The sequence below is a fragment of the Sporosarcina newyorkensis genome, from assembly GCF_900167515.1.
In the GTDB taxonomy this organism is placed as follows: Bacteria; Bacillota; Bacilli; order Bacillales_A; family Planococcaceae; genus Sporosarcina; species Sporosarcina newyorkensis.
Map to the genome: position 1 here is coordinate 230,686 of NZ_FUYJ01000002.1, position 57,671 is coordinate 288,356.

48 protein-coding genes and 1 pseudogene (2 of these 49 only partly in view) are annotated in these 57,671 nt (G+C 40.1%); 31 read left to right on the forward strand and 18 right to left on the reverse strand.

Translation table 11 applies throughout. The annotated features are described in order from the left end of the window. On the forward strand, positions 1–790 hold the 3' portion of the coding sequence (locus B5D59_RS05435; protein WP_040758394.1) for a YeiH family protein. 248 nt of this gene lie to the left of the window's left edge; only the last 790 of its 1,038 coding nucleotides appear in the window; its start codon lies off the left edge, out of view; the stop codon is at positions 788–790. Between the two features lie 334 nt (positions 791–1,124). Here B5D59_RS05435 and B5D59_RS05440 read toward each other — a convergent pair whose 3' ends face one another. The 3 genes from B5D59_RS05440 to B5D59_RS05450 form a co-directional block, all read right to left on the reverse strand. After that, complete coding sequence (locus B5D59_RS05440; RefSeq protein WP_040758392.1) at positions 1,125–1,325, reverse strand: tautomerase family protein; 201 nt, start codon at positions 1,323–1,325, stop codon at positions 1,125–1,127. Positions 1,326–1,514: 189 nt separating this feature from the next. Then, positions 1,515–2,837: a helix-turn-helix domain-containing protein gene (locus tag B5D59_RS05445; RefSeq protein ID WP_078817188.1), complete on the reverse strand. Its 1,323-nt coding sequence runs from the start codon at positions 2,835–2,837 to the stop codon at positions 1,515–1,517. Beyond that, on the reverse strand, positions 2,834–4,165 hold the full coding sequence (locus tag B5D59_RS05450; RefSeq protein WP_050804639.1) for an amidohydrolase: 1,332 nt from the start codon (positions 4,163–4,165) through the stop codon (positions 2,834–2,836). Before B5D59_RS05450 ends, B5D59_RS05445 begins: the two co-directional genes overlap by 4 nt. Positions 4,166–5,497: 1,332 nt before the next feature. Between B5D59_RS05450 and B5D59_RS05460 the strand changes: the two genes are divergently transcribed. The 17 genes from B5D59_RS05460 (at position 5,498) to B5D59_RS05545 (ending at position 26,417) form a co-directional block, all read left to right on the forward strand. Continuing rightward, positions 5,498–6,673, forward strand: coding sequence for a flavin reductase (locus tag B5D59_RS05460; protein WP_009765968.1), 1,176 nt, complete (start codon positions 5,498–5,500; stop codon positions 6,671–6,673). A 37-nt stretch (positions 6,674–6,710) separates the two neighbouring features. Beyond that, positions 6,711–8,171 carry a 4-hydroxyphenylacetate 3-hydroxylase family protein gene (locus tag B5D59_RS05465; RefSeq protein WP_009765967.1) on the forward strand — a complete coding sequence of 487 codons (1,461 nt, stop codon included), beginning with the start codon at positions 6,711–6,713 and terminating at the stop codon, positions 8,169–8,171. Between the two features lie 68 nt (positions 8,172–8,239). Next, positions 8,240–8,815 (forward strand): FAD synthetase family protein, encoded by a 576-nt coding sequence (locus tag B5D59_RS05470; RefSeq protein ID WP_009765966.1) that lies wholly within the window; start codon positions 8,240–8,242, stop codon positions 8,813–8,815. 27 nt (positions 8,816–8,842) lie between these two features. Further along, complete coding sequence (locus B5D59_RS05475) at positions 8,843–9,295, forward strand: RidA family protein (protein ID WP_139365951.1); 453 nt, start codon at positions 8,843–8,845, stop codon at positions 9,293–9,295. Positions 9,296–9,342: 47 nt separating this feature from the next. After that, on the forward strand, positions 9,343–10,026 hold the full coding sequence (locus B5D59_RS05480) for a DUF1028 domain-containing protein (protein ID WP_009765964.1): 684 nt from the start codon (positions 9,343–9,345) through the stop codon (positions 10,024–10,026). A gap of 436 nt (positions 10,027–10,462) precedes the next feature. Continuing rightward, entirely contained in the window at positions 10,463–11,989 is a 1,527-nt protein-coding gene (locus B5D59_RS05490) for a sodium:solute symporter family protein (RefSeq protein ID WP_009765962.1), read from the forward strand. Positions 11,990–12,024: 35 nt separating this feature from the next. Continuing rightward, positions 12,025–13,272, forward strand: coding sequence for a Zn-dependent hydrolase (locus B5D59_RS05495; RefSeq protein WP_009765961.1), 1,248 nt, complete (start codon positions 12,025–12,027; stop codon positions 13,270–13,272). 157 nt (positions 13,273–13,429) lie between these two features. After that, on the forward strand, positions 13,430–14,848 hold the full coding sequence (locus B5D59_RS05500) for an aspartate ammonia-lyase (protein WP_009765960.1): 1,419 nt from the start codon (positions 13,430–13,432) through the stop codon (positions 14,846–14,848). A gap of 468 nt (positions 14,849–15,316) precedes the next feature. After that, positions 15,317–16,474 carry an ABC transporter substrate-binding protein gene (locus tag B5D59_RS05505; protein ID WP_009765959.1) on the forward strand — a complete coding sequence of 386 codons (1,158 nt, stop codon included), beginning with the start codon at positions 15,317–15,319 and terminating at the stop codon, positions 16,472–16,474. A gap of 11 nt (positions 16,475–16,485) precedes the next feature. Then, entirely contained in the window at positions 16,486–17,352 is an 867-nt protein-coding gene (locus B5D59_RS05510) for a branched-chain amino acid ABC transporter permease (RefSeq protein WP_009765958.1), read from the forward strand. Positions 17,353–17,365: 13 nt separating this feature from the next. After that, positions 17,366–18,406 (forward strand): branched-chain amino acid ABC transporter permease, encoded by a 1,041-nt coding sequence (locus B5D59_RS05515; protein ID WP_009765957.1) that lies wholly within the window; start codon positions 17,366–17,368, stop codon positions 18,404–18,406. Beyond that, a complete protein-coding gene (locus tag B5D59_RS05520; RefSeq protein WP_009765956.1) occupies positions 18,399–19,193 on the forward strand; it encodes an ABC transporter ATP-binding protein in 795 nt (264 codons plus the stop codon). The genes B5D59_RS05515 and B5D59_RS05520 overlap by 8 nt, the downstream gene beginning before the upstream one ends. Further along, positions 19,186–19,884, forward strand: a complete 699-nt coding sequence (locus B5D59_RS05525; RefSeq protein ID WP_078817189.1) for an ABC transporter ATP-binding protein — start codon at positions 19,186–19,188, stop codon at positions 19,882–19,884. Before B5D59_RS05520 ends, B5D59_RS05525 begins: the two co-directional genes overlap by 8 nt. Before the next feature lie 250 nt (positions 19,885–20,134). Next, positions 20,135–20,581 (forward strand): MarR family winged helix-turn-helix transcriptional regulator, encoded by a 447-nt coding sequence (locus B5D59_RS05530; protein ID WP_009765954.1) that lies wholly within the window; start codon positions 20,135–20,137, stop codon positions 20,579–20,581. A 3-nt stretch (positions 20,582–20,584) separates the two neighbouring features. After that, entirely contained in the window at positions 20,585–23,230 is a 2,646-nt protein-coding gene (locus B5D59_RS05535) for an MMPL family transporter (protein WP_009765953.1), read from the forward strand. A gap of 348 nt (positions 23,231–23,578) precedes the next feature. Continuing rightward, the gene (locus tag B5D59_RS05540) at positions 23,579–24,775 is read left to right on the forward strand and encodes an NAD(P)/FAD-dependent oxidoreductase (RefSeq protein ID WP_078817190.1); all 1,197 of its coding nucleotides are present in this window, start codon (positions 23,579–23,581) and stop codon (positions 24,773–24,775) included. Between the two features lie 214 nt (positions 24,776–24,989). Next, on the forward strand, positions 24,990–26,417 hold the full coding sequence (locus B5D59_RS05545; RefSeq protein ID WP_078817191.1) for a carbon starvation CstA family protein: 1,428 nt from the start codon (positions 24,990–24,992) through the stop codon (positions 26,415–26,417). Positions 26,418–26,468: 51 nt separating this feature from the next. On the opposite strand, the gene B5D59_RS05550 is transcribed toward B5D59_RS05545, so the two are convergent. From B5D59_RS05550 to B5D59_RS18680, 5 genes and pseudogenes are all read right to left on the reverse strand, one after another. Next, on the reverse strand, positions 26,469–27,791 hold the full coding sequence (locus B5D59_RS05550; protein WP_245799464.1) for a CitMHS family transporter: 1,323 nt from the start codon (positions 27,789–27,791) through the stop codon (positions 26,469–26,471). 188 nt (positions 27,792–27,979) lie between these two features. After that, positions 27,980–28,681, reverse strand: a complete 702-nt coding sequence (locus B5D59_RS05555; RefSeq protein WP_009765949.1) for a response regulator — start codon at positions 28,679–28,681, stop codon at positions 27,980–27,982. A 15-nt stretch (positions 28,682–28,696) separates the two neighbouring features. Beyond that, positions 28,697–30,337: an ATP-binding protein gene (locus B5D59_RS05560; protein ID WP_176132510.1), complete on the reverse strand. Its 1,641-nt coding sequence runs from the start codon at positions 30,335–30,337 to the stop codon at positions 28,697–28,699. Positions 30,338–30,547: 210 nt separating this feature from the next. Next, positions 30,548–31,444 carry a DUF6612 family protein gene (locus B5D59_RS05565; protein WP_425441335.1) on the reverse strand — a complete coding sequence of 299 codons (897 nt, stop codon included), beginning with the start codon at positions 31,442–31,444 and terminating at the stop codon, positions 30,548–30,550. 18 nt (positions 31,445–31,462) lie between these two features. Continuing rightward, positions 31,463–31,813, reverse strand: a pseudogene (locus B5D59_RS18680) (stalk domain-containing protein); the annotation flags it as partial. 337 nt (positions 31,814–32,150) lie between these two features. Here B5D59_RS18680 and B5D59_RS05570 point away from each other — a divergent pair. The 7 genes from B5D59_RS05570 to B5D59_RS05600 all read left to right on the forward strand — a co-directional run bounded on the left by B5D59_RS05570 (position 32,151) and on the right by B5D59_RS05600 (position 39,243). Continuing rightward, a complete protein-coding gene (locus B5D59_RS05570; RefSeq protein ID WP_078817195.1) occupies positions 32,151–33,728 on the forward strand; it encodes an ATP-binding protein in 1,578 nt (525 codons plus the stop codon). After that, positions 33,721–34,389 carry a response regulator gene (locus B5D59_RS05575; RefSeq protein ID WP_078817196.1) on the forward strand — a complete coding sequence of 223 codons (669 nt, stop codon included), beginning with the start codon at positions 33,721–33,723 and terminating at the stop codon, positions 34,387–34,389. The genes B5D59_RS05570 and B5D59_RS05575 overlap by 8 nt, the downstream gene beginning before the upstream one ends. A 137-nt stretch (positions 34,390–34,526) precedes the next feature. Then, positions 34,527–35,576, forward strand: coding sequence for a DctP family TRAP transporter solute-binding subunit (locus B5D59_RS05580; RefSeq protein ID WP_078817197.1), 1,050 nt, complete (start codon positions 34,527–34,529; stop codon positions 35,574–35,576). Then, positions 35,573–36,613: a DctP family TRAP transporter solute-binding subunit gene (locus tag B5D59_RS05585; RefSeq protein WP_009765943.1), complete on the forward strand. Its 1,041-nt coding sequence runs from the start codon at positions 35,573–35,575 to the stop codon at positions 36,611–36,613. Before B5D59_RS05580 ends, B5D59_RS05585 begins: the two co-directional genes overlap by 4 nt. Before the next feature lie 212 nt (positions 36,614–36,825). Beyond that, positions 36,826–37,323, forward strand: a complete 498-nt coding sequence (locus tag B5D59_RS05590; protein ID WP_009765942.1) for a TRAP transporter small permease — start codon at positions 36,826–36,828, stop codon at positions 37,321–37,323. Continuing rightward, entirely contained in the window at positions 37,304–38,575 is a 1,272-nt protein-coding gene (locus B5D59_RS05595) for a TRAP transporter large permease (protein WP_078817198.1), read from the forward strand. Before B5D59_RS05590 ends, B5D59_RS05595 begins: the two co-directional genes overlap by 20 nt. Before the next feature lie 101 nt (positions 38,576–38,676). Then, positions 38,677–39,243 (forward strand): DUF488 domain-containing protein, encoded by a 567-nt coding sequence (locus B5D59_RS05600; RefSeq protein ID WP_245799465.1) that lies wholly within the window; start codon positions 38,677–38,679, stop codon positions 39,241–39,243. Between the two features lie 32 nt (positions 39,244–39,275). On the opposite strand, the gene B5D59_RS05605 is transcribed toward B5D59_RS05600, so the two are convergent. Together B5D59_RS05605 and B5D59_RS05610 are read right to left on the reverse strand one after the other, a co-directional pair. Further along, entirely contained in the window at positions 39,276–39,641 is a 366-nt protein-coding gene (locus B5D59_RS05605) for a DUF2188 domain-containing protein (protein WP_078817200.1), read from the reverse strand. Positions 39,642–39,935: 294 nt separating this feature from the next. Further along, complete coding sequence (locus B5D59_RS05610) at positions 39,936–41,618, reverse strand: M14 family metallopeptidase (protein WP_078817201.1); 1,683 nt, start codon at positions 41,616–41,618, stop codon at positions 39,936–39,938. A 438-nt stretch (positions 41,619–42,056) separates the two neighbouring features. Between B5D59_RS05610 and B5D59_RS05615 the strand changes: the two genes are divergently transcribed. Next, positions 42,057–42,248, forward strand: a complete 192-nt coding sequence (locus B5D59_RS05615) for a hypothetical protein (protein ID WP_009765937.1) — start codon at positions 42,057–42,059, stop codon at positions 42,246–42,248. Next, positions 42,241–43,659 (forward strand): amidase, encoded by a 1,419-nt coding sequence (locus B5D59_RS05620; RefSeq protein WP_078817202.1) that lies wholly within the window; start codon positions 42,241–42,243, stop codon positions 43,657–43,659. Before B5D59_RS05615 ends, B5D59_RS05620 begins: the two co-directional genes overlap by 8 nt. A gap of 342 nt (positions 43,660–44,001) precedes the next feature. On the opposite strand, the gene mgtE is transcribed toward B5D59_RS05620, so the two are convergent. Further along, positions 44,002–45,360, reverse strand: coding sequence for a magnesium transporter (mgtE, locus tag B5D59_RS05625; RefSeq protein ID WP_009765935.1), 1,359 nt, complete (start codon positions 45,358–45,360; stop codon positions 44,002–44,004). Between the two features lie 149 nt (positions 45,361–45,509). Next, positions 45,510–45,995, reverse strand: coding sequence for a general stress protein (locus B5D59_RS05630; RefSeq protein WP_009765934.1), 486 nt, complete (start codon positions 45,993–45,995; stop codon positions 45,510–45,512). 274 nt (positions 45,996–46,269) lie between these two features. On the opposite strand from B5D59_RS05630, the gene B5D59_RS05635 reads away from it, so the two are divergent. Next, positions 46,270–46,854 (forward strand): 3D domain-containing protein, encoded by a 585-nt coding sequence (locus B5D59_RS05635; protein WP_009765933.1) that lies wholly within the window; start codon positions 46,270–46,272, stop codon positions 46,852–46,854. A 128-nt stretch (positions 46,855–46,982) separates the two neighbouring features. Here B5D59_RS05635 and B5D59_RS05640 read toward each other — a convergent pair whose 3' ends face one another. From B5D59_RS05640 to B5D59_RS05650, 3 genes are all read right to left on the reverse strand, one after another. Next, entirely contained in the window at positions 46,983–48,395 is a 1,413-nt protein-coding gene (locus B5D59_RS05640) for a GGDEF domain-containing protein (protein ID WP_176132511.1), read from the reverse strand. 240 nt (positions 48,396–48,635) lie between these two features. Continuing rightward, positions 48,636–48,935 carry a hypothetical protein gene (locus B5D59_RS05645; RefSeq protein WP_040758379.1) on the reverse strand — a complete coding sequence of 100 codons (300 nt, stop codon included), beginning with the start codon at positions 48,933–48,935 and terminating at the stop codon, positions 48,636–48,638. Positions 48,936–49,009: 74 nt separating this feature from the next. Continuing rightward, entirely contained in the window at positions 49,010–49,486 is a 477-nt protein-coding gene (locus B5D59_RS05650) for a VanZ family protein (protein ID WP_009765930.1), read from the reverse strand. Between the two features lie 386 nt (positions 49,487–49,872). Between B5D59_RS05650 and B5D59_RS05655 the strand changes: the two genes are divergently transcribed. Further along, a complete protein-coding gene (locus B5D59_RS05655) occupies positions 49,873–52,401 on the forward strand; it encodes an S-layer homology domain-containing protein (protein ID WP_078817204.1) in 2,529 nt (842 codons plus the stop codon). Positions 52,402–52,552: 151 nt separating this feature from the next. Next, positions 52,553–54,112 (forward strand): FMN-binding glutamate synthase family protein, encoded by a 1,560-nt coding sequence (locus B5D59_RS05660; protein WP_078817205.1) that lies wholly within the window; start codon positions 52,553–52,555, stop codon positions 54,110–54,112. A 39-nt stretch (positions 54,113–54,151) separates the two neighbouring features. Here the strand turns inward: B5D59_RS05660 and B5D59_RS05665 are convergent, their stop codons facing one another. Together B5D59_RS05665 and B5D59_RS05670 are read right to left on the reverse strand one after the other, a co-directional pair. Next, entirely contained in the window at positions 54,152–54,832 is a 681-nt protein-coding gene (locus B5D59_RS05665; RefSeq protein ID WP_078817206.1) for a C40 family peptidase, read from the reverse strand. Positions 54,833–55,038: 206 nt separating this feature from the next. Then, positions 55,039–55,623 carry a YflT domain-containing protein gene (locus tag B5D59_RS05670; protein WP_078817207.1) on the reverse strand — a complete coding sequence of 195 codons (585 nt, stop codon included), beginning with the start codon at positions 55,621–55,623 and terminating at the stop codon, positions 55,039–55,041. Positions 55,624–55,905: 282 nt separating this feature from the next. Here B5D59_RS05670 and B5D59_RS05675 point away from each other — a divergent pair, with 282 nt between their 5' ends. Beyond that, the gene (locus tag B5D59_RS05675) at positions 55,906–56,328 is read left to right on the forward strand and encodes a cation transporter dimerization domain-containing protein (RefSeq protein WP_078817208.1); all 423 of its coding nucleotides are present in this window, start codon (positions 55,906–55,908) and stop codon (positions 56,326–56,328) included. A 160-nt stretch (positions 56,329–56,488) separates the two neighbouring features. On the opposite strand, the gene B5D59_RS05680 is transcribed toward B5D59_RS05675, so the two are convergent. Continuing rightward, positions 56,489–57,671, reverse strand: the 3' portion of a protein-coding gene (locus tag B5D59_RS05680; RefSeq protein ID WP_078817209.1) for a purine-cytosine permease family protein. It continues 206 nt past the right edge of the window; 1,183 of the gene's 1,389 nt are visible here — the last part of the coding sequence; the start codon falls outside the window, past its right edge — the gene reads right to left on this strand; its stop codon occupies positions 56,489–56,491.

Below are 57,671 nucleotides of genomic sequence, written 5' to 3' on the forward strand. Positions count from 1 at the left end.
GCGTACGGCCATTATTTTATACGGATTGAAATTGAACATTGATACCGTTTTGAGTGACGGCTTAGGTTTATTGGTACGAGATGCCGGTGTAATTATTTTCGCGATTTTTATGATGATCTGGCTTGCGAAAATTTTTAAAGCGGATAAAGATATTTCATTGCTACTTGGTGTTGGGACCGGTGTCTGCGGCGCTGCTGCCATCGCTGCAGTCGCGCCAATTATTAAGGCGAAAGACGAGGACACGGCAATCGGCGTTGGAATCATAGCATTGATGGGGACCATTTTCGCCATCGGCTATACAATACTTCGTCCGATTTTGCCGCTCGACTCCATAGAGTATGGAATGTGGGCAGGGATCAGCCTTCATGAAGTGGCACATGTAGCATTGGCAGGCGCTCCAGCAGGGGAAGATGGCCTTGCGATTGCATTGCTTGCTAAACTGGGGCGAGTGTTCCTATTAGTTCCACTTTGCTTCATCTTCATCTATCTGATGAAACGCAAGAACAAAGGGACAGATGAAGCCGATGCAAAAATTGAATTCCCGTGGTTCTTAGTTGGATTCATCCTACTCAGCATTCTCGGCAGCTACGTATTCGGACATTCAATCCCTGTATCAGATAGCGTGATGGAAGGCGTCTCGGTTCTAACGACCTGGCTGTTGACGGCGGCGATGGTGGGTCTCGGGTTGAATGTCAGCTTGAAAGACTTGCGTGACCGGGCCATGCGTCCACTGGCGGCTATGGCTGTTACTTCAGTTCTGTTATCCGTGATTGTGTATTTTATTGTGTGAATTTTGTGTAAACCTATTGGAAGGAAACGGCTTCGTAATTCTTTTACGTGAAGTACAACCAAAAGATCTTTGCGTTTTCAAGATCTATGTTGTAGCTCTCATCCTTATCAGGGTGGTGTAAATAAAATAATCCGAGAAAGAGATTGTCTCTTTGCTCGGATTATTAATTTTACTTCTGAAATTTGCTTTAATTTGAAATGACAGTCAGTCTTCTTCGCGTTTAAAAGCAATTTGACTAGTAAACTCATTCCTTTACGAATCGGACAAGAGCCACAAACAATATTTCTTAATGTCAGAATGTCAGAGATTTAACAAACGAGTGCATATCAGTCTGTCAAATTTTCATAGTGCGCTTTTTGACAGATTCCCCAGCAATTCCCCAATCTTCTGGACGCATCTCTTCAATTTGGACTCGAACGGTTTCAATATCTTGCTCCAAAATTCCCGCTACTAAGTCTGTTACCTCTTTAATCATTATTTCTTTTTTCTCAGGAGTACAACGCTCCTCAATCATCTTAATATGGACAAATGGCATACTGAACATCTCCTAACTATTTTAGTTTGCTTAAACCTTTTTTATATATTAAACAGTAAATGAATTATTCGAATAAGTCAAAACATTTTAATTTTCAATAAGATGGTAATTTACATAAATAAATTAAAAAGTACTAGTTATAAAACACAAGAATAAATTAGCAATAAATATTCTGAACTTATTTCATACTCATACATCTATATTTGGAAAGTAATCTAACCCCACCTGATAAATGTTCCGGGGGCGTCCTCTAGTGGCAGGTGCTTCCTGACCGACAATCTTCGCAATACCTGCATTTGTTAGGTTATTAAGAAGGCGGCGGGCATTACGTTCGGTCATTTTCAACCAATCAGCTACATCAAAGGCAGTAATAGTATGTTTACCGAGGTTTCTTTGAACCGACATAATTTTATTGAAAGAAGTAATAGATACCCCACATTCTTTCAACTTTTCACCGAAAACTTCATCTTCATTTCTAAACTCAAAGGAAATGCTCTGAGATCCATTAAGCGGTCCATTCACTGTTCCGTTATTTTCGACTGAAAAAGCAGTATTCGAGTTATAATTTTGTGCATGTAACAATGCTAGTCTTGCGTTTTCTTCGGCTGCCAGGGAGGAATCCCCGTATCCTATACCGATATTGGCTGGAAGATCTGTTATTAAGGCTAAGCTGTCGAGTAGCCTAACACTTTGATCGCCCGCATTTTGCAAGGAACCTCTAGTTGAAAATATAATAAAAGTCCCTGTGCCAATTGATAAAAATGAACCTGATATAGATTCTGTGAATGTTAAGACGGCGGATTGCAGTTCCAAATTCAAACGATGTAAATCATAGGAAAATGAATGAGGTTTTTCAATTTTATTAATATTTTCAATTGATATTAACATGACTGTTAACTGAGACTGTTTGAAATTCAGTGCTTCCCATTGTTGTAATGCAGAATTAAATGTCGATCGAACATTTGCCAAAGTTGGTGTGATTCTGTATACAGGTATTCCCTGAGAAGTTAATGCTTCATAGACATCACTCAAACAAGTAATGCATACGGATACTTTGCCTTCATTATAGAGATTGGAATGAAAGGCTACAATTTCATTGATAGGCGTAACTCCGCTGTATTCATAGAGATGGCATTGTTCATATGAGATATCCAGGAAGTGGTATGTCTCCAATATATCTCGTTCATCAAGCATGTCTATACTGACTTTAAGTAAATCATTATTACTCTTATACACGATATTCAACAGCGTTTTTGTTAAGCTGGAACCATTTAATTTTAAGTAGAAAAATAACTGTTTGGATGAACTCTTTTGCGCAAGGGAGTAGGGCGTAGCTCCAGAGAAAACCCAAATATCGATAATATGTTGGTTTTTTTCGACAATTTCAGTCGTTTCTATCGAATTTTTATATTCAAAACAAATAGGGATCATATTGCTGTCATATTCTTTCGCAATTTCATTCATAATTTCCACACTATCTTTTGGACCAACAATTCCTACTCTAGTTTTCATAGTTCATCTCCTCTGCTTAACGACATAAAAGAATTCTGAGATTGAGTGATACAAGAAACTAATGTTTTTACGGCTAATGGAATGACTTCTTCATCGATATCAAACTTTTCATTATGATGACCAGCAGATAGTGTTGTTCCAAAAACAACATAGGCCGCATGACCACCATTCTCTCTGACACGTGACATCATATAAGTTGCATCTTCTGAACCACCTGATGTGAAGGTAGTTGTTATTTTGCGGATGTCCTCAACCGTTTGAGCATTCTTCCATAAGATGTCCAGTAGGTCTTCATTCGGCGAACAAGTTGGAGCAGCACCCATTTCTTCAATATTCGTGTCCACTTCATACATATCTCCTGCAGCCTCTACGATTTTTCTTACTCGATCGAACATGTAATTGTTTATTTCTGTTGTAGCACCTCGAGTTTCTATTTGAAGTTCAGCCTTATTTGGAATAATATTGCGCCCGCTACCTGCATGGAAAACACCTACATTGATTCGTGATTCACCTGCACTGTGGGCTGAGATAGCATGCATATTTAGGGTTGCTGTTGCTGCTGCTAATAAAGCATTATTTCCTTCTTCAGGATTTGCCCCGGCATGTGCAGCTTTGCCATGAAAAGTGATATTCAATTTTGTGGTCGCTAAGAAACCCAAGTCACTGCATACAAATTCGCCCAGCTCTGCGCCAAATCCGATATGTTGAGAAATGAAAATGTCCACGTCATCAACGACACCGGCCTCTACCATTGATTTTGCACCTCGAACACCTTCTTCAGCAGGTTGAAATATAAATTTAACCTTGCCGTGCAAATCATCTTTAATTTCGGCTAAAATGGAGGCTATGCCAAGTCCTATTGACATATGTGCATCATGACCGCAGGCATGCATCATTCGATCGTTGATAGAGACAAAGCTTTCCTTGACCGGCACATGATTATCATCACTGGATTCCTGTAAATCTAAGGCGTCCATGTCAAAGCGTAAGCCAATTGTCGGACCGGGCCTCTCGGTATCGAGAATGCCAACCACTCCAGTGAAACCGTTACATAAGCGGGAGACCCATTCAGGATCTGCACCTTGTTGTATGGCGCGATGATAATGTTTATCCAAATAATCTTGATCAGGAACACCCATTCGTGAATGTGTATCCATCACATCGCGGCCAACATGTACCTCATACCCCCAATTGGAAAGTCGGGAAGCGATAAGGGAGGCTGTTCGAAATTCCACCCAGCCTGATTCTGCATACTTATGAAAGTCGCGACGCCATTTAATTAATAAGTTTTTTTTATTTTCTGTTATCTCTGAAATACGATTTATCATTAGAACCCTCCGCATATTGTATTATTTAGATATTTATTCAGTAAGAATAAGTCCCTAGCAAGTGATCAATTAAATAGTTGTCTTACTTTGGAGCAATCGAGATAATAGGCGTCTCCATTTGTGTTATCATGTTGCCGTATAAGATATCATAACCTCTATACCTATGAATATAATTAAATTTAGTAAAAGAGCTTGCGTACTTGATATATGACAAGTATATATTTGATTCACAAAAAGAATCAAACGAAAATCACTAATCAGATACGTCGCCAAAATCTAGCCAGTTATACAGAGGTTAAATATTTAGAATATTATGAAATGTTATTGACAATTAAATTTTTCACTGTATATTAGAATTCATAAGGGATTAAACGACTGACATACATTCTCGTTTTATAACAGAAGAAATTAAAGAGACAATTAAATATATACCGATTGCAATGATTTTGGCTTTGTTTGTAGATCTTTTATTTGGGTTTGAATCTCTCAGGTTTGTACCATTAGGTTTTTTAGTAGGGTCAATAACGACACATGTTGATACTGCCAACGTCATGCTTGGTAAAACGCAACCACTAGTACGTTGCACACTTTACTTGCCGGATTTCTAGAATGCTTTATGGAATAGAGTTAGAAGGTCAGTTGCCGATAGTTTTTAATCCGAATCGTCACGGTCCGCCTTGGTTTTATATTCTAGTTTTATTTTCCCTTTGCATTTTCCTTTTACTTAAAGGACTAACGCCAAGTGACTCATTACTAACATTTATTTTTGCCGGATGTTTTTGTTGGCTAGTTATTTATTTTATTGCACACTTGAATGTGGTCTTTCTATGTTTTGGTATCCAGATTTAAAGCGATCATTCAAAGTGCCAGTTGGTCTTCCTTTTCATTTTATTGGGATTGCTGGCATATTGTATGTCATGTTAATATGTCACCTGATGTTGCGATTAAAAAATGATTTATCAATAATCCTTTTTATTTTTAGGAATTAACGTTCTCTACAGTATGATCTGGATTAAGTTTGTTATGAAACGAAAGCTGCTCAAACTTATACCAATAGAAGAAGTGGTAGATATTACATCCAAATTATTTGAGGAACCCAAACCAGCAGCTATTAGTGAAAAGTTAGAAATAAAAAATAATACCAAAAGTGTTGACATCATTTACAATAGTCTGTATATTCTAAATAGAGTGTTATATGGTGAGCATTCCAATCAACGGAATCCAAAACACTTTACTTTTCTCAAAGAGAGAAATAGAGCAAGTTGTTATTTTTTTTACCATTAAAGGACGTTATAAGGAATTTGTCCGAATATTAATGTGGGAGGGACGAACATGGGAGCCGAAATTAGTGAGAAAGGGAAACTTGGAGCAATGGATAACCTAGTTTTCCGCGAAGTGATCGGACATTTTGCTAGTGGTGTTACGGTTATTACAACTAAGCATGAAGAGGTCAATTACGGAGTGACAGCAAGCGCAGTTTCTTCACTATCAGTTGACCCCCCGATGTTGCTGGTTTGTATCAATCAAGCGACCGGGACTTGTAATGCAATTTCCAAGGCGAAGGTTTTCGGCGTGAACATTCTACATGAAGATCAGGGAGACATTGCTTTACAGTTTGCTAGACCCTCATCAAACAAATTCGAAGGAATTGAAGCAGTTGAAGGAAGACTAGGAGAGCCAATTTTAAAAGATACACTTGCTCATCTTGAATGCAGGGTCGTCCAGGAAGTAACAGGCGGTACCCATTCTGTATTTCTTGCAGAAGTTGTGCATGCGAATTCGGAAGAACGGAACCCGCTAACATATTACCGTGGAAAGTTTGGGCGTTTCGTATCGCAAAACGATGAAATGGTTTACCTCGACCTTCGAAGTAAAGTATTGAAACGGGACTTCCAATTGATGGAGCCATTCAGTGTTGCAAGTTTGACAGAGACACTCGATGTTCCGAGACAAGTAATCTACCATGCTCTAACCAAATTGGAAGCAGACGGTCTAATTAAACGAAGTGACAATGGAGATTTCTCTGTTACGCCGCTAAGTATCGGGATGCTGACGGAAGCGTTGGAAACACGTTGTGCATTAGAAGTCGCAGCCATAGAAAAGACGGTCGGCAATATTTCCCAAGAGGAGTTATCTAATTTAAGGAAATGTGTAGAAGAAACGTTAGCCGATAAAGATAAAGGTATTACGGACATAGACAAATATATTGAAGCGAATATTTCGCTCCACGATTACACAATTGCTTTAACAAACAATGCTACTTTACTAGACTCCTATCGTCGTCTAACCGCTGAGGCAGTTATGACTAGTGCATTGCGGGTAGCGTTTGAAGCAAATGACAGTACTGCGCGCGAAGAACTTGATAAATTGACCGAAGATCATGCAGCTTTGTTAACAGCCTATGAAAATGGAGATAAGGAAGCGGCGAAGGCCATTGTCAAACAACATACAGAAGAAGCGAAAAAACTAGGTAAATACATTATTAGCCATGCAGGTGGCAGTATTTAAGGTCAAAATAAAAACAGATATCTAAGGAGGAATTTACATGGCTTTATTAACAGGAGACGATTACCGTAAATCACTAAATGATGGCAGGGAAGTATATATAGATGGAGAAAGAGTACATGACATTGCAAACCATCCAGCATTCAAGCCAATCATCGATGCAAAAGCACGTATGTATGACATGAATCATGAAGCGCAATACAAAGATAAATTAACAACGAAACTATCAGATGGCACTGAAATTTGCCGTGCGTTTAAATTACCGAAGACTAAAGATGATTTAAAAGGAATTCGTACGTACGTAGATACCGTTTTAGATGAACTAGGCGGAGTCGTCTACCGCGTAGGAGATGAAACAATCGGTGAAATGTGGTCACTATATGATGCACAGGATCGATTAAATGAAATTGATCCGACATATGCACAAAATATTAAACATCATGTGGATCGTGTGGCAAGAGAGGATTTATTCCATGTATCCGCTAACACGGATCCCAAAGGTGATCGCAGTAAATTGATCAACGGTGAAGATGGTGGAACACTCCTTCATATCGTTGCTGAAAATGATAAAGGAATTGTAGTACGTGGTGCGAAATTTGAAACTGCTGCTGCATATGCACACCAAGCATTTGTAAAACCGACAATTTCCAATTGGTCAAATTCTAGCGTCAATATGGAAAACTATGCAGTTGGATTCATTTGCGACATGGGATCTCCAGGTTTGAAGCACATCTGTCGCTCACCTGTTGGTGCTGGAAAAGATCCAGTAAACTATCCGCTATCTAGCAAGTTTGAAGAAATTGATACACTATTGATTTTTGATGATGTGTTGATTCCATGGGAGAATGTGTTATTCCACCGTAACTTGGAATCAGCAAAATATATCCGCGCGACGGTTCACCGTTATTCTTCATACAATTACGTACTACGTATTTTGAGAAGAGCAGATTATCTAATTGGGGCTGCGTTATTAAATGTAGAACAAACGGGCTTGACTAAGCTTCCTGCAGTACAAGATAAACTTTCCCAGCTAATCAACTACCGTGAAACAATTAATGCTCATCTAACAGCGGCTGTTTCAGAAGCACAAGTATCACCAGGTGGATTGATGATGCCAAATCAGTCTCTACTATATACTGGACGCGTTCACGCACTAAAGCATTTCCCTGAAATGGCGCATTTAGCACGTGAGTTGGTAGGTGGACAATTGGCAGTAACACCTGATATGGAAACAATGAAAGATCCACAAATCAAGCAATATATTGATCGTTTCTATTCTGTCGGTGAGTGGAGCTCAGAAGAACGTGCGAAATTACTCTACTTTGCACGTGATCTGCTAAACTCTTCCCTTGCTGGACACCAAATTACATTTGAATTGTTTGCACAGAGCCCGCCATTTGCACAACATGCAGCTGTCTTCAACAACTACGATTTGTCACCGAATCGTGAGATGGTTATGAAAGCTGCGAATCTATCATCTCAATTAGCACTCCAATCATAAATAGCCGTCCCGCTTCAGCGGGACAGCACTTATATTGAAATTAAATCGCGAGGGAAGAGGTGTCGTACATGAAGGTTCATAAATCCAAGACATTAAAGCTTCCGGAGTGTGTCTTGACAATCGGTGCGTTGGATGGACTACATATTGGTCACCAAACACTGATAAAGCATGCCCGTGAGCGTGCTGTGAAATTGGGTGTGCCACTTGTCGTGTATACATTCGACCCTCCGCCAAAAGTTTTCTTTCAACACGTGAAATTACTATCGTCTTTACCAGAGAAGTTGGAAATGCTTGAAAAACTGGATGTAGATCACGTGGTAGTAGCGCAATTCAATGCGGAATATATATCGCAGGGCGTTGAACGATTTCTAGGGGAATTGAAAGATCTGAAGCCAATAGAAATTTGTGAAGGTCATGACTTTCGCTTTGGAAGAGGCAGGGAAGGCGATGTGAATACATTACGTAAGTATTATAATGTGTCCATTCTGGAGCCGGTTATGTGTGATGCAGGGAAAACAATTTCTTCAACAAGAATCAGGGAACTATTTGAAAAAGGGGAAGTTGAAGTAGCGAATCAATTGTTGGGATGGAATCAATTCAAGTCAAATGTTCGTAGGACAGAACATGATTTAGTTGAAAAATAATGAAAAATATTCGGAGGTATGATGAAGATGACAATTTACGAAGATACGAAAAAAGTGGAAATTAAGCGTTACAGAAAGTTTAAGACAGATGAATTTTATCCGTCAGATTTAGGAGAGCCTGAACACCATATCGTCAATGAACTAAGTATGGCTGTTCGTGCTGGAAACCGGATTTTCCTTCGTGGTCAAACAGGGTTTGATTTGGAAGGGAATTTCCACGGCATTGGCGATGTGGCTGCACAGACGGATATGGCATGCCGTTGTGTAAAACAGCTGATCGAAGAGGCTGGCGGATCAGTGAAAGATATTTGTAAGATGACGGTTTATATTTTGAGTCGTGAAGATCGCAGTAAAGTATATCCGGTCATTGCCAAGCACTTCAAAGATGTGTATCCATGTAGCACAGGCCTAATTATTAGCGGATTTGCAATGCCTGAAATGTTGATGGAAATTGATGTAGAAGCAGTTATTAGTGAATAAAACTTAAGCAACATGAATAAATGATCAAGACATAATGGAGGGTCATCATGAAATTTACGAACACTTTTTCAGTTGCAGGACGATGCGAAAAAACAGGGGCATTAGGGGTTATTGTAACTTCCAGCAGCCCCTCAGTAGGTGCTAGATGCCCATGGGCAAAACAGGGAGTTGGCGCGGTACTAACACAAAATGTGACGGATCCGAGGTTAGCCAATATCGGCCTGAACGTTTTGGAAAATGGTTTTGACGCTGAATCTGCAATTAATGCAATGAAGGAATCAACACCGTTTAGAGAATACCGCCAATTGGCGGTAGTTGATGCAAATGGTGATTCCGCTGTCTTTACAGGTGATAAAGCACTTGGAGTACACGGTGAATTCTCGGCTAAAAACGTCGCAAGTATCGGAAATCTATTAAGTGATCCAAACATTCCAGAACAAATGGGGAACACTTTTTTAGAAGTTGAAGGATCGTTGGCTGACCGATTAATTGCTGCAATTTCTAAAGGATTTGAGATGGGAGGCGAGTTGGATCAAGAGCACTCTATCGGTTTACTCGTTTACAAAGAGGATGCTTTCCCGTTTGTAGATCTACGGATAGATTACAGTGACCACCCGCTTGATGACTTGAAAAGGGCATGGGAAATTTACGGCCCGCAAGCCGAAGAGTATCGTATCAGAGCGATTACACCTGAAGCAGCTCCTTCATACGGTGTTAAAGGAGACGAATAATCCACACACATCTATACCAAATAAAATATGTAGTCATAGACCTAATAATCTAAGACTACATATTTTTAATTTATCATCGGTCAAACTCTCTTCAGGCGGAGAATGTATGTTAAATACACCCCAATTCAGTGATGTTCAGACACTTACAGTACTTAGTTTGAAAACGGGAAACAATTGAGCTTAATTGATATTCCAATACGTTTCAAAGGAGTGAGATATATGAGTATTAGAAGTTTCCGAGCGTTCTATATCATCATAAGTACATTATTATTTTCAACAGTTTTATTTCCAATGTTCACTTTTGGAAATAAAGCGTATCCATTAATATTTGGACTACCATACAGCTTTTTTTGGATAATATTGTGGATTGTAATTACTTTTATGGCAGTTTTAATTTTATATTTCATAGACCCAGATAAAGAGGAGGGATAGAAGTATGGAACATTGGCAATTTTCGATGCTTATTATGGTGTTATATTTAGTGATTGCACTTGTTGTGGGCGTATTGGCTGGAAGAGGAACAAACAAAGCTTCATTAGAAGAGTTTACTACAGCCGGCAGAGGGTTAGGATTATTTTTAACATGGTTTTTAATGGGTGGAGCCATATTTAGTGCCTTTTCTTTTTTGGGTGCTCCGGGATGGGCATTTACGCGCGGTGCTCCTGCATTTTACATACTAGCCTACTTGGCGTTCTCACTTTTGCCTTGGTATATTTTAGGTCCGAAGATTGGAAGAATCGGGCGCAAATTCAATCTTTATTCGTTAGTTGGTTTTATTCAGACACGATTTCAAAGTAAAGCACTTGGGATCCTAGTAGGTTTTATTGCCTTCTTTGCTTGCATTCAGTATTTAGCTACTCAATTACGCGGGATGGCTATTATTTTCAATATTATGACGGAAGGTCGAATTGCTTTTTGGTTTGGCGCTTTAGTTGCTTATGCAATTGTCGTTACTTATGTGGCGACAGGTGGGCTGCGTGCTGCAGCTTGGTCAGATGTATTCCAGGGTGCTTTAATGATTACTGTTTCTTGGGTTGTCGGAATCATGATTGTAAAGAAAATGCATGGGACGACAGGGGAAATGTTTTCAAAAATTGCAGCGGCTGACCCAGACTTCCTTCGTATTGGCACGGATGGTTCCACAATGTCTGCAGCAGCTTTTACCTCGGTCATATTGGTCTCAGTCATTGGATTTCTCATGTGGCCGCATATGTTCGCGCGATCTTATTCTTCCAATGCACCGACGATTAAAAAGACCGTTATCGCCTATCCGCTGTTTGCTTTGCTGATCATTCCTCTATTACTTGCAGGATTTGCAGCGGTCGGAGTTGTCGATGTGAATGCTGTTGGAGAATCTGATCAAATATTACCTTATTTAATTACGACATTTTTATCCTTGCCAGGTTGGCTGTATGGACTTGTAGGTGCGGCGGCACTAGCTGCAGCCATGTCGAGTGCTGATGTCATTACACATAGTGCATCAATGGAATTTACAGACGGAGTCATTAAAAATATGTTGCCGAATTTAACAGAAAAAGTGACACTGATGATTATGCGAAGTGCAGTAGTGGTCATTGGCGCTATGGCTTATTTAATCGCCGTATTTGGAGGGCAAGGCGTTGTCGCTTTATTATTGGGAGCGTATGGCTCAATTATTCAGTTTACCCCAGGTGTGTTGAGTGCCCTGTATTGGAAACGAGTTACATCAAAAGGGGTATTTATGGGTATAGTGGTGGGGTTTGCTGTCAATTTCTACTATCAACTAGTTGCGACCACAACGCCATTTGAAATACATCCAGGTCTTATTGGTTTAATTGCCAACACAGTTGTGATGATTGGAGTCAGCTATATGACAAAGCCAGAGGACAGTACTATCATAGAGAGCTATGTTGAGGATCGAAAAAAGGTGTCGAAAAAAGAAAAGAAAGATATAGCGCCTGATATACCGGCAGATACTTATTAAATTTTTGACCATCAGAACAATGAAGGGGAAGGGGAATGGCGATGCAAATTCAGCTGCCACGATTAGTAGATGATCTTGAAAGTTATGCAATGTACGGTCGAAATGAACGTGGGGGGATTACCCGTCCAAGTTTTTCACGAGAAGACTTGCAGGTTCGAATGCGTTTTATTAAAGAGTTACAAGATCTTGGCCTGGAAATAACGGTTGATGGAATTGCGAATATCTGGGGGAGATTAAAAGGAAGTGGAAAGAAGGAAGGTAGCATCGTAATTGGATCACATTTGGACACGGTTCCGAACGGCGGGAAATACGATGGGGCACTTGGCACACTTGTTGCGAAAGAAATCATCCGTACGATTATCGAAAAAGATATTACTCTCGATCACGATTTGGAAATAGTCTCTTTCACTGCAGAAGAATCAAATGATTTTGGCCTGTCCACATTAGGTAGCCGTGCTTTTGTTGGGATGTTGACGGAAGACGAACTTAGAAAGGCTGCGGATTCCAAAGGTCTGCCTTTAAGCGAAGCCTTAGAGACGGTAGATGGAGATATCAATCGGATTCATGAAATGGCAACAATGCACGATGAGAAAAAGGCCTTTGTTGAGATGCATATCGAACAAGGTAAACGTTTGGAATCCAATGATAAATCAGTAGCTATCATCAATAGCCTGGTTGGAGTTTATCGAAGCAAGGTGACTGTAATGGGTGAAGCCAATCATTCGGGAACGACCATGATGCCTCACCGCAGTGACGCCCTTACAGCCACTGCTGAAATGATTCTTGCTGTTGAAAAGATTTGTGGAGATGACGAGACGGATTTGGTCGGCACGGTAGGGAAATTGGATGTACAGCCGAACGCCATCAATATTATCCCTGGGCAAATAGATTTCGTTCTGGAAATCAGAGGTGAGTGCCAAGAGAGAATGGACCGGATTATAGATGAAATTGAAGAGAACTGGCGCGGTATTTGTAAGCGCCGAGATGTACAGTTTAAACAAAGTATTTTGCAACAGCAAGAACCAACAAAATTGGATGAAAAGATTGTTTCAATGCTACAAAAGTCTGCTGAAGAAATGTCTGTTCCTTATATGACTTTCACGAGCATGGCAATTCATGATGCTGCCAATATGTCACGTATATCAAGATCTTCTATGATTTTCGTGAAGAGTATAGATGGGAAAAGTCATTGTCCTGAGGAATACAGTACTTCTGAAGACATTAAAATTGCAAGTGATGTGATGCTGAACGGTATCCTTGCGATTGATCGACAGCTTGATTAACTGTTCATGTTTTAAAAGAAATAACGCCTCTTAGATTCTCTATTATATTGTAGACCGCAAATAATGTTTTTTGGTAACCCTGTACTAACGGAGCTACTCTATTTCACAACGGATTATCAATTGTATTTGATATCAGTCTAGAAAGGGATGAATTGATGTGAGGTATCGAAAAGAAAGTGATTCTTTGGGGGAGAAACAGATTCCCGCAAATGCATATTACGGCATTCAAACAGCCAGAGCTTTGGATAATTTTCCGATTACGGGAGAAAAGCCGCATCCGGAATTGGTTCGCTCTATAGCGATCATTAAGAAAGTTGCTGCCAAGGCCAATGCGGAGATTGGATTATTGGATAGCTCTGTCGCGGCAGCTATCAAGAAAGCTGCCCAAGAAATGGAACTAGGGATGTGGAATAACCAGATTGTCGTAGACACTATACAAGGGGGAGCAGGCACATCATTGAACATGAATGTTAACGAAGTCCTTGCCAACCGTGCAATAGAGATATTGAAAAATTCGGATGTCTCCGTCAGTACGAACTCTCATGTAAACATGTCTCAGTCAACAAATGATGTGATTCCAACAGCGGTCCACCTTACGCTGCTCAAAATGGCTAAAGGCTTATGTGCGAGTTTGAATGCTTTGCATGAACAGTTGGTTATTAAAGAAAATGAATTGGATGATGTGATCAAAATGGGCCGTACTCATTTGCAAGACGCTATCCCGATACGGCTGGGTCAAGAATTCGGCGCTTATGCTTGTGTTATTAAACGAGACATAGCCCGTATTGAACAATCTACACAGCAGCTAAACAAAATCAGTATAGGGGCTACAGCGATAGGAACGGGTCTGAATGCAAGGATTGACTATCGTGAAAAGGTCATGGAATTCCTGATTGAAGAAACGGACTACCCATTGGAAACAGCAGAAAACTTAGTGGATAGTACACAAAATACGGATCGTTATACTGAAATCTCTTCCACATTGAAAATTTTGGCTATCAATCTATCAAAAATCGCAAATGACTTAAGGTTATTATCCTCTGGCCCTTTGACAGGTTTTAATGAAATTAACTTACCTGCAAGGCAACCAGGTTCATCTATTATGCCTGGAAAAGTGAACCCGGTCATTCCGGAAGTCATTAATCAAATATCATTCCAAGTTATCGGAAACGATCATACGATTTCCCTTGCTTCCGAGGCGGGGCAATTGGAACTTAATGTAATGGGTCCGGTAATTGTATCCAATTTATTGAAGTCCTTTACAATACTTACAAATGGGATAGACGTTTTATCAGAGTTTGCGATTAAGGGAATTACAGCAAATGTCGAACGTTGTAGAGGGTTAGTGGAATCGAGTGTTGGAATCGTAACCGCGATTAATCCGCATGTCAGCTATGAAGTTGCCGCTAAAGTTGCCAAGGAGGCACTTGTCTCGGGCAAGTCGGTACGATCAATCTGTTTGCAGGAAGGGCATTTAACCGAAGAAGAGCTTGATATTATATTGGATGCGAAAGAAATGACTGAACCTGGGATCTCTGGGTCTGTATTGTTGAAGAAAACAGTAGGAATATCCTAACTAAATTTAGCTCCGCAACCTTTTCCAAATAGATTGTAGGGTTTTTTAGTAAATATATGAAGGAAGTGAAAACGGTAGAATTTGAACCTTGACGATTAGTGTGGAATTTTATAATAAAATGTCTTAAATGATAATTAATTTGTTATGAGGTTAATATGTGAAAAGTTATTGACATTTGTCAGAAAACACTCTATATTCTTACTTGTATAGAAGAATGCTATAAAGGCAGAGTATTTTACTATTTAAGGTCTATTAAAGGACAGTTTCTTAATTTACTATGTAAAAGGAATTAATTCACTATGAAAGCACTTACATTCTAGTAGACTTAATTCCGTTTTTTTATACTTAAAACTGGGAGGTGTGAAAAAAAGTATTTAACCCGCTGTTGAGCTATCTTCGGCAGTTCATGTATCTTTGCCAGTAAAGGGACTTAGAAGTAGATTCGTAAAAATCTTAGGGGGAATAAAAATGACAATTAGTAAAAAGAAGTTTTACGGGTTAATTACTTTTTTCATGGTGCTAACGCTAATTTTAGCGGGATGTTCAACAGACGGTACATCTTCAGATGCTGAAGCATCCAGCAAGGGAGATACGATACGTATCGGCTTACAGGCTCCTATGACAGGAGATAACGCACAATATGGACAGGACATGAAAAATGGTGTGGATTTGGCATTTAAAAAGATCAATGCGGAAGGTGGAGTTAACGGAAAGAAATTGGAGTTAATTGTGGGAGACGATAAAGCGACACCCTCTGAAGCAGTTGCAGTTGTAAATAAAATGATCATGAATGACAATGTGAAAGCTATAATCGGCGGGTATAATTCATCACCGACATTGGCGGCTCAGGAAGTATCAAAAAATGCAAAAGCACTTCACATTCACATGGGAGCAAGCCCCGAGTTTACTACTTTAGATAATGAATATTTGTTTCGTATTATACTAACCGGCCAAGTATATGTCCCGGCAGTTCTGCAATATATGGCGGAAGAGAAGGGGACAAAGAAAATTGCTTCGTTATACGAAAACACGGACTATGGGATTACAATGCTAGATTCTGCAAAGCAGGCAGCCAAGTCTTTAGATGTTGAGTTTATTGCAAATGAAACGTATAACCCGGGTGATAAAAACTTCTCCTCCCAATTATCAAAAATTAAAAAGCTTAAACCAGATGCTGTAATGATCGTGGGTCTCTATAATGAGGTGGCTTTAATTGCACAACAGGCAAAGCAGGCAGGACTAGATGTTCAGTTCTTCTCTCCTGATGATTCGATGTACTCCGAACAGCTAATTGAATTAGGTGGAGACGCTGTTGAAAATCATATCTTCGCATCTATGATTAATATGGACATGGATACGGAAGCAATGAATGAGTTTATGAAATTGAGTGAAGAAAATAAGATTGAACCTGAAGCAAATACAGCCATTGCCTATGATGCTGCTATGACACTTGCCAATGCCTTTGAAGAAGGCGGAGACTCTCCTGAAAAGGTCCGTGACGCATTGGCGAAGTCACAATTAAACGGAACAACTGGTACCATTCAATTTGATGAAGATGGGGAGCGTTCAAATGCCCCGATGATTATGCAAGTCAAAGACCAAAAATTTGTAGTAATCCAAGAATAGGGTGATTATATATGATTGTCGATCAGTTAATAAACGGGATTGTCATGGGAAGCGTATATGCACTAATGGCGGTTGGTTACACGATGGTTTGGAATGTCTTGCGATTCATCAACTTCGCTCACGGTGAGGTATATATGGGTGGGGCGTTTGTTGCAATCACCACTATGTATCTCGGAGCCCCGGTTTGGCTGGCTTATACATGTGGAATGTTGGCGGGTGCATTATTAGGCTATTTGATGGAAAAAATAGTGTACAAGAGAATGCGTACAGCCCCTAAATTAAACTTGCTTATTGCGGCAATCGGAATTGCTATTGTACTGCAGAACGCAGCACAGCTGATCTGGGGAGCTTCACCTGAAAGACTGGCATCCCCTTTCCTTGCAAACAATGTAAATGTCGGGGGTATGATGGTTAACCAACACTACATCTTCATTATTATCGTGACAATCGTTGTTATGCTCCTTTTAGAATTTTTCATGAACCGGACTTTGATGGGGAAGGCAGTTCAAGCTGCCTCCCAAAACATCCAAGCAACCGAGCTGATGGGCATCAATGCAAACAAAGTGATTTCGATTACATTTGCTATTGGATCGGGCGTCGGTGCCCTTGCTGGTATACTGGTCGGTCCTGTATTCCTTGTCTACCCGACAATGGGTGTATTTGCCGGACTTAAAGGATTTACTGCATCTGTTATGGGGGGCATGGGGAATATACCGGGGGCAGTGGTTGCGGGTTTGATGCTAGGTGTGCTCGAAAGTTTCGCAGCCGGATTTATATCTTCCGGTTACAGGGATGCAGTTGCCATGGTCATCTTGTTGGTAATCCTACTGGCACGACCGCAAGGGATCTTCGGTAAAGTCGTCGCAGAAAAAGTATAAAGGAGTAGAAGTCATGGAACATATCAGGAAGTTGGGATACCGCAAGCTGATGTTGCTCATCGGAGTAATTGCTTTGCTGATGATACCGCTTGGAATAACGAATCCATACTTTATGTACGTCATTAATCTAATCTTAATCTATATTCTACTAGTACTTGGATTGGATTTAATAGTGGGTTACACAGGTCAAGTGTCCTTAGGTCACGGTGCATTCTTTGGGTTAGGTGCATACATTGCAGCTGTTTTTTCAACAAATTTTGGAATCTCTTTTTGGCTTACCCTGCCAATGGCTATCATCGCGACCGGCGCAATTGGTTTTGTAATAGGGTTTATTGGGCTAAAACTAATTGAGGAATATTTGGTAATGGCCACTCTTGCCTTTGGTACGATTATTTGGCTGGTTTTTCTGAACTGGACAAATCTAACAGGCGGTCCCATGGGGATTGCGTTAATTCCTCCACCGCCGCCAATGAATTTTGGTATCTTTGAGTTATCCTTTACTCAATACGCTGACTATTATCCCCTTTTCCTGTTCTTTGTGATTGTAGCAATCGGCATTACAAAACTGCTGATTAATTCCGGTTTCGGCCGGGCCTGTACAGCGATCCGGGATGATGAATTGGCGGCACAGTCCATGGGGATCCCGGTATTTAGAACGAAGGTTGTAATGTTTACGATCTCAGCTGCTTATTGTGGAGCGGCAGGTACATTATATGCGCACTTCATTCATGTAGTGAGCCCGGAAACTTTCAATTTTACAATGTCTGTCACAATCTTGACGATGGTTATGATCGGTGGTCAAGGATCCATTATAGGTGCCGTATTAGGTGCATCCCTGCTCACTGTTTTTTCCGAAGCCTTACGTGCGGCTCCAGAGTTGCGCATGCTGATCTACGGACTATTAATTGTCATCATGATGATGTTTTTCCCAAGAGGTATCATGGGGATTATCCATATGTTTAGACAACGTCTCGAAAAACGTTCTTTAGGAAAGAGGACGAAAGGAGGAAACGATCCAGTAGATGTAAAGAAAGAGGGGCTAGGCTATGAATAAATCGGATATGACTGATACCGCTATTTTGACGGTAAAGGGACTTTCTAAATCATTCGGAGGCGTCAAAGCGGTAAATGATCTAACTTTTTCAGTACAAAAAAATCATATACACGCAATCATAGGTCCCAATGGTGCCGGTAAGAGTACATTATTTAATTTAATTACTGGAATTATAAGTCCCGATGACGGAGAAGTACGCTTCTTTAACAATAATATAACTTCTTTGAGATCTGATCGTATTGCGCAGCATGGGGTTTCGAGAACTTTCCAAAACATTCGGCTGTTCCCGGATATGACGGTCTTCGAAACGGTGTTGATAGGAACCTATTTACTAACAGGCGCGAAGCTCGTTCCTGCAATACTATTAACAAAATCTTTCAGGGAAAAAGAAAAAACGGCTAGAAAAAGCGTGGAGGAAATATTGAAGTTTGTGGGATTATGGGACGTCCGAGATGAGTATGCAGCACAGTTATCTTACGGAAATCAAAGAAGAGTAGAAATTGCAAGAGCGTTAGCAACCAAGCCGCAGCTATTACTGCTGGACGAACCTACTGCAGGGATGAATCCAAAAGAGACCAAGGAATTAATGAATTTATTTACGGCCGTAAATGAAGAAGGGATTACAATCCTGATTATCGCTCATGACATGAACTTGGTGAACACATTATCAGATCAAATTACAGTGATAAATTTTGGAGAGAAACTTGTAGAAGGGACTGCTGATGTTATTCAAAAACACCCTGCAGTTATCGAAGCCTATATGGGGAAGGTGGAGGCTAATGCTTAAAGTACAGGGGTTAAACACCTATTATGGTCAAGTATGCGCATTGGAAGATATGAATATTCATGTAAAAGAACGGGAAGCAGTCTCTGTCATCGGTGCAAATGGAGCGGGAAAGAGTACGTTGCTAAAAAGTATAATGGGAGAGGTTAAACCCAAAAGCGGTGAGATTAAATTAGTTGATAAAACGATAACGAACTCAAGAACCTTTCGTTTAGTTAATCATGGTATGACATTAGTGCCTGAGGGAAGACAAGTCTTTCCGTATTTATCCGTTTGGGATAATTTGATTTTAGGCGGTTATACGCTAAATCAGAAAGACCGCGCCAAAATGGCAGAAGAGGTATCAGAACCATTTCCGATTCTTAGAGAGCGAAAAAACCAAATGGCTGGATTATTATCTGGCGGAGAGCAACAAATGCTTGCCATTGCTCGGGCAATGATGGTGAGTCCGAAATTATTATTGCTTGACGAGCCATCTATGGGATTATCGCCAAGGCTTGTTTATGAAGTGTATGAAAAGATTACAGAATTGCACCAGCGAGGAACAACAATATTGCTGGTAGATCAAAATGCTGAAATGGCCATTGATTTCTGTGACCGTGCATATGTCCTGATGGCAGGACGCCTTGTAGGTGAAGGAACAAAGCAAGAATTGAAGGATACAGAAATTGTACGAAAATCCTATCTAGGATAAGGAAGGGATATCTTTTTAGCTAACAGGAATAAAATATATCTCGAATTGATTCTTCTGTTGTGATAATTTAAATTAATACAATAGAATTCGTGTTTACATCTATTTAAAGAAAATCTAAATAACGATTCCATAAGTCGATTTGAGAACGACTTATGGAATCGTTTTTCTTTTTTAGACTAAATTGCTTAATAGTTGACTTTACTTAGTCCACCCCCTAAACTAATATTATTAGTTTAGGGGGTGGACTATTTTGAAAGAGCAATTACAAGAAGCTGTAGAGCTGTTTGAAGAAGTAATAATCTATGGTACGGAACACGTTGTCAAAAATCTTAACATTCCTATATGGAAAGAATACTCGCCGGAGCAAATCCAAGTATTGAAGATTCTTTCCACCTACGGAAATCTTTCGAGTGGACAGCTGGCAGAAATCCAAGGCGTGCATAAAAGTGCCATTTCTACTCGATTGAAGAAATTGGTGGAGAAAGAACTGGTCAAATCGGAGAAAGATCCGAACGACCAGCGCACGAACCGTATTTCATTAACACCAAAAGGCAATGAAGTACTGTCTGCCTCAAATGAAGCAGTCTATGAAAGTATCGAAAGTCTATTCAAAGATCGGATTGACGAGCAAGAGCTTGAACAATTCATCGGTACCTTCCGTAAGCTCAAAGATATTTTAGTAATGAAGGGGATGTAATGTGTGAAAACCGTTTTAAAACTTAAATGGCCGATAGCAATCGGTTTAATTATATTGACTGCTGTATTATTCATAGCAGCTCCTGACTTGGCGAAGCAGGCGGAAGATGCCGGATCGTTCCAGTTACTCGACAGCGCTGATTCGCAAAAAGCAGCAAAAATGTTGGAGGCTGCAGGTGAAGCAGAAGAAACGTTGTCACTCGTATATCCGCTAGAGAAAGCAGCAGATGAAGTGAAAAAGAAAGAAATTTCTGCGACAGCGAAAGAAATCAAGGATCTCAGCAAAACGGTAACAGAAGTGCTGGACCCATTTGAAAGTGAAGAGATGGAAGACCAGCTCGTTTCTGAAGATAAGAAAACAGTCTTAGTACCGATTACAGTCGACGGGACACAGGATGAAATTATCACGTTGGCAGATCAAATTAAAACGGAAGTATTGCCGAAAGACCAGACCATCTATATGACTGGTGAAGCCATTATTAATGATGACGTCAATGAAAGTGCGCAAGAAGGACTGAAAAAGACGGAACTGATTACAGTAGTATTGATTTTCGCTTTATTGCTCATCGTTTTCCGTTCAATCGTCACGCCGTTTGTTCCATTGGTGGCTGTCGGTATTACGTATTTATTGAGCCAATCTTTTGTGGCATTTTTCATCGATTGGTTCGGTTTTCCGGTATCCAATTACACTCAAATCTTCTTAGTGGCTATTTTGTTCGGTTTAGGTACGGATTATTGTATTCTGTTGCTGAGTCGCTACAAGGAAGAGTTACTTGCGGGGCATGAAGTGGAAGAAGCGATTGTTAACACGTATAAGACGGCTGGCCGCACATTGTTCATCAGTGCGCTCGCAGTGTTTATTGGTTTTGCGGCAATCGGTTTTGCAGATTTCCCGATCTTTAAATCAGCAGTGGCTGTAGCCGTCGGAATCGCAGTGCTGCTGGTCATTCTCTATACGATCGTACCGTTATTGATGTCGATATTGAAGGATAAATTATTCTGGCCATCTAAAGGTGCAGCGTCTCATAAAGATAGTAAACTGTGGATTGCGTTCAGTAAAGTATCCGTTATGCGTCCGCTCGTATCTATGCTGGTTGTCGCTGTCATTACCATTCCTCTTTTATTGACTTATGATAATGAGTTGTCTTTCAATACAGTAGATGAAATCGACAGCAGCAAAGAATCGGTTAAAGGATTGAATCTAATTTCCGAGGCGCTTGGAGAAGGGGATTCATTGCCGGTGCAAGTATTGCTGAGAAAAGATTCTCCGATCGTCAAGGAAGGCGATGTGACATATCTGGAAGCGATCGCTCGTGACTTAGAAAAAGTAGAAGGCGTCAAAAGCGTTCGTACGGTTACGCGTCCGACAGGCGAGTTGTTGGAAGACTTGTATGTAGATCATCAAATTGCCTTAATGGCAGATGGATTAAATGAAGCAACCGATGGATTGGATGAAATCGGTAAAGGACTTGGCAGTGTACAAGGCGGATTAAATCAAATTGGTGGGCAGTTGCCAGCCGGTTCCGCAGGCGGAGATGGACTACGCCAAGCAGCAAACGGTGTAGAGCAAATTAATGGGCAGCTTATGCAAATTGCCGGCGGATTGCAGCAGGGAATGCCTGCCGCACAAGCAACAGGCGGATTAAATGCCCTTAGTACAGAACTTGAGAAAATCAGTTCGGGAATTGCTGGCGCAGCCTCCCAAGTTGATCAGGGCGGTTCACAAATTGGTGCACTCAGCGGTGGTTTGAAAGAATTGTCCGGCGGTGTGAAGGCCGCTAAAGATGGTTTGGCTGAAGTCAGCAAAGGTTTGAATGAGCTTGCTGAAATGCTGAATGATATGGGCGACACGAAAAGTGTTCGGGATACAGGGTTATTCATTCCATCCGGCACGCTTGAAAACGAAGAGTTCAAGCCGGTTATCGATCGCTATACATTCGATAAGGAAAAGGGAATTTTAATGGAAGTCATTTTGACAGAAAATCCATATTCTCGTGAAGCGATTTCGACAGTGCATGATATCAAGGATACAGTCAAACGCTCTGTAATCGGGACTCCTTTCGAAGATGCGGAGCTTGCGTTTAGCGGGATTTCCAGTATGAACTCAGATTTGGATGATATTTCATCTGCCGACTTCACACGCACGGTAACGATTATGCTAGTCGGTTTGTTCATCGTGCTGTTCATTTTGTTCCGTTCAGCAATTATGCCACTTTATATGATTGGTTCATTGCTGTTAACATATTATACAGCTGTTTCCATTACGGAGCTCATTTTCGTAAATGGTCTTGGGTATGATGGTATCAGTTGGGCAGTACCGTTCTTCGGTTTCATCATGTTGATTGCGCTGGGGGTGGACTATTCCATCTTCTTGCTGGATCGTTTCCGCGAAGAGAGCATCGGTGGGATGAAAACGAAGGAAGCTCTTATGCATTCGATGGCGAAGATGGGAACAGTCATCATTACGGCGGCTGTTATCTTAGCCGGTACGTTTGGAGCGATGATGCCTTCTGGAGTATTAAGTCTAGTGCAGATCGCGACGATTGTGATTTCGGGATTGCTGTTGTATGGCTTGATCATTCTGCCATTGTTGATTCCGGCAATTACGGTTTCATTCGGTCGCGGAGTATGGTGGCCGTTTAGAGGTTGAATAAAATTGTAAAGAAGAAATCAGGCCGTTCGAGAAGTCGTTTTCACATGACTTTTCGGACGGTTTTTACTATTTTGTCTTAAAAGGTGGTATGACAGAGGAAATGTGCGGTTTGTGATCCGTTTGGTGCGGTGTAAACCGGGATTGGCCCGGTTTGCCATTATTATTGTGCGGTTCAGAAGACTTTTGGTTCGGTTCGACAGTACTTTGGTTCGATGTGACGGTATCTTGGTTCGTTCCTCTTCATTTCTTGCCCACTCACGGGAGAAAGAGGGAGCGCAGAAAGATAGTTTCGACTTTCGGTTTAAGGGTAGATAGGAAGAAACTATAGGCAGGAGAGATTCATAGATGAAATTACATACAGGTTCTTTGTTTTGGGAAACTACAGTTGACATAAAAAGCTTTAAAAATGGTGCTAGGAAGGAATTATATGATATTGCAATTATAGGCGGCGGAATGTCGGGCGCGCTTTGTGCCTTTGTTTTAGCGCAAGAAGGCTATTCGCTCGTTATGATTGAACAGAATGAAGTGGGAGGGGGCAGTACTTCAGCCAACACTGGTTTATTGCAATTCTCAAATGATATTATGCTTCATGAATTGATAGAAGAAATCGGGGAAGAGCAAGCAGTAGAGTTTTATCTTTCTTGCAAAAAAGCGTTGCAGCAGCTTCAGGAAGTTGCTGACCATACGTCATTTAATGTCAATTTCCATACACGAAACAGCCTGTATTATGCAAGTACAGAAGAGGATGTTTCAAGATTAAAAAAAGAATATGAGGCATTACAGAAATATGGCTTTCCGGTGGAATATTGGGAGCGGGAAGACATTGAGGCGCGTTTCCCATTTTCGCAGCCTGCTGCAATCGTCACGAAAGGGGACGCAGAAGTAAACCCCCTTCGCTTATGTATCGGGGCAATTCAATACGCCTATGAAAAAGGGATGGATGTTTTTGAATATACAGAAGTTCTGGAGATCGATGATCAAGATGAATATGCAGTAATAAATACATCAGAGGGAGATTTTTATACTCGGACTGTCGTAGTGACAACAGGTTACACACCGGCTCCAGAATTAGACGTTCCTCAGAAAGACCTCAAAATCACATACGCTGTCGCTACGCAGCCAATAGAGGATCTATCGTTTTGGCATGAGCGCATGATGATATGGGAGACAAAACGTCCTTACTTATATATGCGTTTGACGGATGATCAGCGAATCATTGCTGGCGGGCTTGATCAAGATGCCGAGAAGCTGCTAAGTTCAACAGATGCAACTGAAAAAAAGTTCGATGAGTTGAAAAGTGAATTGAAGAAGCTTTTCCCGAATGAAGAAATTCGATCTGAACATGAGTGGGTTGCTGTATTTGGAGAGTCGACTGATGAACTGCCAGTCATTGGCCGTCATCCAAATGAATCGCATGTCTATTATTTAATTGGGCTAGGTGGAAATGGCACAGTTTACAGCATGCTTGGTGCTTATTTGATACGAGATGAGATAACTGGAAAAGGAAATTCTAATCAATCTATATTGGAAGTTGAGAGATGAAAAACATCTGAAGAATAGTTCATTCTTCAGATGTTTTTTTGAGCATTTTTATAAAATTTTTTCGTTTATCATTTCAATTTATAAATTTTTTAACTTAATTAAAAAATCTATGTTGATATAATTTTCTAACTATTATATACTAAGATAACAAATTGTCTGACTAATTAACAGACAGATAAAATTATAGAAAAGAAGACGAGAAAGAAGGGGTTTTATGCTTACATTTTTATCATCAATCGTCTTGCTGATTGTGGGATATCTAGTGTATTCAAAAGTGGTTGAACGAGTTTTCGTTATTGACGATTCGCGAAGAACACCGGCCTATACCCAAGCAGATGGTATGGATTATGTACCAATGAGCTGGTGGAAGGGCTGGTTGATTCAATTATTGAACATTGCTGGACTCGGTCCGATTTTCGGAGCGATTGCAGGAGCGTTATATGGTCCTGTTGCATTTATTTGGATTGTGTTCGGCAGTATTTTTGCGGGTGCTGTCCATGATTACTTTTCAGGCATGCTGTCCTTAAAGCATGGAGGCGCACAATTTCCTAAAATAGTAGGAGAATATTTAGGAGATTTTGCACGCCGTTTTATTAATGTAATTTCCGTTGTATTGATGGTATTAGTTGCGGCAGCTTTCACGGCAGGGCCCGCACAGCTCATTTCGTCTATTACACCTTTATCATTCATGGTGTCACTTATTTTGATATTCGGATACTTTGTTTTAGCTGCAATTTTACCTATTAATAAGATTATTGGACGTTTGTATCCGGTATTCGGGATTGTCTTAATTATTATGGCTGTTGGGATTGGGGTCGCTTTATTATTTGGAACAGAAAAAATCCCGAATTTAACACTGCAGAACTTGCATCCAGGTGATTTACCAATTTGGCCGCTTTTGATGGTGACGATTTCTTGTGGAGCAATCTCGGGCTTCCATTGTACACAGAGCCCGATTGTTTCAAGAACAATGAAGAAGGAATCAGAAGGCCGTAAAGTATTCTACGGAGCGATGATCGCAGAAGGAGTTATTGCGATGGTTTGGGCTGCTGCCGGCATGACGTTCTTTGGCAGTACAGCGGGTTTACAAGAAGCGTTGGCAGCAGGGGGACCTGCGGGGGCAGTCAATGAAATTTCAAGTACATTATTAGGTTCGTTCGGTGGGCTATTGGCTATTTTAGGTGTCATTATTTTGCCTATCACTACAGGCGATACAGCACTTCGTTCGGCACGAATGATTTTCACTGAAGCGGTATCCAAGTGGATGGATCCTAATAAAAAGTGGGTCGTTTTAGCGGTTACACTTTTATTGGGCGCACCTATGTTTTATTTGTCGATGATCGATTATTCGTTCTTATGGCGCTATGTTGGCGGTACGAATCAACTAGTCGCAGCTGTAATGCTGTGGACCGCCACCTCTTATCTAATGAGGGAAAACAAAGCACATTTGATTGCGGGGATTCCTGCATTGTTCATGACAGCAGTCGTCATAACGTATTGGATGTATGCACCGGAAGGTTTGAGCTTAAGCTATGGAGTTTCTGTGGGAACAGGAATTGTAGTTTCAGCAGCTATTGGCGTATTCTATGCACTAAAGGTCATTCAATCCAAACAGCAACGCGCAGTCGTGAAAATAGGGTAAGAGAAAGGCTCTCAGCGACATTTTGCTGAGAGCCTTTTCGTGCCATCCGACTTAAAATGTGATGACGCCAAGTGCCATTGTGATAAGGAATAGGACAATACTGAAACCCCACATGATTAAGAAAGAGTAACGGATGTGCTTACCCATCTCGAGACCCGCTAAGCCGAGTGCCAACCAAAGGGCAGGTGAGAAAGGACTGACGAATGTACCGATGATATTTCCGACAATCAATGCATAGGCAATGGAGATTGAAGGTACACCGAAGCCAGACACAACCTGTTCTACAATCGGCAACAATGCAAAGTAATAAGCATCCGTACTGAGTAATAAATCAAAAGGAACACCAAAGAATCCAATGATGATGTGTAAATAAGGCACTATAAATGCCGGAAGAATTTTCACCAAATCCGTTGCAATGGAATCCAGCATATTGGCTCCATTCAATATACCTAAGAATGAACCAGCGGCTAAAATGATAGCTGCCATAAGCAAAGCATTTGGCGCATGGGCTTTAATTCGGTCCATTTGTTCATTCACTGTACGATAATTCAATGGCAATGCCAAACTGAATCCTATCATAAAGATAAAGCCGGCCGGGACTTTACCCCAAACGAGTAAACCGATAACAGTCAGTGCAATGACTACATTAATCCAAAGCAGTTTAGGACGGTGAAGAGAGTTAGCTGTTTTGGTTGATTCATCCTCAACCTCATCGAATATGGACTCACCTTCGTCAGAAGAATCATCTGTAACCTTTCTGACAATTCGACGTTTTTCGCGCATTCCAAGAACAAAGGCGACTGCAACTAATAACACCAAACCAATCACTTGGATTTTAATCAAAGGACGCCATAATTCAGTGACATCAACGCCAAGGACGGCGGCAGCACGCCCAAGGGGACCTCCCCAAGGCACCATATTGACGATACTCGCAGACGTACCAACGAGTAATAATAATAAATATGGGCTCATTCTCAACCGTTTATAAAGAGGTAATAAAGCTGGAATCGTAATCAAAAATGTTGAAGCGCCTGAACCGTCTAGCTGGGCGATCGCAGCAATGACAACAGTCGCCATCGATACGGCAATCACATTTCCTCGAGATACTTTGATCATTGTATTGATAAGTGGATCAAAGACTCCCGCATCTTGCATAACTCCGAAGAACAGAATTGCGAAGATGAACATAATGACGACACTGATGACCGAGTCAATACCACTCCCGAAGAACTCTCCAATTTCTTTAAAGTTGTATCCGGCAAAAAATGCTCCGAAGATTGGTACAATGACCAGACCAACAATCGGTGTGATTCTGCCGCTGATCAGAAGAGCGACAATTATGAAAATAGTTAATAACCCTATGATACTCAACATAGCTTTTCCCTCCAAAGTACAAGTTATGAAAGAAAGGTGTAAGCGGATACAAAATGAGGTATCCGAAAATTCTTTCTTAAAGTTGTTCATAATGTATCATAGGAAAAAGCAGCTAAAAAGCTTATGGAAATAAAACAAATAGAGTTTATTGTATGCATTTTGTTCATTTTGCTCACGAATACAAAAGATTAAATTTTGATGTAGGTTCGTTCAGGTCTTCCAACTTCGCCATATTGCAGCTGGGCTTTTACTTTTCCAGCAGACACCAAGTATTCTAGGTAACGTCTTGCGGTAGACCGGCTGACACCTGCTGCTTCGCTGGTATCGATGGCATTAATGCCTTCTGCCGGGCTGTGTTCTAAGATTACTTCTATTCGTTCCAGCGTTAAACGATCAATTCCTTTTGGTAATCCGTCGGCAGTGATCGACTTGTCCGCACGTAATTCTGATCCAAATTGGAGACGATCCACCTCTTCTTGATTGACTTCTTTTTTGGAGGCTAATAAGACTTTCTGTTTTCGGTAGCGTGTAAATGTCTCATTGAATCGATCAAAATCAACCGGTTTAATCAAAAAGTCGAATACGCCACCTTGTAAAGCAGCTTCTACTGTAACTGTCTCCTTAGCGGCAGTTACCAATATGATAGCGATGGATGGAAAGTCTTTACGTAGACGCCAAAATAGTTCGAGTCCGGGACTATCCGGTATGTAAACATCCAATAGAATCAGATCAGGCAATTGTTCGACCTGCTGTAAATAGTGCAGGGTTTCTGCTGCTGTCCTCAGTTCTGCTGATACATTAAATCCCGAAACTTGTTCAACAAACCGTCGATTAATTTCAGCTACTCGAAAATCATCTTCCACAATCACTACCTGCCATGTCCTAATCATTCGAAACACCTACTTTCAGTTGCTTTTTGGAATTGAAACGATGAAGCAAACGCCTCCTAACTCACTAGGTTCTGTAGAAAGTTGACCATTTGCTGCATCAATGGCTTGTTTTGTCAGCGCCAGACCATGACCTCTGCCCACACCTTTTTTTGTAGAAACGCCTCGAGTAAAAATGCTCTCGAGCACAGTGTCTTCAATACCAGGTCCGGCGTCGTCAATTTCAAATAGGATATCCTGTCCAATATCCGTGAAAAAAACAGATATTTCCCGGGAAATTGCCCGTTCATCATAAACCGCGTCAAACGCATTATCCAGCAAATTTCCGACAGCAGTCAACAGTGCTTGTCGGCTACGCTCGGACAAAGCGGTATGCAAGCGGCTGTCTGGTTGAATAGAAATATCAATTTGCAATTCACTTGCTTGGTTTAATTTGCCAACAAGCAGTCCGCTTACATAAGGGTCTTGTATTTCATCAAGTAATGTATCAATCCATTGTTGCTGAATCTTCGTTTCATTTTGAACGAAGTCGAGCACTTCCTCTTTTTTATCGAGTCGCGTAAGTCCCGCAATTGTGTAAAGTTTATTCGAAAATTCGTGTGTCTGGGAGCGCAAGGCATCAACATATTGTTGAATATGGGTTAATTTCTTCGTTAATTCCTCAATCTCTGTTTTATTACGGAACGTTGAAACGGCTCCTAATAATTCATCTTCATAGAATATTGGGACACTATTGACATAGACACTGTGCGCGCCAAAAAGTTTTTCTTGGTCAAATACAGTTTGACCATTCTTTAACACATATGGCAAATCAGAATTTGGAAATATTGCATGAATCGACTGACCAATCCATGAGATTGTTTGCTGGTCATCTCCAGTTAACAGTTTCAATGCGGCAGAGTTGATCATCGTTATTTGTCCTTCTGCATTAGTAGCTACGATGCCTTCATGAATGGAGTGGAGAATGGTTTCTTTTTGAAATAATAAATAGGAGATTTCTTCGGGTTCTAATCCAAACAATGCTCTCTTGATATAACTTGCAATTACAATAGAACCTAAAATCGCTGCTGCTGTAATTCCTAGAAGGACGAACCAGATTTCTTTACTGTAATCCCAAATCACAGACTCGATGGAATCCACCAAAAATCCTACCGACACGACACCGACAATTTCTTCATTAGAATATATAGGCACCTTTGCTCGTAATGAATTTCCTAATGAGCCGGCAGATTTTGAAATATATGATTCACCGAACATAAGAGCTCGTTCATTGTCCTCACCGACCATTTTTTTACCGAGGCGGTCGGGGTTTGGATGCGCATAACGAATTTCTTGGCGATTACCGACAACGATAAATTTTGCATCCGTTTGCTCCTGTATCTGTTGCACGATAGGCTGAATTATAGCAGAAGGGTCGTCTGAATGAAATGCGGCACGAATTTCAGGGATCAGCGATACACTGGTGGCAACGCTAAGAGCTCTTTCCCCAATTTGAGCTTCCGTTGTATCCGTTACAAAGAAACTCATAAATCCACCAATCAGCAAAATAATTGTGACGACGAGTGCACCGATCAGAACAATCATTTTCATATGTAAATTGACGAAAGGTTTAGACTGGATTTGATGGCTGGTTAAATCTTCTTTTCGGATGCGAATCATGTCCAGACCTCCCTTAGAAAAGGATGATGCATTTAGCATACCATGTGGTGAGTATGTTAAGGATGGAAAAATACGAAATACAGCCAGCCATTAATGGAGTGTCAGAGCCAATGTTATTAAAAAAGCCCATTCGCAATGGAATGGGCTTTTACTAGATTTATCGGTGAGAGGCTCTCAATACAGAACAAAGGAGCTCTCGTTGACTAGTTATTATGCTTCAAGCTCAGGCTCAGCTTCTTCTTCATCCAAGCCTAATTCGTTCAAGTATTCCTCCATTGTAATTGCATTTTTGATTACATCGGCAGGAATTTTAATTTCTTCGACGTTATTATGGTTGCTGTATGCACCTGAAATAAGTTGAGTGATTGAGATTGTTTCGTCTTCAATGCCCATCGTCATTTTCGTAACGCCTGACATTTCAAGTGGGAACAATGTCTTCTTATCGATAGTGGAAACAACAAGGAATTCGTCAATATTGATATCTAAAGCATCCAAGATACTTTCCAAATCGTCAGCAATTTCTTCGTCTGTTACTTCCTCTTCAGTTGTTTCTTCTTCGATTACTGCATCTTCAGAATCCGTAGCTTTAGCGTCAACTGACACACCTTCTACTTTTTGAATTACACTCTCAGTAGTTTCGTCAGGAAGTAAACCAGGCAGAAGCGCCATTACTTCATCCAGAATTTCACGGAATTGCTCATTCGTTATCGTTTGTGTCATAACATACTGGTCTTCATATTCGTAAATATGAATGCCGTCGATGAACTTTTTAGTTAGTTCGAGCTGTGCAAGTGGGTCCATTTGTTGAACGGATGAATCGAATAATGCATCTGTTAATTCGTCATCCATTTTAATCCACTTATCTACCATGCTATCGTATTGGAAGAAACCATCTTTCGTCAAATACGCTTCTGATGATTGATCGAGGTTCTCGCCATCCATATTCATTTGCATCTTCGTAGAAGTATAAAGTGCAAGAGGATCTTGGATCACATCCATTTTCATGTCCATGATCATGTCGATTTCTTCTTCCTCAGGATTGGATGTTTTCATTTTCTGATCGATTTTCATCGTTGCAGAATAACTATTCAAATCAACGTCGAGCATCTTTTCAAGAAAACCTTCAACATCTTTCACACGATTTGTTGTTACTTGTACAGATTTTTTGTCATCTGAAACGGATACTTCAAAGCCTTCCAATGTAGATAGGAACGAATCTGAAATATAATTTCCTCCATTATTTAGTGTAAGGGGAAATACAGTATCTGCTTTCTTTCCATCGACCAAAATCTTTCCAGCACTAGCATTAAAGTCTACTGTCAATTGAGAATTTGTTGCCGTTACCACGCCTTTGTCTTTTGAGACAGAGTAACCAGCCTCTTTAAAAAGATTTTCAACTGGGATCAGCACTTCACCATGAGATAAAAACGGTTGCTCATAGCCCGCAACTTCCACACCATCGACTACCAGCTTCATTGAGTCGTTACTTGCTGCTTGTACATTACTGTTTGGAACTGCAAAAGCCAACAGTAATACGAAAGCAAATAACCAAGAACCTAACTTCTTCACTACATAAAACCCCCATTTCTTATTTTGGAAAAACTCACCTGTTTTGTGTACAGGTATACTAGATTGTACGGACAACTTTATAAAAGGTTTCAAAAGAATAATAGTTTAATATATTTAGTGCGAAATGACTTAGTTATTGGAAAAAATTAAGTATAACTGTTCTCCTTAATACCTTTCTACTATATAATTAATATTCTGTTAAAATAAAGCGTATCCCGCGATTAGGTGAGAGGAAGATTTCTGAATGAATCGAATATCGCTTCGTATGAAAATGTTTATCTTTTCATTTATTCTTGTGTTTTTCTCTGTCATGACGAGTGGAGCAATTATGATCCATAATATTTCTGGCGCTTTTGAAAAAGAACTCGGAGCAAGAGCTATTGCGATTGCCCGAACGGTAGCTCAGCTGCCAGATATTAAGACGCATGTTGGTGAAACGAACGGTGCTTCCTCCATTCAGCCAATTGCTGAGAGAGTTCGATTGGCAACAGATGTAGATTATATTGTTGTATTTGATATGGAAAGGATCCGCTATTCACATCCCTCAGAAAGTAAAATAGGTACAGTATTTGAGGGCGGGGATGAGCAGGCTTCACTTTCGGAACACGAATATATATCAAAAGCTCAAGGTGTTATGGGGTTTGCAATTCGAGCCTTCGTACCGATTATGAATGATGAAGGCGTCAAACAAATTGGTGTTGTTTCAGTTGGCATTCTATCACCGACATTTCAAAGCTTATTAAATGATTACAAGACCGATATTTTATTTTCATTGATGAGTGGTCTGCTCATCGGCCTGATCGGTTCGTTGTTTATTGCTAACCATCTAAAGAAACAAACCTTTAATATGGAGCCTTATGAAATTGCACGTCTGGTCGAGGAGCGTTCCAGCATGATGCAGTCGATGGATATCGGAATTTTGGCTACGGATGAGAAGGAACGAATTGTCTTTATGAACCGGTTAGCCCAGCAGTATACAGGTTTGGAGAACGAAATCATCCCAGTAGCAGACGCGTTTCCTGATACATGGGTAACAGAGGAAGTGTTGAAAAATGAAGCAGAAATGACGCATAGACCCTTACTTCTGAACGGCACGATGCTGTTAGTCCGTATCTTTCCTATAAACGTAAATGATCAACGTGTAGGTTCCCTTTTAATGATGACTAATCAGAAAGAGGCGCATACACTTGCGGAAGAACTAACAGGTATCAAGTCTCTAGTCGATTCACTGCGTTCGCAAAACCATGAATATATGAATAAGTTACATAGTATTGCAGGTCTGATACAGCTCAATCGTTCAAAAGAGGCACTTACTATGATTGTAGATGAAATTTCCGATGAACAAGAAGTGATGCAGTTTCTGAAAGAACGAATTTCTGATTATTCAATTTTAGGCATTCTAATAGGGAAGCGATCACGTTCTAGGGAATTGGGTGTTCTTTTTACTATTGACGATGAGTCTTATTTATCTGAAGTGATGACGGGGTTTTCAAGTGGCGATCTAGTTACAATTTTAGGGAATTTAATAGATAATGCTATGGAAGCTTGCTTACTGGAGCAAGAGAAAGAGATTGTGCTGTTGATTGAAGGTAATAGAGATTATTTATTTATCGAAATACAGGATAGTGGATGCGGGTTACCTGAAGAGGCAAATAAAATATTTGATTACGGATTCAGCATGAAGAGGAAAGAGGGAAGAGGAATTGGATTGGCTTTAATAAAGCAGATTTTGGACTCCAATAAAGGCAGTATTACGGCGTATTCTCCGCCAGAATCAGGGACAATCATTACATTGAAAGCAGGTGAAAGAAAATATGGATAAGTTAACGGTCTACATAATAGAAGATGATCCTATGGTGTTAGAAGTGAATAAAGGCTTTTTGCAAAGGTTGGATGGCTTCAAGTTGGTAGGTGAAGCCGCGGAAGGTAAACCGGCAATTGAAGACATACATAAACTTCAGCCTGATCTTATTTTACTTGATATGTACTTACCAGACATGTCAGGGCTTGAGTTACTAAGGGAACTTCGGTTGGAGAATATATCGAGTGACGTGATTATGATAACGGCTGCCCGGGATGCGGTTACCATTCGTGAAGCATTGCGGTTCGGGGCAGTGGATTACTTAGTAAAGCCCTTTCGTTTTGAACGCTTTCAAGAAGCGCTTCAAAAATTCAGTAAAAACTATTGGAAATTCAATACGATTGATAAATTAAAACAGGAAGATATCGATCTTTGGATTGGAAGTGCTGAAAAAATAAGTGCACTTCCAAAAGGGTTAAATGAATTTACCTTGGAGCAGATTTTTGTCGGTCTCAAGAATGAAGAACATCCGTTGACTGCCGAACAGTTAGCTCAAAAAGTTGGAATGGCAAGGGTAACTGTCCGTAAATATTTAGATTTTTTGTCAGTTAATGGGGAGGTTCATATTGAATTGCAGTACGGGAATATAGGTCGTCCAACTCGCTATTATTCAATAAAATAGAAGTTTCATGTGTTTAGGGAAAATACCATAAAGACCAAAACGTCCATTAACTTCATAATATTGTGTTTTCTTGAACATTATTTAAAATATAAAATATCAGACTACTGATGATTCAGGAGGGAGCATGAAGAAGTTCTATGTATGCTCTGAAGAAGCACTTTTGTTTTTTCGTAAGTTTTGTCGGATTACTGTTTTTGTTGGCAGGTTGTCAAAAAACTTCCTATCCAGTTGATTATGAACAATTAAGTGCAGAAGAACGATTGGTTATCCGTTTTTCACATGTTGTAGGAGAAGATACTCCAAAAGGATTGGCAGCCAGAAAATTTGCCAAATTAATGAAAGAGCGGAGCAATGGATATATCGAAGTACAAATATTCCCGAATAGTATCTTATATAAAGATGGCGAGGAAATGGAAGCGCTTTCCAATAATGATATACAAATGATTGCACCTGCTACATCTAAGGTTACGTCAACCGTACCGGAATGGTCTGTTGTTGACTTGCCATTTGCCTTTGATAGCTATGAAGAAGTACATGCATATATGCAAGGGAAGGTCGGTCGGCAGTTAATAGGGAAATTCGAAAAGCAAGGTCTCGTGATGTTGGGAATGTGGGATAACGGTTTTAAGCAATTGACGAATCGTGAGTATCCTATCAACATGCCTGCAGATATAAAGGGGCTTAACATGCGGATTATGCCAAGTGACATATTAGAGCAGCAATTTGAGCTCTTCGGTGCCTCCGCTATGAAATTGGATTTCAATAATGTGTTCCAGTCATTGGATAATGGATTAATTGATGCTCAGGAGAATACTTTGTCCAATATTGTGAGCAAAAGCTTACATTTAAAGCAAGGCTACATGACGGTTAGTAATCATGGGTATTTAGGGTATGTGCTGTTGATGAATAAAGAGTTTTGGGATGGGTTACCTGAAAATGTTCAGCTCTTAATCCAAGATACGTTGTCTGAGGTGAGCGAATGGCAACGAGAAATTGCACACCAACTAAATGAAAAAGACCTCTCTGAATTGGAGAAATGCGATTGTATTCAAATTCACAATTTATCGGAAGATGAGAGACAACAATGGGAAGAAGCTTTCAGCCCGGTTTACGATTTTTATCGGGGGCGGTTTGGGGCTAAATATATAAATTCACTTCCAAAAATAAAAGGGGGAAATAAAGAATGAAAAAAATTCTTTTAGTTGCAGTGATTAGTATGTTTGCTATCGTGGCGGCTGCTTGTTCATCTGACAAAGAGTCATCTTCTTCAGGCGACGGCGAAAAATCATCTTCTTCTGATAAGCCAGTCATTATCAAGTTTTCACATGTAACGGCAATTGATAGTGTAAAGGGGAAAGCTGCTGACCGTTTTGCGGAACTAGTTGCAGAAAAAACAGATGGAAAAGCGAAAGTAGAAGTATACCCGTCATCTCAATTATATGGAGATGCAGATGAATTAGATGCATTGGTATCAGGCAATGTTCATATGATTGCACCATCCGTTACAAAAATGGTGAAGTTGGATCCACGCTGGCAGTATGTAGATATGCCTTTCTTGTTTGAAGATCAAGATCATGCGCGCAAATTCTTTGAGAGTGATGTAGCACAAACAATCTTGAATAGTGATCAATTAGCAAATAACGACATTATGGGATTGGAATTCTGGGAGAATGGGTTCAAACACTTTTCAGATAATAAACATCCTTTGAAAACTCCAGAAGACTTCAAAGGTCTGAAATTCCGTGCGCAAGCAGGTAAAGTCCTTGAATCTCAGTTCAATGCTTTGAACGCGGGAAGTGCAACGATTTCATTTGGTGAAACCTATGCAGCCCTGCAACAAGGCACTGTAGATGGACAAGAAAATACATTCAATAACTTTGATACTCAAAAGTACCAAGAAGTACAAAAGTATTTGACGACAAGTGAACATGGCCGTCTAGACTATGCGATTTTTGTTAACAAATCATTCTGGGAAGGTATGCCAGAAGATATTCGTACGCAAGTCGAGGAAGCTTTGAAAGAAGCAACAGAACTTGAGTGGCAGTTGGCTGCTGATGAGAATGAAGCAAGTTTTGAAAACATCAAGAACTCTGGAAAAGTTGAAGTTACTGAGTTGACTCCGGAAGAGCGCCAAAAGTTCGTTGACGCTTTACAGCCGGTATACGATGAGTTCTCTGATGATATTACACCTGAACTGCTTGAAGGAATCCGTAGCTTGAAATAAGAAGAATTGTCATCTAAGTGGGAAAGCGGAGATCATAGTACCTGTTTATACAGGGATATGGATGCCGATCTGATTACCGGATCGGCATTTCTTTGTTTATAGGTTGGCATAGGGCATGACTTGTCGTCTTTCGAATGATTAGCAGTAGGTTGGAAAGACGACAAGTCACGCACTTGCAATGTATCTGAATTCAGCAGAAGGGGTGCGAACTATTGAAAACATTACAAAAGATTTGGAGAGCAGTTGAGGAAATCTCAGCAGGAGTATTTTTCTTTGGTGGAATTACACTCATATTCTATGGCGTCGTCATGCGCTATGGCTTCAACTCTCCTAAAGCATGGGTTGAGGAAGTAGTGAGATATGTTATTATTTGGGGCGTTTTCTTAGGTTTCTCTATTGCATTACGACATAATCAGCACATCCAAGTAGATCTCCTCTATGATAAAATGCCAGGTAAAATGAAAAAGTTTGTTGATTTATTTGCTACGCTTGTCAGCATCTTTTTCTGCCTGGCCTATACGTATTACGGTTATGTACTCGTAGAAGCACGTTATCATTCTGGCATGGTATCACTGGATGTCGGCATTCCAATGTGGATTGTCTACTTAATCTTGCCTATTTCCGGTGTATTATTTACATTGCGTTTTATTGAAAGACTGGTTCAATTGGTACGCGGAAAGGATGTAAAATATGACAATCCTCTTACTTAGTATTTTCTTTATTTTACTTCTGTTGCGAGTTCCGATTGCCATCAGTCTTGCTTTATCGACTATGGTTGTGTTGTGGCAGATCGACTTTAATATGACGATGGTACCGCAACGGATATTTACGGCTCTTGATTCCTTTCCAATGATGGCGATTCCAGGATTCGTCCTAGCGGGCGTTCTGTTGGCCCGTGGCGGAATTTCGAAGTATCTAATCGAGGCTTTGAAATCATGGGTTGGCCATTTACCGGGTGGTCTTTCGGTTGTTACGATTTTAGCTTGTATGATTTTCGCGGCAATCTCGGGTTCTAGTCCGGCTACAGCAGCGGCAATCGGTTCGATCATGATTCCTGCAATGGTGAATGCAGGGTATGATAAGAAGTATTCTATGGGTCTGGTAGCAGCTGGTGGTACGTTGGGGATTTTGATTCCTCCAAGTATTCCATTGATTATTTATGGTATTACAGCAGAAGTCTCGATAGGAAAGTTATTTATGGCCGGTGTCATTCCGGGAGTCCTATTAGGAGGAGTCCTTATTGCTTCAGCTATTTTTTATGCAAAGAAAAATGGCTATAAAAGTGAGCGGAAAGCTACTTGGGATGAGAGAAGAAAGAGTTCATTAAAAGCAATTTGGGGAGCATTTCTCCCATTCTTGATTTTGGGTAGTATTTACAGCGGAGTAGTTACACCGACAGAATCTGCTGTTATTGCGGTGTTTTATGGAATCATTGTATCAGCGTTTATTTATCGCGAACTTCATTTTCGGGATATTCGTCCGATCATTATTGAGTCCATCAACATTACTGCGATGATCTTCTTGATTATCGGCGCTGCAAGTTTGTTCGGATTGTATTTAACCAATGCACAAATTCCTCATGAAATCGGGGCGTGGATTTCGGAAAGTAATGTGAATAAGTGGGTATTTATCCTGCTTGTGAATTTATTACTGTTTGTTTTGGGAATGTTCTTAGAAGCAGTTTCCATCATTCTGATTACACTACCAATTCTATTGCCTATGCTCGTTCATTTTGATATTAATTTATTACACTTCGCGATCATTATGACAATCAACATGGAGTTGGGTATGATTACCCCGCCAGTTGGTTTGAACTTATTCGTAGTGAGCGGAATATCGAAAGAAAAACTTGGAGATGTTGTAAGAGGAGTTATTCCTTTTATCTTCTTGATGATTCTAGTGTTGGCGATCGTAGTTTTCTTCCCTCAATTGTCATTATGGTTAACAGAAAAGATGGATTAACAGAAGGTCTTCCAGTATTTTTGCTGGAAGGCTTTTTATTTATCTAAAAGTTTATTCATACAGGCAAGTAGGGAAGAGTGATGGTAAGGGGAGGGGAGAAGGTGGAGATTTATACAATTGGTCATTCTACGCATACAAAAGAAGAATTCTTAAAATTGCTTGATGATGCGAATATCGAAAGGTTGATTGATATAAGGGCATTTCCAGGCAGTCGAAAGTTTCCTCATTTTCATGAGGATCTAATGAAAGAATGGCTCCCTGCAAACGACATTGCATATGAACACTGTGGAAAACTTGGTGGGCGACGGAGGAAATCGAAGACGATTGATCCAGAAATAAATGATGCGTGGGACAATCAGTCCTTTCATAATTATGCGGATTACACATTAACTGCAGATTTTAAAGAAGGCGTTGATCAATTGATGGAAAAGGCTTTAAAGCAGAGGATTGCGATATGTTGCTCTGAACGCCATCCCGCACGATGCCATCGTCTGTTAATCAGTAATTGGCTGGCGCTGCACGGATGGGAAGTAAAACATATTATAGACGGTCCAAAAGAGAAAACGCTTATTGAAGATCATGTTATCGGAAAATGGGGACCACATCATATAGTGCTAGAAAGTAATGGCACGGTTATTTATCCTCCAGGGCCAAAAGAAAAAAACTAGCTTGCCCTTACAATGTTGAAAGGGCGAGCTAGTTACTCGTAGAGGGTCTTTTCATGTGATCCATCAGCAAGGAAAATGGATAAAACTCCATCATGTTCATTCACATATTTCTTGGCTTTCTCTAGTAGATCTGTTTTCGTAGAATCTTTAAAGATGACATGGTCGCTGTCGGTCTTTTTTAGAATCCATTCGTCTTGCCTAGGTTTCACTTCGTAGTGTGGACGTCCTTCACTTTTTCCTTCTACATATTCATGAGCTTGGGCGGTAGCTATTGAGATGGCGCGGCCTTCTTCGTAGTTCTCTCTTAATAAGGCGTTGGCAATTTCAATCGCTTTTTCTCGGACATCTGGATCTAAGTTCTTCATTGAAGCAGGATAATCATTTTTACTCCATGGCATGAACCGTCACCTCCTGCTTCATAAATTCCCGCTTAGTAATGAAAATAAACGTAAGAAGTCATGAAGTTTTAGACGGCTCTAGTATTTACTGAAGATCTTTTGTTTGTCATTTGCCGGCTGCTCTGTCAGGGGGAAAGTGCTGTCGGAAAAGAGGATGGTTCGGTAAGATGGTGTATTGGTTCATCCCGACGAAGCATTGAAGTGTTTCTTTACTGTCCGAAGTTTGATACAGAAATAAAAGCCTGTCCTGAAAGAAATTACTGACTTTCAAGACAGGCTTTTTGGCATTTATTTTTATTCCAGGACTAAATCCAACTCTTTCATATATCGGTAAACAGGTACTTCATCTTTTACATTTACAGGGATAAAGTTGAATGTCACATAGCTATCGACAGATTCAGGTTCTAGCGAAAGAGCGACCAGATTGGCGGTAGGTTGTGCCATACTGATGACGTAGCTGCCAGCAGGGAAGAATACTCTTTTCTTGGAAAGTTGGGCTTCGATATTTGCTCGCATATGTCCTTCGTAATAGCTTGTGTCTACCTTTTTATCTGTGACTATATAACTCTCCACTTCTAACTCTTGAGCATTCTTTGTTTTCTTAACAGTAGCTCCTTGAATTTTCAGCTTGTCCGCAATATGGTGATATGCTGGCGGTAAAATATAAGCGGTAGGGCGAACGCGTTCTAATGTAGCGATACCATTCGTTGCGCTGTTATAGCCAACCGGTATTTCTTTTACCGTTCCTGTTGCAACATCAACGACTTCGAGAGTTTGGTTTTTCACTTCTGTACGATCACTTCTCAAAATAAGTGTGTCTTTTTCCGACACTGTTTTTCCTTTTTCAACTATTTCATCGCGAGCATCTTGCACCATTTTCTTAACAGACTCTGCATTTTCTGCAGTTGTTCTCAAAATACTTGAGTGTGTTTCGACTTGTGATGCGACTCGGCGGACAAAGTTCTCTTTACCAATACCGATCCCGCGGCTTTCTACTAAGAAGGAGAAGCTTGGCTGCAATCCATTTGCGTTTCTACCGATTCTTGCTTCTGCGCCGCCTTCATCCAATGTCACATGACCATCTTTGGAGCTGTTAGTAAAATATTCTCTACTCGAATAGCCAGTACGCTCGAGTGCCTGAAAAACATTTTTTCCGAATAAATCATCTGATTGCTTTCGGATTTGCTCTGGAATATTTAAGTTCTTTCCGGATAGCAATAAGATATCATGATACTTGATGGAGCCTTGCTCGCCAAATTGCTTGAAGGTTGAATCGCTCAATCCGTATTCATGTGCATCGACTACTACTTCAGGTTGGAATTGATTCATGCCTTTATGAACTGCTTGGGTTTCAGGAAGCTCTAATTTTACGTGATCTCGGTTCGCATCTAAAGGAAGTGCCGTTTGACGCTGGAAGTATTCTGCGCCATCTGGATTGATACGTGGATAAATGACGACGTTGATCTTATCCAAAACTTCTTTTCCTAGGTTTCCATTTGCCAACTCATTAGCCATGACCAGCATGGATTCTCCACCGGCAGGCTCGTTACCATGGACATGTCCTTGTAGCCAAACTGTAGGCTTTGATTTAAATTCTGCTGAATCTTTTCCGCTTGTAGTAGTGAAAATGAGCATAGGCAATTCAACACCTTCAAGAGAGTGCCCGGCAATCTCCATACTGGCTGAAGGGTTATTATCCACGATATCTTGCAGGTAACGCATCATGTCGGGATTCGTAGTCATCCATTTATCCTTTTTCAAGCCTGGCGTTACAAGCTCCATTTCTGGTTCTTTGTATAACTCTAATACTTTGAGAGATTGTTCATAATGAGTGCCGGGAGAATAAGACATATGTGAAGAGTTTGTTTGGCCGGCAGCTGGAGGTAAGGAGTGTTCTGCAGTTGCAGCTGAAGAATAAGTGGGCGCAGCGACAATTGTTGCTAAAATAGCAGGTATAACTAGTTTTCTTTTTAACATAGAATTCCCCCTAGAATAATGTTTTTATATAAATAATAGTAGTAAGCGCTTACAAGTCGAAGTTATAATAGATTGCTAAATAACTCAAGCAACTAAGTTTACACCAACTAAAATTGATTCGTTTTATCTAAAATATTAATATGTTCCAGTACTGTTGGTACAATTAATATAAATAATCATGCTTTTAGGTTAATTGTATGTAACTTTAGTGATATTTGGTAGAATGTTTTTACTTTTAGTTCAATGTCATAAAAGCCATTGTAAAAGAGATAGCGCAGTAAAATATAATTAAACTAAAGACCCAGAAGAAGATCACTATATTTGAATTATTTTGAATAATTTATAACTTGATGATAGAGTTAAAGAGAGAGCTTAGTATTGGTTCACAATAAGCTTTCACTTTGCACTAAACAATGTAGCAAAAACAAATTAAAAGGAGTGAACACATTGTCTCTATCCGTTAAGCAACTATTGGAGAACAAAGGGATTCAGGCTAAGCCGGAACATTTGGAGATCTTGGAAAGTCGCTGGAAGGGTATGCAAGAGTTAAGAGGGACATTAAAGGGTGTTAAAATCGAAGACGCCGATATCGGGCTTCGCAATATTCCCGGAGGTGATCATATTGGCTAAAGAATTGATTCAGAAATCTGTTGAAGAATTGGCTCCGCTTATACAAAATGGCTCCTTATCTCCTGTTGATTTAACGAAGGCGGTTTTAGACCATGCTGAGGACACTCAGGAATCCATTAATGCGTATATGACCATCTATCGTGATGAAGCAGAGCAGTCAGCCCGTGAGGCAGAAAAAGAAATTAAAGAAGGAAAGTATCGGGGAATGTATCACGGTATCCCGATGGCCTTAAAAGATAATTTATATTTCAAAAATAAAGTGACTACAATGTCATCTAAAATCCATAAAGATTTTGTTCCGGACGATGATGCAACTGTTGTTAGCAAGTTGCGGGACGCAGGTGTAATTTTTACCGGCAAACTGAGTATGCACGAATACGCATGGGGGATCACTAATAATAATCCTCATTACGGAGCGGTCAGAAACCCATGGGATACCGATAAAATACCAGGCGGTTCGAGTGGCGGTTCCGGAGCAGCTGTGGCGGTAGGTTCGAGTGTTGCTTCACTTGGAACAGACACGGCAGGCTCCATTCGGATTCCGTCATCCATTTGCGGAATTGTCGGATTAAAACCGACGCATGGACGAGTTAGCAAATATGGCTGTTATCCATTAGCTTGGACACTGGACCATATTGGACCTATGACGAAAACAATCAAGGATGCGGCGGGAATGATGGATATCATTTCAGGATACGACCAGAAAGATCCCACTTCTGTGAATACACCGGTCAATCAGTATTTGCAAAAGATCCAAGGCAATGTGAAAGACTTGGTAATCGGAGTGAATGAAGAGTACTTCTTTAAACAAGTCGATAATGAAGTAGATCAAATCGTACGGAAAAACATACAAGCCCTTGTAGATCAAGGAGCTAAAGTAGAAATCGTTAATATTCCTTCACTTCAATATGCGGAGTGGGCAGAGCTGGTTACTTCGCTTTCTGAAGCATCTGCAATTCACCATGAAGATATGTTGAAGAGACCACAAGATTTTGGCGATGATATCCGCATGTTGTTTGAACTGGGTGAACTGCCGTCGGCTGTAGATTATTTACAAGCACAGCAAGTCAGACGACAGTTGAAACAGGAATTCCAACAAGCGTTCCAGAAAGTGGATGTAATGATCGCACCAACGTTGCCTGTAGTCGCCAGTACAATTGGGGATGATACCGTTGATCTGAATGGTCAGCAAGTCGATTTGATTGATAATATTATCCGTTTCACAGGACCAAGTAACTTAACAGGCTTACCGGCATTATCGGTACCTGGAGGGCTAAAAGGGAATCTGCCGGTTGGCGTCCAGATTATCGGGCCTGCATTTGCTGAAGCTCGTATACTTGATGTAGGATATGCAATTGAACAGACAAACCCAATGAAAGACAGAAAGCCTGAGTTGTTAACCCGAGCGTAAAATCAATTAAAAACTCCGCGATCAACCCATGATCGCGGAGTTTTGGTTAGGTACTCGCTCTTCGACTAAGCGGTACTTAACTATTCGACGTATAGTTTCTTCCCTATCACAAACCCAGCTGCACCAAACTTCAACCCAAATCCGTTTGTGCAATTGGTATTACTATAAGTATAGCCTGTGAAGAACAGAATAAACGCAAATCATCGAACTGTGAGAAATGTCATACCCCTGTAGTGTTTGGCATCATAATGACATAAATTACACCAACCTTACAACTGTCTTTCATTAAGATAACATATGAAAAACCTTCCGACTTTATGCATGAAAAGTCGGAAGGTTTTGTTACATTAATTTAGAAATAAACATTGTCGCAATACCAAAATAGATCAGCAAGGAAAGAATATCATTGATCGTTGTGATCAGAGGACCGGATGCTACAGCAGGGTCGACTTTGAACTTATTGAGGATCAAGGGAATAACAGTACCGGCAATTGTCCCGATGATCAATGTCGCAATGAGTGAGGAACCTACTACCAATCCAAGAGTAAAGCTTCCTTGCCAAATATATGCAATGACAGAAATAACTGCCCCGCACACGACACCCAATATAACGCCAACAATTAATTCGCGAAATACTAAATGCAGAGATTTTTTCATGGTCATGTCTTCAGACACTAAACCGCGCACGACGACAGCGAGTGACTGTGTACCAGTATTACCTGTCATTCCTGCAATCATTGGCATGAAAAAGGCAAGTGCAACGACTGCTTCGAGGGTCTCTTCGAAACGAGAAATGATACTGCCTGAAACGAGCCCGATAAAAAGTAATAATATAAGCCAAGGAAGTCTACGATAGGCAGCAACTAGGGGTTTTGTATGGAAGTCAATCGATTTACCGGAAGCAAAAAGCATTTCTATGTCTTTATCTGCCTCTCTGACGACAATGTCAAGAACTTCGTCTGCCCTGATGATTCCGATCAATATATTATTTTCATTGACTACGGGAAGGGACACAAAATCAAAACGCCCAATCATTTTGGCAACTTCACCTTGCTTGGTCGTATCAAACACTTTGGCGATCGAAGTTTGCATAATATCTTTTACGCATTCATCAGCTTCAGCAAGCAACAAGTCCTTATAGGATAATACGCCAACTAATTGTTTATCATCGTTAATGATATATACATAATTTAGATAATGGGCGAAAGCTTCATAATGCTTTAATTTTTCCACAGCTTTTGTGACGCTATAAGATTGATGAACCCATACATAACGAGTCCTCATAATTCGACCTGCAGAATCTTTTGGATACTTTCTCTGTTGGCGAATATACTTTTTTTCTTCCTGTCGCATTTCAGCAATTAATTTTTCAACTTGTTTATCGGGAAGATCTGAAAGCAGATAGGATAAGTCTTCACTTTTCATTTGATCAAGTAATTCTGTTGAACGAATCGGGCCTACTAATTCAAGCACCCGCAGTTGTTCATTTCTAGTTAGGGACCCGAGCATTTTGATCAATTTATCAGTGTCCAATACTTCCAAAAAGATTGGATGTCGCTTTCTTGGCAGCCGTCGGTATTGTGCAGCAACTTCAGAAGGCTCTAATTCATCAATCGCCTTTTTCAAGGACTCTAAATTACCGTCCTTCGTCAGTTTTATAATAGCTCTTGAAATATCATCTCTATTGTTTGTCAATGGCATGGTCAGCACCCCAATCGTTTAAAGATAATTGTTGTCTCTCTTGCTATCCCCCAAATGAAGAAAAAACAAACAATAGTAAACCTGGCTAAGTGCATAAGTTTTTCCAATCAAAAAAGAGCCTCCTTTGTGGAGACTCTTGTATCTTTAAATCAAATAAGTGGACCTCTGCCATGAGGTGCCGGGTCATTTAATGGGTCATAAAGATCGGAATCGACTAATACCAATATTTTCCCATGTTCGAACTGTTCATTATATTGATGTGCTTCTTCATCTGGAATCCCCATGCCGATTAAAGCACCCGCCAGACCGCCTACACCGGCACCTGCAGCCGCGCCCGTGATGCCCGCTACAATTGGTCCTGCTGCAATAATCGGACCGACGCCAGGTATAGCCAAGGCCCCAAGGCCCGTTAAAATGCCGCCTAATCCTCCAATTAACCCTCCAGTTGCTGCTCCTGTCGCTGCGCCTTCACCTGCATGCGTATCCGTTTCTTCCACTACATGTTCTACTTGATCGGAGCTTCGACTGATTACTGAAATTTCATCCGCAGTAAATCCTTGGCGTTTAAGATTTTCAATCGCTGCAATTGCTTCTGTATCCGTGTCATATGTTCCTACCACTTGTCTTCTAACCATAAAAAATTCCCTCCTTGAACTAAATTCTCTTATTTTCTCACTACAGAGAATTTACCCTTTTTTTAATAGATAAAACGTTAGAAGAAATAAGAGATATTTCGACAGTAGTTGATAGACTTATTGGACAAAATACCTGTTTCTTAAGCAATTTTCTATTAAGGAGCCATACTTGTAACAATAGACTTATCTTTGTAATGGATTCGACTGATAGTTGTAATGTAACTGTAACAGTAGCTTGGTAAGCTGAGTCTATTAAAAAGTTAGGGGTGGCATATTGAAGAAGTTTTTATTTTCATTAACAGTAGCCATGTTGATTACTATTTTCACAAGCGGAATGAATGAAACATCTGCAGCTACATCTGTTCATACAGTGAAAAAAGGCGATAGCTTATATAAAATCTCACAGATACATAAAGTTTCCGTAGCAGATTTGAAAAAATGGAATAACTTAAAGTCATCGGTTATTCATCCAAACCAAAAACTGCGTTTAGTTAAGCCGTCAAAAGTTGCTTCCAGTACATCTTCAAACAAGAGCAAAACACCATCACGCTCTGACGGACCACAAGTCGTTAAAGAGTTCATGGTGAGTGCAACAGCATATACGGCACATTGTAATGGGTGTACGGGCTTGACGAAAACAGGTTTAAACTTACGTAAAAACCCAGATTTGAAAGTGATTGCAGTCGATCCAAGTGTCATTAAATTAGGCACGAAAGTCCATGTCGAAGGGTATGGATATGCGGTTGCTGGAGATATTGGCAGCGCAATTAAAGGAAATAAGATCGATGTATTCATTCCAAATAAGACACGCGCGTACCAATGGGGCCGCAAGAATGTGAAAATCAAGATTCTTGATTGAAAATAAACCTAGTTCGGCTTTATGCCGGATTAGGTTTATTTTATTTCTCTGTTCCTATTTCAGAATAGGAGAAGGTGAATGCCATATAAAAAAACATGAATCCTTTTAAAAAGGAATTCATGTTTCTATTATACAAATGAAACGATTTGATTTTTCCCATTTTGCTTTGCTCTATAGAGCGCTAAATCAGCTAGGTGAAATAAATCTTTAAAGCTTACAACATCGCGCATCAGATTATCACCAATACCAATACTAATTGTAATATTTTCAGGGACAGTTTGTAGATCCAGTGGTATAGTTTCAATTTTCTTTGCGATGAGTAAAGCTTTCTTCTTCGCTTGCTCTCGCGATATTCCATGCATGACCAACACAAATTCGTCACCACCGAAACGTCCTAAGATGTCGTCTCTCCGAATTAGAGAAGAACAAACCTTTGCTACCATTTTAATTGCCTCATCACCTGCTAAATGACCGTACGTATCATTGATAGACTTTAAATTATCAATATCAAAGGCGATGCAAACAATAGATTCTTTCGTATGTGATGCAGCGGCCAATAAACGATCCGTCGTTTCCTCTAAATACCTTCGGTTATACAAACCAGTTAGATAGTCTAGATGCTCATTTGTTTTCTTAGAAGAGGCTTGCAATCGGAGTTTTAATTCTAAAGCAGCTTTCCCCCAATTGTAGCTTTCAAGTTCATGTAATAAATCAATATATTCCTTTTGTATAATCGCCAATTCATCATAACTAAAAAGATGTTCTGCTATTTCAATTCGTTTCTGTTGAATTTCTTTCAATAAAAAATTATCGTGAAGCAATAGGTCACTTTCTTTGACCGTTGTATAAAATTGAAACGCTTTCTTTTGGTCACCAAGGAGTTCGTAAAGCCGGCCTTTTAAGATTGTTAAAAAGGCCTTCTCCTGTGGATACTTTTGTATTTCTGGGAGCTGATCTAAACATTTTATACTTGTCATCGCAATGTCAGAACGTTTCATATTGAGGGCAGATTCAACTAAATATAGATGCCCGCGAATCGAAAGGATAAAGCGATCTGCCACGTATAAGTTTGCATATTTAACTGCAGATTGGGCAGCTTTCAGAGCTTCAGAAAATTGATTAGTTTTATTGAGCGTATGGCTTAAGTTACTATAGGCCATGCTCACATACACGAAATTCTCTGTTTCTAGAGCTATCGAGAGTACGTCTTCCAGCAGCTTTTGCCCATGTTCAAAGTCGTTTGATATAAAACTGACGAAATATTGTAAATAATACGAGCGCATCCAGTCCTGCTTGGCACCGAATGATAGACAATTTTCATGGTGAGCTTCAATATGGAAAAGAACTTTTTTGAGATCACCAACATAATAATTGGAGAGCGCACTGAAGTAATGAGCATATAAAATGGCTTTCGGATCTGCATACTGAGTGCCTTTCTTCAATAATTCCTCTGCAGTCTTTATGACTAGTTCGTATTTACCTTCACTTCGTAAATGGCTAATAGAGTTTTGTAATGTAGCTAACTCCTTTTCGTGAAGCATATTAGCCCCTCCCATAAACTTTGAATTTTACTAGCTATCATGAGTAAAGACCTATGTTTGTGAAAAGTATATGCCTCAATTATAACATGATTTTCCAATAAAAATGACAGTTAAATGAAAAAGAACGTAAATAAATAAAGTTTTAGAACATTATTCTAGTTTTTTATACCTTTTGATATGTTTACTAAACATACTACTTTAGGTTTATTTAAAGGTTGGATAAGTGATTTGAAAATCAAATCAGTTAGATTGTATTTCTTTAAACAATTTAATGAAACGATCGGGGTTATCCACTACTTCAAATGTAAATACGCCTTCGTGGGTATGAAGATAAAAAAGACCTGTTTGACCAGAGAAAGGACGATATGATAGATCAAACACATGCTCAAGTGGAAATGTGCGTTGGGAGGTAGTGATACGATCCTGGAACAAATGAATAGAGTGAAAAGATTTAAGGTATGTTTGTTCCAGGCGGTCAACGACCCGTTGGATAGATACATAAGAAATTGAATGGATTAGTTGATCAGCTGAGTTGCTCATAATAAAACCTCCTGTTTCGCGTATCATATCATATGCGAACAACTTCACAAAAAGTTGCACTTACTATTTGGGCTCTAAATTTTCCTGATAGCTCGAATAAACTGAACAACTGCAACAATAAACAAAAAGGTAATCGCACCTGCCATGTCCAAATAGACATCTTGAAGGGTAGCGGTTCGTCCTCCTGTAAAAGATTGATGTAACTCATCAGCGCAAGCTAATATTAATGTAAGAAGGGCAGCCCCTAATAAGCGCCCTTTTCGTTTTGGCAGTACCCAATAGATTACTAAAGAAAGAAATCCGAACGTTAAAAAGTGTGCAGCTTTGCGAATTAAAAATTCTACAAAGTAATAGTAACCGCGTTCGTCAACTGAAATTATGCGGTCCCAATAGGAAAACTCCAATTCGGACAGGACAGCTTTGCCAGGTTCATCAGGCAGCAGCTGTTCAAGCGTAGAAACAAGTGATTGCTGTTCGTATGTTTGACTCGATGAAATTGCCAAGCCTACTAAAAGGGCTATAAGTATAAGAATCACAATAAATTTTTTCATAGTTGGATTGTATCACAGAACCCCCTTTCCTTGTCGTATAGTAAAATTGTAAACTCCTATATAAAAATATAAACATCTTCTCTATATATACCGTACCCTTTGTAGAATGCTAGATACCATTATACATTAAATGTATCCTTAAATTCCCACTTACTATTGTAAAAAGATATGCTAATATTTAACTCGAGTGGTTGAAATAAGCCCTAACCCCTAATCATACATACAAGATATTCTAGCTATATCGAAAAACTGAATGATTACGGAATAATAAATAGGGTATAAGAACAAAAGAACGTTTTTATACTACTCAACGTTTTCTACAAGCTCTTTGGAAACCTAGTAGTTTCCAAGCAGTATTAGAAGAATTAAAAGGAGGAAATTTTTCCATGAAGGTTCAATCAAAAAAATACAGCAAATACATTACAGGCGTAGCATCAGCAGCATTAGTTGCATCAGCGGTGGCACCAGTTGTCAGTGCGGCAGATTTCAATGACGTACTGGAAAACAACTCTCACAAGCCGGCAATTGACGCTCTGTCAAACGCAGGTGTTATTTCTGGATATCCTGACGGTTCTTTTAAACCAAATAAAACGTTAACTCGTTCTGACGTAGTGAAATTGATGGGTAAATGGCTCGTCTCTATGGGATATGAAATTCCTAAAGACTATAAAACAAACCCTCGTTTCAAAGACTTAACGTCTAAGTCTAACGATGAACTCTTACAATCAGCAGCTATTGTTAAAGATAATAATGTCTTCAAAGGATACGAAGACGGCACATTAAAGGCAACTGGCAATATCACACGCGAAAATATGGCGATCGTCCTCGTACGTGCATATGATGCAGTGAATAAAACAGATCTATTAACTTTTGTTAAAGAAGAAAAGTTTGATAAAGATGTTGTAGATTTGGCTAAAGCTAAAGCTGAAGCACGTCCTTACATTGACGTACTCGACTACTTCGATATCACGAACCCAGCTGCACCAAACTTCAGACCAAAAGAAACTACAACACGTGCACAATTCGCTTCTTTCTTATATAAAACTAGTGAAGTAGAGAAGCCAGGTGAAGAAACACCTGAGGCACCGGAAGTAGCTGAAGTGACTGCAGTAGAAGCAATCAGCGACAAAGAATTGGAATTGAAAGGGACAAACCTATACCTTCTAAAAGCTGAACAGCTTAAAGTAGAAGGTAATGAACTAGTTTCATTCAATGCCAATCAAGATGGAACTCAAGCAACAATTGAATTGAAAGACGAATTGACTTCTGGAAAAAAGATGACACTTACTGTCACAACTAAAACAGAAGGACAGCCTGATCAAGAGAAAACTTTCAAATTCACTTATGAGTTGAAGGTTGGTAAAGTGGTTGCGACTACTACTCAGGTGAATGAGACTGGCGAGCAATTCCTTGAATTCAATGTAGATGGTAAACTAGCAGACTTAAAGAAATTGAACGAAGCAGGTTATACAGTTGAGTTTCAAGCTACGAAAAATAATGTACTAAAGAATGCGAAGACCGGTGAATTGAATGCAGACCAACTAAATGCGAATGATACTTTCTCTTATAAAGTAGTAGTATCAAAAGACGGAAAAACGGTTGAATCGGACTTGGTAGATGTAAAAGTATTGAACTACGGTTCTTATGTTTCTACTATTGATGAAGTAACTGTTACGCAAGGTGGTACGACAGTAGAAAGCGGTAAAGTATCTCTTGATGAAGATGAAGGTAAAGTTACTGTAAAAGCGACTAAAGCGACAACAGTAAATGGCACTTCTGTAAGTAATCCTAATGCAACTTACACATCATCGAATCCTAGTGTTGCTACAGTCAACTCAAGCACTGGCGCTGTGGAACTTGTTAGCCCTGGTGAAGTCAATATTGTGGTGAAAGCAGATGGAGCTACTAAGAATGTTCCATTGACAGTGGTATCAGGTAAACGTGCAGCTGCTGAAGTAGTTGCTTCACCAACTTCAGCAAAAGTATTGAAAGACAAAACTTCAGATATCGGGTTGACAGTTAAAGATCAATACGGTGAGTTGTATACAGGTGCATTAACTGTTACTTCTAAGGACGAAACAATTGCTACAGCTACTATTGATACAGTAACTAAAGGTAAGTCAGCTGTTCACATTAACGGAGTGAAGACAGGAACAACAGAAATCCAAATCAAAGCAGGCGATAAAGTCCTTTCAACAATTGCAGTTAACGTTTCTGACAATTCACAAGTAGCTACTAGAAAATTAGAAACTAAATCGGCTTCTGACGATCTACAATTAGATGTGATGAAAGGTTCCGAAGACAAGACTGTAGAGTTGGTTTGGAAACAATATAATGAGCAAGGTTTCTACCTTGGAAATGATCTTATCCCAGTTGCGAATTATACTGTAACTTCATCTAATGAAGACGTAGCAAAAGTCAGCAAAGATGCTAATGGTGTAATTACAGTTGAAGGATTAAAAGCAGGAAATACAACGATTACGATTAAAGAAGGCAGTGTAACACGAGCGACAGCTGAAATTAAAGTAGTAAATACTACCCCTTCTATCGCTTCAGTGAATTTTGAGAAAACAGAACCGGTTACTAAAGTTGGAAACTTTAGTAGTGCTGTAGTGAAAGAAGAGGGTATTAAGCTAACTTCTTCTGAATACAAAGCTAAAATTGCTGCAGATGGTACGATTTATATTGACTTAGACAAAGTGGATGGTTACTCAGCGACTGAGGATGTTAAATTAGGAACTATTGCAACAAGCTACTCAGGTAATGCGACAGCACTTGGTTTGAAAGTAGTTAACGGAAACATTACAGGTACTGCAACAGCAGGCGACAATGGTACGATTGTTGTTAAAGTTAACCGTACAGATGAAACTGCTCCAGTTGGAACTAGTAATATTGAGGTAAGTGTACCAAAATAATAACGAAATTAATTATGTACATGAATAACTAACAACACCCAAGCTCTATTCCTTGAAGACGTTCAAGGAATAGAGCTTTTTACGTTTACTAAGCTACGTACCAAGGGTACAGATAGAATAGAAAGTTTAAAAGATTGAGAGGAGTGGGAGGATGCTTTGGTTTGAAGGAATCTATTTTACGACATCGTTGATTGTGCTTTTATTGCTAGCTGTACCAATTACAATTGCAATATTCCTGTATTTCTTTGATCGACGTCAAAAACAGCACGCGATTTTACGTAATTATCCTGTACTTGGCAGAGTACGTTATATGTTTGAGAAGGCGGGACCGGAAGTGCGACAGTACTTATTCAATGACGATAACAGCGGCAAGCCGTTTAGCCGAGAAGAGTATTTACATATGGTCATGCCGGGAAAGTATTTGAATAGTGTCATCGGTTTTGGTTCGAAACGGGATTTTCAAGAGCCGGGTCATTACATTCGAAACGCCATGTTCACGAAGCAAAATGATGAGATGCGTGTAGATAATGATAACTTGATGAAGACGATGCGCTATGAGGTAGATCAAGATAACTTATTTTCACGTAAAGAACATCGAGAGGAAATTACCACACTTCCTTGGCTGCTTCCTGAAGAAGATGCGATTGTGTTAGGTCCCAACTGTGAGCAGCCATTTGTCGTACGCAGTTTGCTCGGGCAGTCAGGAATGAGCTATGGAGCTTTAGGAGACCATGCGATCACTGCGTTGTCAAAGGGGATTGGCATGGCGCAGGGTGCGTGGATGAACACTGGGGAAGGCGGTGTCTCGGATCACCATCTAGCTGGCGGTGCAGATATCATTGCACAGATCGGCTCAGGTTTATTCGGTTTCCGAACTGAAGAAGGAGACTTTGATTTGGAAAAGGTGAAAGAAAAGGCTAAAGTACCTCAAATTAAAGCATTCGAAATCAAGTTGGCGCAAGGTGCAAAAATGCGTGGCGGTCATGTAGAAGGTGAAAAGGTGACCGAAGAAATTGCGGCCATACGAAATGTCGTTCCTTTTACTTCTATTAATAGCCCGAATCGCTTCAATCAGTTCAATGACTATCCTACATTGTTCACATTCATTGAAGATATTCGTACTGCTGGCGGCAAGCCGGTCGGCATGAAAATCGTCATTGGAGGGAAGGAAGACGCTGAAGAACTTGCGGAACAGCTGGCGGAAACTGGTATGGGGCCCGATTTCATTTCATTGGATGGGGCAGAGGGTGGTTCTGGTGCAACCTATCAAGACTTAGCGGATAGTGTTGGGCTGCCGTTACGTTCTGCGCTTGTTTTATTGGATGATGCATTGCGGAAGTACGAGGTGCGAGATCAGGTGAAAATCATTGCTTCTGGAAAGGTCATTACACCGGACAAAGCGGCCATCGCGTTGGCATTAGGTGCGGATCTTGTGCAAATTGCCCGGGGATTCATGATTTCCGTAGGCTGTATTATGGCGGAACGTTGCCATACAAATACATGCCCAGCGGGGGTAGCGACGACGGATAAACATTTGCAGAGAGCGCTCGTTGTGGAAGAGAAAAAGTTTCGTGTCACCAATTATATCTTGACGATGAGGGAAGGATTGTTTCGCGTAGCTGCTGCGGCGGGTCTGGACTCTCCAACGAAGTTCGAACGTCATCATGTCATTTATAAGGATGAACGGGGAAGGATCCATTCTGTAGAGTAAAAAAGACTCGATGAATATTCATCGAGTCTTTTTTTAGGTTTATATTCTTCTGAAGCTATTGAATTTAGATTTCCAGTACGGGTTGCTTAAGCTGACAACCTCTGATTTTTTTCCACCAGCATGAACGAACTTGTTATTACCGACATAGATTCCAACATGGGAAATGCCTTTTCGATATGTATTGTGGAAGAATACGAGATCACCTGGTTTAGGTGAGTTGATTTTAGCGGACTGCGTGTACTGTCCTGTTGTTGTTCTGGAAACAGACTTACCATTTTTCTTGAATGCATATTGGATAAATCCGCTGCAATCAAATCCTTTTGTTGTCGTACCGCCGAAGCGATATGGAATACCTCTCAAATTCATTGCAGTTTTGACAACTCCCGCACTGCTTTTGGCAGGCGTGGATGCTGCAACCGACTTAGCAGAAGACTTTGCCAAAAGTGAGCTAAGTACATAACCCTTTTTACCATTGATTTTTACTTTGTACCATAGTTCAGAACCTGAATTCTTTTGATGGGTCAGTTGTACTCGTGTACCTTTTTTTAATGTGAAGACAATTCTATGTTTAGTGCCCGCATCAGCACGGACATTTATATTATGTTTCGTTATGTATGTACCACTTTTCGCTGTTGCCTTACTTGCCGCATCAGCACTTCCTCCTGCAAACCCCGTGACCATTACTGCTGCCATCAATAGTGAACACAAAAACTTCTTCATCATGACTCTCCTTCGAAATAATGTATGTCTCTCTAGCTGCAAGTTACATCTTACATGACTTGTAGAAACGAAACATTACGTTCTTGTTAAGAAGAGGTTACAGTCTTGTAATCATATTAATAGATTGTAATAAAGCAAGCCAGCCGCCCCAAAATCGGAACGGCTGTTATCAAACTATTTTATTGTCCTTCTCTTGGTACCGGACCTCAATCTTCCTCATTTAATAGGGGCTCGTCTTGAATATCTGCAGCCAAAACTTCTGGAGGTACAGGATTTTTCAATGGTTCATAGCCGCCGTATGAGGGCTCATTTACTTCCAACTGCCTTGCCTTTTTGGCATGTTGATCTCTCAATAATGGATCTGCTTCATTTTCGGTATCCGAAACTTGTTTTGAAGTAGCAGGAGCTAGATTGTCCGTATAAAAAGGCTCGTCTTTTGAATACACACTGAATGCCCAACCTTCGTCCACATACAGCAGTATACCGCCATGCTGCACTTCTTCATAATAGCGATCGATTTCAATTTCATTCATACCGACACCATCCATCATGCGCTTCACATGATTTTCTCCGGTAAGGAACCCGATAAACCGATCTGTCCAAGTACCATAAGCTGCATGTACATCGGCTGCAGTCCGGTTTCTAAGCATGGAGACATCGTTTTCATTCTTGGCGATTACGTAAATATTGTCGGCAAGATAGCCCGTCAGCTTTAGTTCCTCTATCTTGTCGAGAAGGTCAGAGTCGTTATAATATACACCGATAAATGTCTTGTTGTTTGGTTCAACCATTATTCTTCCTCCTCTAACTTTTAAGTTTATTTGGTATAGATACAATACCCTCAGGAATAATATAAAAACCTTGAAGGGAATCAATTTTAATTCTGTTTATAGAACTAGCACAATCTGGAAAGTTATATGCAATGGAGTGTACATTATAATGTTCGTTACTAACCTCGAATATAGTTACCTTACTAGTTCTATATATTGTCATAAATTATCAAAACCTTTGTCAGCGTTTTACAATTATGTTAGGATACAATCTAGAGTCTAGAAAAGAAAGGGTCGGTTACAATGAAGAAAAGACATTTGATGGTGCCGCTTAGTTTATCTCTTCTATTATTAGGAGCTTGCAGCGGGGACGCTGAAGAAGATAAGAAAGCGGAACAGGAGCAAACCGAACCAGCTGATAAAGAAACACCAGGTGTTGTAGATAAATCCGATACTACGACCTCCGACGATGAACTAAAAGAGGAACTCTCTAAAGAAGAAGGTGTATCGCAAGTAAGCTTAATCATTACAGAAGACGCGGGTGGTTATGTATTACTTGATTTCGAAGTATCTGAAGATATGAAAAAAGAGCAGGCTAAAGAGCTCGCCAAGAAATTCTTTAATCGCATTGAAAAAGAATATCCAGATCACAGTATAGATATCCAAGCAAGAAAGAGCGGGGAGACCTTCGCTCAAGAAACAAAGGAAGCAAAAGCAGAAAAATAACTATCTAAATGATTGCTTATTGTATTATTGGCATTCGCTTAAATAGACATAAAAACATTGCAGAGGAAAAGTCTCCGCAATGTGGTAAAATTATATTATGCGTTCTGGTCAGGAACGTTACAGTGAGTCATCATTCGATATCTATCCGAATGATGACTTTTTAATCTACCGTACTCGCTACACGGATATCAGCCGCCTTTTTAGAAGAAACCCGTTCACCTATTTTCATTGCAATCATATAGAATACGAATGCAATAACAATTCCAATAATCCATGCGATATCCATCCCACCCATTGCTTTTGACAGAGCGCCTTGGTATATCTCTGTATTAATAAAGGGGACTTGACAAAGTATTGTAAATAAGTAGATACCCATCGTTTTATAATTTAGTTTTCCGAATATGCCATCCTTTTTCATAAAATCCTCGTGGTGAAATCTTCTTTTTAATACATAGAAATCTGTCAAGTTGATAACGCTCCATGGGATAATAAAAAATAACACAAAACCCAAGTAGATTTGAAAGTTTGACATGAAGTTACCAGCACCTGCAGTTGCGGCGAAGCCAATGACAATACCAATTAACACAGAGATAATGATACGTAATCTTCCTGAAGTTCTAAAAGACCAAAAATTACTCGCGATCGATAGCACGATAATGCCCGCACCATAAATATTTAATGAATTGATGATAAGGACACCTAGAGAGAGCAAGATGACAATAGAATATCCTAACACACCGCCCATGTTTTTAATTTCACCCATTATATTTCCGTTTACCACCATTGTAGCAATAGCTGCGCCAATCAGCATAAGCCAAGCAGAACTCATGAAGCTGCCGCTCGCCGTGTATAAAAAGGTTTTGCGTGCATCTTTTGCTTTCATAAATCGAGAATGATCGGATACATAAGGACCGTACGTAATTTGCCATGTCACACAGATGGAAGTCGCTAAAATGAATGCAGTCCAGGTGAATGTTCCTTGTCTTAACAAATCCATCGACAATTGACTTATGACCAAGCCTGAAAGCACAACGAAAACCAACGTGTAACCGACTGTGTAGAATTTCATTGATTTTTGAATAATATTTTGTCCGTAGATCGCCAAAAGAACCATAGGGATTAAGCCAAGAATGACTGTGATATTGATGTTAAGTCCGATTGTCTCTTGTATACCTTGTGCGACTAAGATCGTATTCATGGCACCATAACCGAAATACATTGTCAATATGATTAGCATCGGTAAAATAACGCCGAAATAACCGAATTGAGCACGACTTTGCAGCACTTGCGGGATACCTAACTTCGGTCCTTGAGCTGAATGTAAGCCCATAATAACCGCACCG

Coding starts and splice junctions, on each gene's coding strand:
- B5D59_RS05440 (WP_040758392.1), bottom strand. CDS start 1,325: ATGCCATTTGTCCATATTAAGATGATTGAGGAGCGTTGTACTCCTGAG.
- B5D59_RS05445 (WP_078817188.1), bottom strand. CDS start 2,837: ATGAAAACTAGAGTAGGAATTGTTGGTCCAAAAGATAGTGTGGAAATT.
- B5D59_RS05450 (WP_050804639.1), bottom strand. CDS start 4,165: ATGATAAATCGTATTTCAGAGATAACAGAAAATAAAAAAAACTTATTA.
- B5D59_RS05460 (WP_009765968.1), top strand. CDS start 5,498: ATGGGAGCCGAAATTAGTGAGAAAGGGAAACTTGGAGCAATGGATAAC.
- B5D59_RS05465 (WP_009765967.1), top strand. CDS start 6,711: ATGGCTTTATTAACAGGAGACGATTACCGTAAATCACTAAATGATGGC.
- B5D59_RS05470 (WP_009765966.1), top strand. CDS start 8,240: ATGAAGGTTCATAAATCCAAGACATTAAAGCTTCCGGAGTGTGTCTTG.
- B5D59_RS05475 (WP_139365951.1), top strand. CDS start 8,843: ATGACAATTTACGAAGATACGAAAAAAGTGGAAATTAAGCGTTACAGA.
- B5D59_RS05480 (WP_009765964.1), top strand. CDS start 9,343: ATGAAATTTACGAACACTTTTTCAGTTGCAGGACGATGCGAAAAAACA.
- B5D59_RS05490 (WP_009765962.1), top strand. CDS start 10,463: ATGGAACATTGGCAATTTTCGATGCTTATTATGGTGTTATATTTAGTG.
- B5D59_RS05495 (WP_009765961.1), top strand. CDS start 12,025: ATGGCGATGCAAATTCAGCTGCCACGATTAGTAGATGATCTTGAAAGT.
- B5D59_RS05505 (WP_009765959.1), top strand. CDS start 15,317: ATGACAATTAGTAAAAAGAAGTTTTACGGGTTAATTACTTTTTTCATG.
- B5D59_RS05510 (WP_009765958.1), top strand. CDS start 16,486: ATGATTGTCGATCAGTTAATAAACGGGATTGTCATGGGAAGCGTATAT.
- B5D59_RS05515 (WP_009765957.1), top strand. CDS start 17,366: ATGGAACATATCAGGAAGTTGGGATACCGCAAGCTGATGTTGCTCATC.
- B5D59_RS05520 (WP_009765956.1), top strand. CDS start 18,399: ATGAATAAATCGGATATGACTGATACCGCTATTTTGACGGTAAAGGGA.
- B5D59_RS05525 (WP_078817189.1), top strand. CDS start 19,186: ATGCTTAAAGTACAGGGGTTAAACACCTATTATGGTCAAGTATGCGCA.
- B5D59_RS05540 (WP_078817190.1), top strand. CDS start 23,579: ATGAAATTACATACAGGTTCTTTGTTTTGGGAAACTACAGTTGACATA.
- B5D59_RS05545 (WP_078817191.1), top strand. CDS start 24,990: ATGCTTACATTTTTATCATCAATCGTCTTGCTGATTGTGGGATATCTA.
- B5D59_RS05550 (WP_245799464.1), bottom strand. CDS start 27,791: ATGTTGAGTATCATAGGGTTATTAACTATTTTCATAATTGTCGCTCTT.
- B5D59_RS05555 (WP_009765949.1), bottom strand. CDS start 28,681: ATGATTAGGACATGGCAGGTAGTGATTGTGGAAGATGATTTTCGAGTA.
- B5D59_RS05560 (WP_176132510.1), bottom strand. CDS start 30,337: ATGATTCGCATCCGAAAAGAAGATTTAACCAGCCATCAAATCCAGTCT.
- B5D59_RS05565 (WP_425441335.1), bottom strand. CDS start 31,444: ATGCTCGACGTTGATTTGAATAGTTATTCTGCAACGATGAAAATCGAT.
- B5D59_RS05570 (WP_078817195.1), top strand. CDS start 32,151: ATGAATCGAATATCGCTTCGTATGAAAATGTTTATCTTTTCATTTATT.
- B5D59_RS05575 (WP_078817196.1), top strand. CDS start 33,721: ATGGATAAGTTAACGGTCTACATAATAGAAGATGATCCTATGGTGTTA.
- B5D59_RS05580 (WP_078817197.1), top strand. CDS start 34,527: ATGTATGCTCTGAAGAAGCACTTTTGTTTTTTCGTAAGTTTTGTCGGA.
- B5D59_RS05585 (WP_009765943.1), top strand. CDS start 35,573: ATGAAAAAAATTCTTTTAGTTGCAGTGATTAGTATGTTTGCTATCGTG.
- B5D59_RS05595 (WP_078817198.1), top strand. CDS start 37,304: ATGACAATCCTCTTACTTAGTATTTTCTTTATTTTACTTCTGTTGCGA.
- B5D59_RS05605 (WP_078817200.1), bottom strand. CDS start 39,641: ATGCCATGGAGTAAAAATGATTATCCTGCTTCAATGAAGAACTTAGAT.
- B5D59_RS05610 (WP_078817201.1), bottom strand. CDS start 41,618: ATGTTAAAAAGAAAACTAGTTATACCTGCTATTTTAGCAACAATTGTC.
- mgtE (WP_009765935.1), bottom strand. CDS start 45,360: ATGCCATTGACAAACAATAGAGATGATATTTCAAGAGCTATTATAAAA.
- B5D59_RS05630 (WP_009765934.1), bottom strand. CDS start 45,995: ATGGTTAGAAGACAAGTGGTAGGAACATATGACACGGATACAGAAGCA.
- B5D59_RS05640 (WP_176132511.1), bottom strand. CDS start 48,395: ATGCTTCACGAAAAGGAGTTAGCTACATTACAAAACTCTATTAGCCAT.
- B5D59_RS05645 (WP_040758379.1), bottom strand. CDS start 48,935: ATGAGCAACTCAGCTGATCAACTAATCCATTCAATTTCTTATGTATCT.
- B5D59_RS05650 (WP_009765930.1), bottom strand. CDS start 49,486: ATGAAAAAATTTATTGTGATTCTTATACTTATAGCCCTTTTAGTAGGC.
- B5D59_RS05655 (WP_078817204.1), top strand. CDS start 49,873: ATGAAGGTTCAATCAAAAAAATACAGCAAATACATTACAGGCGTAGCA.
- B5D59_RS05660 (WP_078817205.1), top strand. CDS start 52,553: ATGCTTTGGTTTGAAGGAATCTATTTTACGACATCGTTGATTGTGCTT.
- B5D59_RS05665 (WP_078817206.1), bottom strand. CDS start 54,832: ATGAAGAAGTTTTTGTGTTCACTATTGATGGCAGCAGTAATGGTCACG.
- B5D59_RS05670 (WP_078817207.1), bottom strand. CDS start 55,623: ATGGTTGAACCAAACAACAAGACATTTATCGGTGTATATTATAACGAC.
- B5D59_RS05675 (WP_078817208.1), top strand. CDS start 55,906: ATGAAGAAAAGACATTTGATGGTGCCGCTTAGTTTATCTCTTCTATTA.